General features: G+C 69.6%; 52 protein-coding genes, 1 tRNA gene and 1 pseudogene (2 of these 54 cut by a window edge). 38 read left to right on the top strand and 16 right to left on the bottom strand.

Annotated elements, in window-relative coordinates; all coding sequences use genetic code 11:
• From CKO41_RS03200 to CKO41_RS03190, 3 genes are all read left to right on the top strand, one after another.
• Positions 1–434: the end of a glycoside hydrolase family 31 protein gene (locus CKO41_RS03200; protein WP_200381242.1), read on the top strand. The gene continues 2,020 nt to the left of window position 1, outside the view; the window shows 434 of its 2,454 coding nt (coding positions 2,021–2,454); its start codon lies off the left edge, out of view; the stop codon is at positions 432–434.
• A 137-nt stretch (positions 435–571) separates the two neighbouring features.
• Positions 572–838, top strand: coding sequence for a type II toxin-antitoxin system Phd/YefM family antitoxin (locus CKO41_RS03195; protein ID WP_200250763.1), 267 nt, complete (start codon positions 572–574; stop codon positions 836–838).
• Positions 835–1,275: a type II toxin-antitoxin system VapC family toxin gene (locus tag CKO41_RS03190; RefSeq protein WP_200381241.1), complete on the top strand. Its 441-nt coding sequence runs from the start codon at positions 835–837 to the stop codon at positions 1,273–1,275. The genes CKO41_RS03195 and CKO41_RS03190 overlap by 4 nt, the downstream gene beginning before the upstream one ends.
• Before the next feature lie 135 nt (positions 1,276–1,410).
• Here the strand turns inward: CKO41_RS03190 and CKO41_RS03185 are convergent, their stop codons facing one another.
• A complete protein-coding gene (locus CKO41_RS03185) occupies positions 1,411–4,089 on the bottom strand; it encodes a bifunctional acetate--CoA ligase family protein/GNAT family N-acetyltransferase (RefSeq protein WP_200381240.1) in 2,679 nt (892 codons plus the stop codon).
• Positions 4,090–4,211: 122 nt separating this feature from the next.
• Here CKO41_RS03185 and CKO41_RS03180 point away from each other — a divergent pair, with 122 nt between their 5' ends.
• The 4 genes from CKO41_RS03180 to queG all read left to right on the top strand — a co-directional run bounded on the left by CKO41_RS03180 (position 4,212) and on the right by queG (position 7,744).
• On the top strand, positions 4,212–5,144 hold the full coding sequence (locus CKO41_RS03180) for a histone deacetylase family protein (protein ID WP_200381239.1): 933 nt from the start codon (positions 4,212–4,214) through the stop codon (positions 5,142–5,144).
• 111 nt (positions 5,145–5,255) lie between these two features.
• Positions 5,256–5,897 (top strand): endonuclease III, encoded by a 642-nt coding sequence (gene nth / locus CKO41_RS03175; protein ID WP_200250768.1) that lies wholly within the window; start codon positions 5,256–5,258, stop codon positions 5,895–5,897.
• A 260-nt stretch (positions 5,898–6,157) separates the two neighbouring features.
• Positions 6,158–6,592 carry a host attachment protein gene (locus CKO41_RS03170; protein WP_200381238.1) on the top strand — a complete coding sequence of 145 codons (435 nt, stop codon included), beginning with the start codon at positions 6,158–6,160 and terminating at the stop codon, positions 6,590–6,592.
• 27 nt (positions 6,593–6,619) lie between these two features.
• Positions 6,620–7,744, top strand: coding sequence for a tRNA epoxyqueuosine(34) reductase QueG (gene queG / locus CKO41_RS03165; protein WP_200381237.1), 1,125 nt, complete (start codon positions 6,620–6,622; stop codon positions 7,742–7,744).
• A gap of 53 nt (positions 7,745–7,797) precedes the next feature.
• Here queG and orn read toward each other — a convergent pair whose 3' ends face one another.
• Entirely contained in the window at positions 7,798–8,343 is a 546-nt protein-coding gene (gene orn / locus CKO41_RS03160) for an oligoribonuclease (protein ID WP_200381236.1), read from the bottom strand.
• A gap of 150 nt (positions 8,344–8,493) precedes the next feature.
• On the opposite strand from orn, the gene rsgA reads away from it, so the two are divergent.
• The gene (gene rsgA / locus CKO41_RS03155; RefSeq protein ID WP_200250778.1) at positions 8,494–9,492 is read left to right on the top strand and encodes a ribosome small subunit-dependent GTPase A; all 999 of its coding nucleotides are present in this window, start codon (positions 8,494–8,496) and stop codon (positions 9,490–9,492) included.
• A 132-nt stretch (positions 9,493–9,624) separates the two neighbouring features.
• On the opposite strand, the gene CKO41_RS03150 is transcribed toward rsgA, so the two are convergent.
• Genes CKO41_RS03150 through CKO41_RS03140 form a run of 3 tightly spaced genes read right to left on the bottom strand, consistent with a single transcriptional unit; the run spans position 9,625 to position 14,272 of the window.
• Positions 9,625–10,725 carry an osmoprotectant NAGGN system M42 family peptidase gene (locus CKO41_RS03150; protein ID WP_338113727.1) on the bottom strand — a complete coding sequence of 367 codons (1,101 nt, stop codon included), beginning with the start codon at positions 10,723–10,725 and terminating at the stop codon, positions 9,625–9,627.
• 5 nt (positions 10,726–10,730) lie between these two features.
• Positions 10,731–12,479, bottom strand: a complete 1,749-nt coding sequence (gene ngg / locus CKO41_RS03145) for an N-acetylglutaminylglutamine synthetase (protein WP_200381235.1) — start codon at positions 12,477–12,479, stop codon at positions 10,731–10,733.
• 17 nt (positions 12,480–12,496) lie between these two features.
• Positions 12,497–14,272: an N-acetylglutaminylglutamine amidotransferase gene (locus tag CKO41_RS03140; protein ID WP_200381234.1), complete on the bottom strand. Its 1,776-nt coding sequence runs from the start codon at positions 14,270–14,272 to the stop codon at positions 12,497–12,499.
• A 718-nt stretch (positions 14,273–14,990) separates the two neighbouring features.
• Between CKO41_RS03140 and folE the strand changes: the two genes are divergently transcribed.
• Entirely contained in the window at positions 14,991–15,629 is a 639-nt protein-coding gene (gene folE / locus CKO41_RS03135) for a GTP cyclohydrolase I FolE (protein ID WP_200250790.1), read from the top strand.
• Between the two features lie 209 nt (positions 15,630–15,838).
• Here folE and CKO41_RS03130 read toward each other — a convergent pair whose 3' ends face one another.
• Together CKO41_RS03130 and CKO41_RS03125 are read right to left on the bottom strand one after the other, a co-directional pair.
• A complete protein-coding gene (locus tag CKO41_RS03130; RefSeq protein ID WP_200250792.1) occupies positions 15,839–16,681 on the bottom strand; it encodes an SAM-dependent methyltransferase in 843 nt (280 codons plus the stop codon).
• Positions 16,678–17,496, bottom strand: a complete 819-nt coding sequence (locus tag CKO41_RS03125) for a glycine/sarcosine N-methyltransferase (RefSeq protein ID WP_200250794.1) — start codon at positions 17,494–17,496, stop codon at positions 16,678–16,680. The genes CKO41_RS03130 and CKO41_RS03125 overlap by 4 nt, the downstream gene beginning before the upstream one ends.
• 689 nt (positions 17,497–18,185) lie before the next feature.
• On the opposite strand from CKO41_RS03125, the gene CKO41_RS03120 reads away from it, so the two are divergent.
• The 12 genes from CKO41_RS03120 to CKO41_RS03065 all read left to right on the top strand — a co-directional run bounded on the left by CKO41_RS03120 (position 18,186) and on the right by CKO41_RS03065 (position 29,297).
• Positions 18,186–18,572, top strand: a complete 387-nt coding sequence (locus CKO41_RS03120) for a FeoA family protein (protein ID WP_200381233.1) — start codon at positions 18,186–18,188, stop codon at positions 18,570–18,572.
• Between the two features lie 94 nt (positions 18,573–18,666).
• Entirely contained in the window at positions 18,667–18,903 is a 237-nt protein-coding gene (locus tag CKO41_RS03115; RefSeq protein WP_200381232.1) for a FeoA family protein, read from the top strand.
• Positions 18,900–21,260: a Fe(2+) transporter permease subunit FeoB gene (feoB, locus tag CKO41_RS03110; protein WP_200381231.1), complete on the top strand. Its 2,361-nt coding sequence runs from the start codon at positions 18,900–18,902 to the stop codon at positions 21,258–21,260. The genes CKO41_RS03115 and feoB overlap by 4 nt, the downstream gene beginning before the upstream one ends.
• Before the next feature lie 24 nt (positions 21,261–21,284).
• Positions 21,285–21,530 (top strand): FeoC-like transcriptional regulator, encoded by a 246-nt coding sequence (locus tag CKO41_RS03105; protein WP_200251996.1) that lies wholly within the window; start codon positions 21,285–21,287, stop codon positions 21,528–21,530.
• A gap of 70 nt (positions 21,531–21,600) precedes the next feature.
• The gene (dmeF, locus tag CKO41_RS03100; protein ID WP_200381230.1) at positions 21,601–22,599 is read left to right on the top strand and encodes a CDF family Co(II)/Ni(II) efflux transporter DmeF; all 999 of its coding nucleotides are present in this window, start codon (positions 21,601–21,603) and stop codon (positions 22,597–22,599) included.
• A 257-nt stretch (positions 22,600–22,856) separates the two neighbouring features.
• The gene (locus CKO41_RS03095; RefSeq protein ID WP_200251998.1) at positions 22,857–23,249 is read left to right on the top strand and encodes a carboxymuconolactone decarboxylase family protein; all 393 of its coding nucleotides are present in this window, start codon (positions 22,857–22,859) and stop codon (positions 23,247–23,249) included.
• A 263-nt stretch (positions 23,250–23,512) separates the two neighbouring features.
• Positions 23,513–26,317, top strand: coding sequence for a monovalent cation/H+ antiporter subunit A (locus CKO41_RS03090; protein WP_200381229.1), 2,805 nt, complete (start codon positions 23,513–23,515; stop codon positions 26,315–26,317).
• Entirely contained in the window at positions 26,317–26,688 is a 372-nt protein-coding gene (locus CKO41_RS03085) for a Na+/H+ antiporter subunit C (RefSeq protein ID WP_200252000.1), read from the top strand. Before CKO41_RS03090 ends, CKO41_RS03085 begins: the two co-directional genes overlap by 1 nt.
• Entirely contained in the window at positions 26,685–28,211 is a 1,527-nt protein-coding gene (locus CKO41_RS03080; RefSeq protein ID WP_200252002.1) for a monovalent cation/H+ antiporter subunit D, read from the top strand. The genes CKO41_RS03085 and CKO41_RS03080 overlap by 4 nt, the downstream gene beginning before the upstream one ends.
• Positions 28,211–28,696 carry a Na+/H+ antiporter subunit E gene (locus CKO41_RS03075; RefSeq protein WP_200252005.1) on the top strand — a complete coding sequence of 162 codons (486 nt, stop codon included), beginning with the start codon at positions 28,211–28,213 and terminating at the stop codon, positions 28,694–28,696. The genes CKO41_RS03080 and CKO41_RS03075 overlap by 1 nt, the downstream gene beginning before the upstream one ends.
• Positions 28,693–28,965 carry a K+/H+ antiporter subunit F gene (locus CKO41_RS03070; RefSeq protein ID WP_200252006.1) on the top strand — a complete coding sequence of 91 codons (273 nt, stop codon included), beginning with the start codon at positions 28,693–28,695 and terminating at the stop codon, positions 28,963–28,965. The genes CKO41_RS03075 and CKO41_RS03070 overlap by 4 nt, the downstream gene beginning before the upstream one ends.
• A gap of 8 nt (positions 28,966–28,973) precedes the next feature.
• Positions 28,974–29,297: a Na+/H+ antiporter subunit G gene (locus tag CKO41_RS03065; RefSeq protein WP_200252007.1), complete on the top strand. Its 324-nt coding sequence runs from the start codon at positions 28,974–28,976 to the stop codon at positions 29,295–29,297.
• Between the two features lie 401 nt (positions 29,298–29,698).
• On the opposite strand, the gene parE is transcribed toward CKO41_RS03065, so the two are convergent.
• Entirely contained in the window at positions 29,699–31,585 is a 1,887-nt protein-coding gene (parE, locus tag CKO41_RS03060; RefSeq protein WP_200252008.1) for a DNA topoisomerase IV subunit B, read from the bottom strand.
• 105 nt (positions 31,586–31,690) lie between these two features.
• Between parE and CKO41_RS03055 the strand changes: the two genes are divergently transcribed.
• The 4 genes from CKO41_RS03055 to CKO41_RS03040 all read left to right on the top strand — a co-directional run bounded on the left by CKO41_RS03055 (position 31,691) and on the right by CKO41_RS03040 (position 34,092).
• Positions 31,691–31,951, top strand: coding sequence for an exodeoxyribonuclease VII small subunit (locus CKO41_RS03055; RefSeq protein ID WP_200252009.1), 261 nt, complete (start codon positions 31,691–31,693; stop codon positions 31,949–31,951).
• Complete coding sequence (gene ispA, locus CKO41_RS03050; RefSeq protein ID WP_200252010.1) at positions 31,944–32,840, top strand: (2E,6E)-farnesyl diphosphate synthase; 897 nt, start codon at positions 31,944–31,946, stop codon at positions 32,838–32,840. Before CKO41_RS03055 ends, ispA begins: the two co-directional genes overlap by 8 nt.
• A gap of 189 nt (positions 32,841–33,029) precedes the next feature.
• Positions 33,030–33,866, top strand: a complete 837-nt coding sequence (gene folE2, locus CKO41_RS03045; RefSeq protein WP_200381228.1) for a GTP cyclohydrolase FolE2 — start codon at positions 33,030–33,032, stop codon at positions 33,864–33,866.
• 150 nt (positions 33,867–34,016) lie between these two features.
• Positions 34,017–34,092, top strand: a tRNA-Thr gene (locus CKO41_RS03040).
• Positions 34,093–34,503: 411 nt separating this feature from the next.
• Here CKO41_RS03040 and CKO41_RS03035 read toward each other — a convergent pair.
• Positions 34,504–36,972 (bottom strand): hypothetical protein, encoded by a 2,469-nt coding sequence (locus CKO41_RS03035; protein WP_200381227.1) that lies wholly within the window; start codon positions 36,970–36,972, stop codon positions 34,504–34,506.
• A gap of 987 nt (positions 36,973–37,959) precedes the next feature.
• A complete protein-coding gene (locus CKO41_RS03030; RefSeq protein ID WP_200381226.1) occupies positions 37,960–38,469 on the bottom strand; it encodes a hypothetical protein in 510 nt (169 codons plus the stop codon).
• 1,583 nt (positions 38,470–40,052) lie between these two features.
• Here CKO41_RS03030 and CKO41_RS03025 point away from each other — a divergent pair.
• The 5 genes and pseudogenes from CKO41_RS03025 to CKO41_RS19085 all read left to right on the top strand — a co-directional run.
• Complete coding sequence (locus CKO41_RS03025) at positions 40,053–40,640, top strand: L,D-transpeptidase family protein (RefSeq protein WP_420826455.1); 588 nt, start codon at positions 40,053–40,055, stop codon at positions 40,638–40,640.
• Positions 40,633–41,553: a nickel ABC transporter permease gene (nikB, locus tag CKO41_RS03020; RefSeq protein WP_200381224.1), complete on the top strand. Its 921-nt coding sequence runs from the start codon at positions 40,633–40,635 to the stop codon at positions 41,551–41,553. The genes CKO41_RS03025 and nikB overlap by 8 nt, the downstream gene beginning before the upstream one ends.
• Positions 41,554–41,556: 3 nt before the next feature.
• Positions 41,557–42,378 carry an ABC transporter permease subunit gene (locus CKO41_RS03015; protein WP_200381223.1) on the top strand — a complete coding sequence of 274 codons (822 nt, stop codon included), beginning with the start codon at positions 41,557–41,559 and terminating at the stop codon, positions 42,376–42,378.
• Positions 42,379–42,569: 191 nt separating this feature from the next.
• Positions 42,570–42,767, top strand: a complete 198-nt coding sequence (locus tag CKO41_RS03010) for a hypothetical protein (RefSeq protein WP_200381222.1) — start codon at positions 42,570–42,572, stop codon at positions 42,765–42,767.
• 5 nt (positions 42,768–42,772) lie between these two features.
• Positions 42,773–42,979 (top strand): annotated as a pseudogene (locus CKO41_RS19085) (hypothetical protein); the annotation flags it as partial.
• 24 nt (positions 42,980–43,003) lie between these two features.
• On the opposite strand, the gene CKO41_RS03005 reads toward CKO41_RS19085, so the two are convergent.
• The 3 genes from CKO41_RS03005 to tal all read right to left on the bottom strand — a co-directional run bounded on the left by CKO41_RS03005 (position 43,004) and on the right by tal (position 44,996).
• On the bottom strand, positions 43,004–43,645 hold the full coding sequence (locus CKO41_RS03005; RefSeq protein WP_200381221.1) for a magnesium transporter: 642 nt from the start codon (positions 43,643–43,645) through the stop codon (positions 43,004–43,006).
• Positions 43,593–43,856 carry a hypothetical protein gene (locus tag CKO41_RS03000; protein WP_200381220.1) on the bottom strand — a complete coding sequence of 88 codons (264 nt, stop codon included), beginning with the start codon at positions 43,854–43,856 and terminating at the stop codon, positions 43,593–43,595. Before CKO41_RS03000 ends, CKO41_RS03005 begins: the two co-directional genes overlap by 53 nt.
• 174 nt (positions 43,857–44,030) lie before the next feature.
• A complete protein-coding gene (gene tal / locus CKO41_RS02995) occupies positions 44,031–44,996 on the bottom strand; it encodes a transaldolase (protein WP_200253201.1) in 966 nt (321 codons plus the stop codon).
• Between the two features lie 424 nt (positions 44,997–45,420).
• Here tal and CKO41_RS02990 point away from each other — a divergent pair, with 424 nt between their 5' ends.
• Complete coding sequence (locus tag CKO41_RS02990; protein WP_200381219.1) at positions 45,421–46,998, top strand: CYTH and CHAD domain-containing protein; 1,578 nt, start codon at positions 45,421–45,423, stop codon at positions 46,996–46,998.
• 27 nt (positions 46,999–47,025) lie between these two features.
• On the opposite strand, the gene CKO41_RS02985 is transcribed toward CKO41_RS02990, so the two are convergent.
• From CKO41_RS02985 to CKO41_RS02975, 3 genes are read right to left on the bottom strand one after another with little or no spacing between them, the layout of a single operon-like run.
• Positions 47,026–47,301, bottom strand: a complete 276-nt coding sequence (locus CKO41_RS02985) for a polyhydroxyalkanoic acid system family protein (protein WP_200249978.1) — start codon at positions 47,299–47,301, stop codon at positions 47,026–47,028.
• 4 nt (positions 47,302–47,305) lie between these two features.
• Complete coding sequence (locus CKO41_RS02980) at positions 47,306–47,689, bottom strand: cupin domain-containing protein (protein ID WP_200249979.1); 384 nt, start codon at positions 47,687–47,689, stop codon at positions 47,306–47,308.
• Complete coding sequence (locus tag CKO41_RS02975) at positions 47,686–48,405, bottom strand: transposase (protein WP_200381218.1); 720 nt, start codon at positions 48,403–48,405, stop codon at positions 47,686–47,688. Before CKO41_RS02975 ends, CKO41_RS02980 begins: the two co-directional genes overlap by 4 nt.
• A gap of 209 nt (positions 48,406–48,614) precedes the next feature.
• Between CKO41_RS02975 and murI the strand changes: the two genes are divergently transcribed.
• From murI to CKO41_RS02940, 7 genes are all read left to right on the top strand, one after another.
• The gene (gene murI, locus CKO41_RS02970; protein ID WP_200381217.1) at positions 48,615–49,454 is read left to right on the top strand and encodes a glutamate racemase; all 840 of its coding nucleotides are present in this window, start codon (positions 48,615–48,617) and stop codon (positions 49,452–49,454) included.
• A 701-nt stretch (positions 49,455–50,155) separates the two neighbouring features.
• Positions 50,156–50,794, top strand: a complete 639-nt coding sequence (lexA, locus tag CKO41_RS02965; RefSeq protein WP_200249983.1) for a transcriptional repressor LexA — start codon at positions 50,156–50,158, stop codon at positions 50,792–50,794.
• 101 nt (positions 50,795–50,895) lie between these two features.
• Positions 50,896–51,528, top strand: a complete 633-nt coding sequence (locus CKO41_RS02960; RefSeq protein ID WP_200381216.1) for a P-loop NTPase family protein — start codon at positions 50,896–50,898, stop codon at positions 51,526–51,528.
• The gene (locus tag CKO41_RS02955) at positions 51,506–52,978 is read left to right on the top strand and encodes a DNA polymerase Y family protein (RefSeq protein ID WP_200381215.1); all 1,473 of its coding nucleotides are present in this window, start codon (positions 51,506–51,508) and stop codon (positions 52,976–52,978) included. Before CKO41_RS02960 ends, CKO41_RS02955 begins: the two co-directional genes overlap by 23 nt.
• 111 nt (positions 52,979–53,089) lie before the next feature.
• Positions 53,090–53,320: an AbrB/MazE/SpoVT family DNA-binding domain-containing protein gene (locus CKO41_RS02950; protein WP_200381214.1), complete on the top strand. Its 231-nt coding sequence runs from the start codon at positions 53,090–53,092 to the stop codon at positions 53,318–53,320.
• The gene (locus tag CKO41_RS02945) at positions 53,317–53,760 is read left to right on the top strand and encodes a putative toxin-antitoxin system toxin component, PIN family (protein ID WP_200381213.1); all 444 of its coding nucleotides are present in this window, start codon (positions 53,317–53,319) and stop codon (positions 53,758–53,760) included. Before CKO41_RS02950 ends, CKO41_RS02945 begins: the two co-directional genes overlap by 4 nt.
• Positions 53,761–53,783: 23 nt before the next feature.
• Positions 53,784–56,417, top strand: the 5' portion of a protein-coding gene (locus tag CKO41_RS02940) for an error-prone DNA polymerase (RefSeq protein ID WP_200381212.1). 477 nt of this gene lie beyond the right edge of the window; the window shows 2,634 of its 3,111 coding nt (coding positions 1–2,634); the start codon lies at positions 53,784–53,786; its stop codon lies off the right edge, out of view.

Raw genomic sequence — 56,417 nt, 5'->3', positions numbered from 1 at the left:
CCCCGCCGGGGGCGCTGCCGATCTTCGTGCGTGGCGGAGCAATCCTGACCCTCGGCAACGTCCGCCGCTCGACGATGGAGCCGCTCACCGAGCTGACCATCGAGGCCTATCCGGACCCGCAGGCGCCCGGCGAGTGGACACTGATCGAGGACGCCGGCGAGGGCCTCGATTACCAGCATGGGGGGCTGGCCGAGACGCACCTCGCGATCGCCAGCCTGCGCGATGGCGCGGCCCTGAGCATCGCCGCCCGCAGCGGCGCCTACCAGCCGCCGCCGCGCCGGCTGATCCTACGCCTGCACCTGCCCGAGGCACCGGCGGGTCTACGCCTCGACGGCCGCACGAGCGACGCCTGGCGCTGGCGCGCCGCCGAGCGGGCCGCCGAGATCGCGCTCGCCGACGACGGCGCGGCCCATCGGATCGAGGTCATCCCGTAGCCGGCGGGCGCGTCGCGACCACAACGATCAGCAGGCCGCTTCGCGGCGACCAGCCGCGGCCCGACCCATCGCTGTGTGATCACAAAAATAGATAATACGCTATCATTGTAGTCACAATCTATCGGAGATCGCTCAAGATGCAGGTCGCTGTCCGCGAACTGAAGGCCCATCTCTCGCGCATCCTGTCCCGCGCCCAGGCCGGGGAGCCGATCGCGGTCACCTCGCACAACAGGTTGATCGCCCGGATCGTCGGAATCCCCGCCGGCACGGCGGACGGCCTGCGTGCGTCAATCGCCAACGGTGCCTTGTCCTGGAGCGGCCGCAAGCCGCGGCCGGCGGCGCCGGTCGAATTGTCCGCGCAGGGCACCCCCGTCAGCCGAATGGTCTGGGAGGATCGCGGTTGATCCTGTTTTGCGACACCTCGGCACTGGTCAAGCTCTACGTTCGCGAGGCGTTCACCGAAGAGATGCTCGCCGCGGTGGCAAGCGCCTCAGCGACCGCGGTCTGCCGGATCGCCTGGGCCGAAGCGATGGCCGCACTGGCCAGGCGCTCGCGCGAATCCCCCGCCGATGCCGACGCCATCGCCACCATCCGCGAACGCTTGTGCGCGGATTGGAGCGATTACGCGATCGTCGAAGTCACCCAGACACTGGTCGAGCGCGCTGGCGAGTATGCAGACACCTTCGCCCTGCGTGCCTATGACAGTGTCCAACTCGCCGCAGCGCACATCTTGTCCAACGCAAGTCCAGAACCGGTCCAGTTCGCCTGCTTCGATCGCCGCTTGAGCAACGCCGCACGGGTATTGAGCCTGGAACCGCCCTTCGCCGCCGGTCCGGGATGACAACAGCGAGAGCGAGGCGGGCGAGACGCCCCCCATGGTCAAGCGCGCCACTTATTTTTTCACTCGCTACTGCGGCGCGCGCGGGCCTGTTCTTTCTCAGCGATCGCTGCGCCGGCGCGCCGAACCCGACCGCGGTTAGAGCACCTTGGTGACGATCTTGATGCCCGGGTCGAGCTTGTCGCGCTCGATGCGGAAGCCCAGCGATTTCATCAGCGCGAGCATCCGGGTGTTGGCCGTGAGGACCTCGCCCTCCATGACCCGCAGCCCGCGCTGGCGGGCGTTCTCCATCAGCGAACGCATCAGGCGGGCGCCGATGCCGCGGGTGCGCCAGTCGTCGGCGACGACGATCGCGAACTCGCACGAATCTCCACCCGGGCGCGACATGTAGCGGGCCACACCGACCTCGACCTCGACGCCCTTCTGCTCGACGACGCCGATCAGCGCCATCTCGCGGTCGTAGTCGATCTGCGTGAAGCGCACCAGCATCTCCGGGGTCAGCTCCTTGAGCGCCTGCATGAAGCGGAAGTACTTGGTCTGCTCGGAGAGGCCGCGCACGAAGTCCTGCTCCAGTTGGGCGTCCTCGGGCCGGATCGGGCGGATCGTCAGGTCGGTGCCGTCGGGCAGCTGGACGTGCTCGATCAGGTGCGTCGGATAGGGATGGATCGCCATGTGGCCGTAGGTCGTCTGCTGCGGCGGGCGGTAGTTGACGCGGATCCGCGCATCGACCGCTACCACCTCGCGCTCGTTGCCGATCAGCGGGTTGATCTCCATCTCGATGATCTCCGGCAGCTCGCAGACCATCTCCGAGACCCGCTGGAGGATCCGCGCGAGGGCCTCGCGATTCATCGGCGGCATGTGCTGGAAGGCGCCCATCAGGCGATCGACCCGCGTGTGGCGGATCATCGTCTGGATGATGAAGGCATTGAGCGGCGGCAGGCCCAGCGCGCGGTCCTGGAGGACCTCGACCTCGGTACCGCCGGCGCCGAAGGTGATGATCGGGCCGAAGATCGCGTCGCGCAAGACGCCGATCATCAGCTCGCGCGCCGCGCGGCTCGGGACCATGTGCTCGATCGTCACGCCCTCGATGCGCGCCTCGGGTCGCAGCCGCTTGGCGCGCTCGACGATCTCGGTGAAGGCGCGCCGCACCGTCAGGGCGTCGGTGATGTTGAGCCGCACGCCGTCGACGTCGGACTTGTGCGCGATGTCCGGCGAATTGATCTTCATGACCACCGGGAAGCCGAGCACCTCGGCGGCGATCAGCGCCTCGTTCGGCGTGCGTGCGAGGACCGCCTGGGTCGTCGGGATCTTGAACGCGGCGAGGATCGCCTTGGCCTCGATGATGCCGAGCGTCTTGCGCCCCTCGGCCATGACCCCCTCGATGATGAGCCGCGCCCCGTCGACGTCCGGGCTCTCCTCGTGGGAGATCGGCCCCGGCGACTGCATCAGGAGTTTCTGGTTGCGATGATGCATCGCCAGAAAGGCGAGCGCATCGACCGCGACCTCGGGCGAGGCGAAGTGCGGGATCCGGCCCTGCGCGAAGAGGATCTTGGCCTCGGCGACGCGCCGCGACCCCATCCAGCTCGCGAGCACCGGCTTCTGCGTGGTCTTGGCCGCGACGATCACCTCCTTGGCGACGGCGCTCGGGTCGGCCTCGGCGAGCGGCGCCAGGATCGCGAGCACGCCGTCGACGTTCGGATCGGCGACGCAGGCCTCGACGGCGGCTCGATACCGCTCGGGCGGCGCGTCGCCGATCACGTCGACCGGGTTGTCGTGCGACCAGTGCTCGGGCAGGGCCGCCTCGAGCCGTTCGCGCGTCTCGGTGGCGAACTGCGCGAGCATCAGGCCCTGCTCGACGGCGCGGTCGGCGGCCAGCACGCCGGGGCCGCCGCCGTTGGTGACGATCGCGATGCGCTCGCCGGCGAGCCGCCGGCCGGCCCCGAACACCTGGGCGGCGGCGAAGAGCTGATCGAGCGCCTCGACCTGGACGGCCCCGGCGCGCTCCATGACGGCGCGGAAGACATCGGCCGTGCCGACCCACGCACCGGTGTGCGACTTGGCCGCGCGCGAGCCGGCCGGATAACGCCCGGCCTTGACGACGATGACCGGCTTGATCCGTGCCGCGGCGCGCAGGCCGCTGACGAAGCGCCGCGCGTTGCGCACCCCCTCGACGTACATCAGGATGCAATGGGTATGGCTATCGAGGGCCAGATAGTCGAGGACATCGCCGAAGTCGATGTCGGCGGCGGCCCCGAGCGAGACCACGGCCGAGAAGCCGACCTCGCGTGGTCCGGACCAGTCGAGCATCGCCGCGCAGACGGCCCCCGACTGCGAGACGAGCGCGACGTTGCCGCGCCGCGCCTGCTCGTTGCCGAAGGTCGCATTGAGCCCGTGGACGGGGCGCATGACGCCCAGCGTGTTCGGCCCGAGCAGACGGATGCGATTGCGCCGCGCCGCCTCGACGATGCGCTCCTGCAAGACCGCCCCTCGCTCGCCGTGCTCGGAGAAGCCCGCCGAGTGCACGATGGCCGCCTTGACGCCGTAGGCGCCGCACTGATCGAGGATCTCAGCGACGGTCGCCGCCGGCGTCGCGATCAGGGCCAGCTCGAAGTACTTGTCGAGCTCGGCGAGGTTCTTATAGCAGGGCCGCTCGGCGACCTTCTCGTACTTCGGATTGATCGCGTAGCAGGGGCCCTTGAAGCCGCTCGAGAGGACATTTCGGTAGACGATGCCGCCGACGGAGCCCGGCCGGTCGCTGGCCCCGAACACGGCGACGGCGCTCGGCGTGAAGAGTTGGTCGACATCGGATAAGCGCATGCGAATATGCCTCCAGGGCACGATTGGGTATAAGCTTGAGGCGAAGCTGACATGGGTCGGCGCCGCCTTGGCCTTGGCGTGACCCGCCGCGGCCTCGTTCGTCGACCAGGAGTTGTACCCCTATGAACCTTGCGTTTATCTCCCACCCCGACTGCCACGCCCATCGGATGGGGGCGCACCACCCGGAGGAGCCCGGGCGCTTGGACGCGATCAAGGACCGCATGATCGCCTCGGGCATGGAGATGCTCGTCACCCACTACGACGCCCCGCTGGCGAGCGTCGAGCAGCTGACCCGGGTCCACGATCCCGACTACGTCCGCAGCATCTTCGAGGCGGCCCCCGAGGTCGAGGACGTCCTCGTCTGGGTCGACGGCGACACGGCGATGAGCCAGGCGACCCTGCCCGCGGCCCGCCGCGCGGCCGGGGCCGCGATGCTCGGCGTCGATCTGGTGATGAGCGAAAAGCACCACGCCGCCTTCTGTTGCGTGCGCCCACCGGGCCACCATGCCGAGCGGCGCCGCGCGATGGGGTTCTGCTTCTTCAACAACGTCGCCGTCGGCGCCGCCCACGCGTTGGCCGAACACGGCCTCGAGCGGATCGCCATCGTCGACTTCGACGTCCATCACGGCAACGGCACCGAGGACATCTTCATCGGCGACGAGCGGGTCCTCTTCTGCTCGAGCTTCCAGCATCCGTACTATCCGGGGACCGGGGCCGACACCCAGGCGCCGAACATCGTCAACACGCCGCTGCCGCGGCTCACGGGCGGGGCCGAGTTCCGCGCTGCCGTTGAGCGCGACTGGCTGCCGCGCATCGATGCCTTCGCGCCGCAGCTCATCATGATCTCGGCCGGCTTCGACGGCCATGCCGAGGACGACATGGCCCACTTCAACCTGCGCGAGGTCGACTACGGCTGGATCACCCGCGAGCTGCACAACCTCGCCGCCAGACACGCCCACGAGCGGGTCGTCTCCTGCCTGGAAGGGGGCTACAGCCTCTCGGCGCTCGGCCGCTGCGTCAGCACCCACATCGACGAGCTGATCGGTCACGGCTAGTCTCGTGCTGCATTGCAGCAGCATAGTCACCGCCGCCGGCGGGCGCAACCGCGGCGCACGCCTGGCCCCGCCGCCGGGGTCCGCCGTTGGCGTGCGTCGGCCGAACACCGCATGAACAGCACCAAACGTACCGAGATCTTCCGCCGCTGGCAGGCGGCGAATCCCGAGCCGACCACCGAACTCCGCTACGACACGCCCTTCGAGTTGCTGATCGCCGTCATCCTCTCGGCGCAGGCCACCGACAAGGGGGTCAACCTGGCCACCGCCCGCCTGTTCCCGGAGGCCAATACGCCGGCGGCGATCCTGGCCCTCGGCGAGGAGGGGCTGCGCGAGCGTATCCGCACGCTCGGCCTCTTCAACAGCAAGGCCCGGCACATCATCGCGACCTGCCGGATCCTCCTCGAGGAGCACGGCGGCGAGGTCCCGGCGGAGCGCCGCGCCCTCGAGGCACTGCCCGGCGTCGGGCGCAAGACCGCCAACGTGATCCTCAACACCGCCTTCGGCCACCCGACGATGGCCGTCGACACACACATCTTCCGGGTCGCCAACCGCACCGGGATCGCCCCGGGACGCACCCCCTTCGCCGTCGAGGAGCGACTGCTGCGCTGCGTCCCCCGCCCCTTCCTCCGGCACGCCCACCACTGGCTGATCCTGCACGGGCGCTACGTCTGCACGGCTCGCCGGCCCCGCTGCCCGGTCTGCCCGATCGCCGATCTCTGCGAGTATCCGGACAAGACCGCGCCCACCGCCTGAGCGAACGAGACACACCCACCGATCCTTCGCTTGCGGGGCTGTTACACTTGGATCGGAGACCTCATCATCTCCACCAGGCGGCGGTCGGACGCGCAAACCCGGGGTGAGCTGCAACACGGCGCCCGATCGCGACGGACCTGGGCTCGATTCGTCGCTGCGCACTCGTTGCGCCGGCCGACCGCCGCTGCGACCCAGCGGCCGGGCCCCGCACCGCGTCGCCCGGCCGCCATCGATCACCGCGCTCAAGAGAGGTGTACACCATGCCGACATGGGTCCTGGTCGCTGACAACAGCCGCGCACGCCTGTTCTCCGCCGAGAAACCGGCAAGCCCGTTGATCGAATTCCGCGACCTCACCTCGCCCGAGGGCCGGCTCCACGAGGGCGATCTGGTCACCGACAAGCGCGGGAGGGACCAGAATCCCGCCAGCGGGACCCTCCACGGCCTCGACCCGAGCACGACGCGCAAGCAGGATGCCGCCGAGCGCTTCGCCCAGCAGATCTGCGAAGAACTCGATGTCGCCCGCGCCCGCGCCGAGCTCAGCAAACTCTATGTCGTCGCCGCGCCGGCCTTCCTCGGCCTGCTGCGGCGAAACCAGTCGAACGCACTGCGCCAGATGATCGCTGGCGAGATCGACAAGAACCTGACCACCCAGGATCCGACGACGATCCGCAAGCACCTGCCGGATTATCTATAGGGCCTTGTCGGCCGTCGGGCCACCGCGATGTCGTTACGCAACGCGCGGCCGCCCGACGGCACCCCCACCGCTCCGGCCGAGCTCGCCGCCCAGATCAAGCGCTGGGGCCGCGAACTCGGCTTCCAGCAGGTCGGCATCGCCGACACCGACCTCGCCCTCGCCGAGGCGCGACTTGGGCACTGGCTCGCCGACGGCTGCCACGGGACCATGGACTATATGGCCCGCCACGGGACGCTGCGCAGCCGCCCGGGCGAACTCGTGCCGGGCACGCTGCGCATCGTCTCGGTGCGGATGGACTATCTGCCCGAACCCCTCGACCGGGCGCCACCCGTGCTCGCCGACCCGACGCGCGCCTTCGTCTCCCGCTACGCCCTCGGGCGCGATTACCACAAGGTCCTTCGCCGCCGCCTCCAGCGCCTCGCCGAGCGGATCCGAGCCACGGTCGGGGACTTCGGCTTCCGGGTCTTCGTCGACTCGGCGCCTGTCATGGAGAAGCCGCTCGCCGCCAAGGCCGGCCTCGGCTGGATCGGCAAGCACACCAACCTGATCAACGCCCGCGCGGGGTCCTGGTTCTTCTTGGGCGAGCTCTACACGGACCTACCGCTGCCCGTCGACGCACCGGTCTGCGACCACTGCGGCGACTGCCGGGCCTGCATCGCCGCCTGCCCGACCGGCGCGATCGTCGCGCCCTACCGACTCGATGCGCGCCGCTGCATCAGCTACCTGACGATCGAGCACGACGGGCCGATCCCCGAGCCGCTGCGGGCGCCGCTCGGCAACCGCATCTACGGCTGCGACGACTGCCAACTCGCCTGCCCTTGGAACCGCTTCGCGCGACTCACGGACGAGGGGGACTTCCTCGCCCGCGAGGGGCTCGACCGGGCGACCCTGATCACCCTCTTCGGGTGGGACGAGCCCGAATTCCTCGCCCGCACCGAGGGCAGCGCGATCCGGCGCATCGGTCACCGTCGCTGGCTGCGCAACCTCGCCGTCGCCCTCGGCAACGCCGCGCCGGGGACGACCGTCGAGGCGGCGCTCGCCGCCCGGGCCGACCACCCGGACTCGCTGGTGCGCGAACACGTCGCCTGGGCTCGCGCCGCCCGGCACCGCCGGGGCGCTAACGACCCCCGCGGCGACTCCGCGCCCCTGTAGGAGCCGGCTTGCCGGCAGCCGACGCTCGGCCGGCCCCTTCCAGGTGGCGCCCCTCAGAACTGGAGGAGTTCGGCGCGGTAGTGACGCAGCTCGGCGATGGACTCCTTGATGTCCTCCAGCGCCAGGTGGCGGGATTCCTTCTTGACGGCCTCGGCCACGTCGGGCGCCCAGCGTTGGGCGAGGATCTTCAGCGTGCTGACGTCCAGGCTGCGGTAGTGGAAGAAGGCCTCCAGGCGCGGCATCCAGCGCGCCAGGAAGCGGCGGTCCTGGCAGACGCTGTTGCCGCACATCGGCGACTTGCCGGGCGGCACATGGCGGACGAGGAAGTCGAGCGTCGCCAGCTCGGCCGCCCCCTCCTCCCAGGTGCTCGTGCGCACGCGATCGAGGAGCCCCGACTCGCCGTGGTGGCGGCGGTTCCAGTCGTCGAGGCCGGCCAGCACGTGCTCCGGGCGATGGATCGCGAGCACCGGTCCCTCGGCGATCGTGTTGAGGTCGTTGTCGGTGACGAGGGTCGCGATCTCCAGGATCCGGTCGCGGTCCGGATCGAGTCCGGTCATCTCCAGGTCGATCCAGATCAGGTGGCTCTCGTTCTGCGGCATCTCCATTGACCTCGCGGTGGCTCATAGGCCCGGAATTGTATCCCGGACGGCGGCCGGACTGTGTCCCTTCCTCGCCGCGCCGACACCGACGGATCGGTTAGAATGCGGGCATTGCCCCCTGCGGAGACCTGACGCGCTTGAACCCGGACCATGCCTCGCCGGCGCCTGTCTGAACGCCAGATCGAGCGGATCCGCACGATCCAGGAGCGGCGCCGCCAGCGCCTCGCCGACCGCACCGAGCGGGTCCTCGCCGAGCTCGACGAGGCGCCCCCCGCGGCCGGCACCGTCGTCGTGCGCCACGGGGCCAACCTGGCCGTCGAGGACGGCGCAGGCCGGGTCTGGCACTGCCTGGCGCGACAAAACATCGGCGACCCGGTCTGCGGCGACGAGGTCGTCTGGCAGTCGCTCGGCCCCGGTCAGGGGATCGTCACCGCGCTCCAACCACGCCGCACGCTGCTGAGCCGCCCGGACCACGCCGGGCGCGCCAGGGCGCTGGCTGCGAACCTGGACCAGCTGGTCATCGTGCTCGCCCCGCGCCCGGAGCCGAGCCCGTATCTGCTCGACCAGTACCTGGTCGCCGCCGAGCTGATCGGCGTGCGCGCGCTGATCGCCGTCACCAAGATGGACCTGATCGACGACGGCGAACGCCCGACCTTCGAGCAACGCTTCGCCCACTATGGTGCACTCGGCTACCCGTTGCTGTGGCTCAGCCTGCGTCGCGATGCGACGCTCGCCCCGCTGGTCGCGGCCCTGCGCGGGCATACGAGCATCCTGGTCGGCCAATCGGGGGTCGGAAAGTCGTCGCTGGTCAAGACCCTGCTGCCCGACCGCGAGATCCAGATCGGGCGGCTGTCCCAGGCGACCGGCCTCGGTCGCCACACGACCTCGGCGACGACCCGTTATCGCCTCGCCGAGGACAGCTTCCTGATCGATTCTCCCGGCGTGCGCAGCTTCCGCCTCGGCGCGATCGACCCAGGCGACCTGGCACGCGGCTTCCGCGAACTGGCCCCGCTGGTCGGGCACTGTCGCTTCGGGGACTGCCGCCACGACCAGGAGCCAGGCTGCGCGCTCAAGACGGCCGTCGCCGACAGCCGGGTGCACCCGGAACGGCTGGCGACCTTCCAGCACCTGCTGCGCGCCGGCGGATAGGCGGCTTCAGCCTTCAGCCTTCAGCCTTCAGCCTTCAGCCTCCAGCGCAGACCAATCAGCGCCGCACCTAGTGCAAGACTGCGCAATCCCCGCGTGGCGCGTGGTAGGAGCCGGCCTACCTCGGTTGTTCGCTCAGCCGGGCAGCGTCGAGAAGCCGGCGCGCGGGCCAATGTCGTAGCGGTCGCGGGGGTAGAGTGGCGGCCCCTGCATGTAGATGGTCACCAGCTTGGCGAGCGACTCCAGGGCGTCGAAATGGATGCGCTCGTAGCCGTGCGAGGCGTCGATGCCGAAGGTCACCAGGGCCGTGCGCACGTCGTTGCCGGCCTCGAGTGCCGCGGCGCTGTCGGAGCGGTAGTAGCGGAAGACGTCGCGCTGGTGGCGGATACCGAACTCCTGGCAGAGCTGGATCACGCGGTGGGTCAGGTGGTAGTCGAACGGCCCGCCCATGTCGGCCATGCAGATGGTCACGCCGAACTCGCTGGAGTTCTGCCCCGGGGCCGTCGTGCCGTTGTCGATCGTCAGCATCTCGGCGACGTCCTGGTGCAATGCACCGGAGGCGCCGGAGCCGACCTCCTCGGAGATCGTGAAGAGCGGATGGCAGTCGACCGGCAGCGCAACCCGCTCGCGCCGGATCGCCTCCAAGGCCGTCAGCAACACGGCGGCGCCGGCCTTGTCGTCGAGGTGCCGGGCGTTGATGAAGCCGGTCGTCGTGATCTCCGGATTGGTATCGATGGCGATGAAGTCGCCGACGTGCACGCCCAAGCGCAGCAGATCGGGCAGGCGGTGGACCTGCTCGTCGATGCGGAACTCGACATATTCCCAACCGCCCGGCTGATTGTCGATCTCGGGCCCGAAGGTGTGGCCCGAGGCCTTCAGCGGCAGGATGGTACCGCGATGCTGGCCCAGATCGGTGTAGAGGGTGCCGCGCGCGCCCTCGGCGAAGCGGGCGTTCCAGTGGCCGACCGGCACCAACTCCAGCCGGCCGTTGTCCTTCAGGCCCTTGACCATGGCCCCGAGGGTGTCGATGTGGGCGACGATCGCCCGGTCGGGCTGCGAGACCTCGCCCCGCAGCGTCGCGCGGATCGCCCCGCGACGGGTCAGTTCGAACGGGATCTCGAGCCGCTCGAGCTCCTCGCAGACGACGTGCACGATCCGATCGGTGTAGCCGGATGGACTCGGCGTGTAGAGCAGCTTGAGCAGGATATCGGTCAAGTATTCGGTATCGAGCGGCACCGGTTTCAACAGCTCATCTCCCGTAACACGGTCTGCGGAAAGAGCAGATCGATGAAGCGCTCGGCGGTCGGCTGCGGTTCGTGGTTTGCGAGCCCCGGACGCTCGTTGGCCTCGATGATCGCATAATCCGGGCCGTCGACGGCCGGTACGATGAAGTCCAGACCGGTGACCGGGATGTCGAGCGCCCGCGCAGCGGCCTGGGCCGCCGCGACGAGCCGCGGGTGCAGCTCCGCGGTGACGTCGTGGATGGTACCGCCAGTGTGCAGGTTCGCGGCCTTGCGCACCATCAGCGGCGTCCCGTCCGGCAGGACGTCATCGAGCCGATAGCCGGCCTGGGCGCAGCAGCGGGCCGTCTCGGCGTCGAGCGGGATGCTGCTCTCGCCGCCGGTCGCGGCGCGCCGTCGCCGGCTCTGTGCCTGGATCAACTCGCGGATGCTGTGGCGGCCGGTGCCCATGATCTGAGGCGGCCGGCGCACGGCGGCGGCGACGACCTGGAAGTCGATGACGATGATGCGCAGGTCCTCGCCGACGACCAGCTCTTCCAGCAAGACCCGGTCGCAGACCCGACGGGCCGCCTCGACTGCCTCGCGCAGCGCCTGCGGGTCGCGGATGTCGACGCTGATCCCGGCCCCCTGCTCGCCGCGCGCCGGCTTGACGACGATCCGCCCGAAGCGCGACAGGAAGGCCTCGGCCTGATCGAGGGCGGTGACGACGGCCTGCTCCGGGACCCGCAGACCGGCGCGGCGCAGCAGCCGGTGGGTGACGATCTTGTCGTCACAGCGGCTCATCGCAACGGCCGTGGTCAGCTCGCTCAGCGATTCCCGGCAGACGATGCGCCGCCCGCCGAGGATCAGCGCGAAGTAGCCGGCCTCGGCGTCGAGGACCTCGACCCCGATGCCGCGACGGCGCGCCTCGTTGACGATGATCATCGCATACGGGTTGAGCGCGGTATGGGGCTGAGGCCCCATGAACAGCGGCTCGTTGTAGGCATTCTTGTTCTTGAGCGCGAAGGCCGGGATGCGCTGGAAGCCGAGCTTCTGGTACAGGCGGATCGCCTGACGGTTGTCATGAATGACCGAGAGGTCGAGGAAGGCCCGGCCGCGCGCTTGGTAGAACTCGATGACCTGGCGCACCAGAGTCTCGCCGATCCCGGGGTGGATCGCCTGGGCGTCGACGGCCAGCGCCCAGAGGCTCGCGCCATTCTCCGGGTCGTCGAAGGCCAGCGCGTGATCGACGCCGGTGACGACGCCGAGGATCGCCCCGTCCTGCTCGTCCTCGGCGACCCAGTAGGTCAGGACCTTCGAGGCCCGATTCTCCCAGATGAAGTCCGGCCCCGGCGGCACCATGTGGCGGCTCGCGTAGAGGCGATCGATCGCGACGCAGTCCTCGTGGCTATTGAGGAGACGCACCCGGAAGCCCTTCGGGCGGCGTACCGAGTACTGGTAGCGCTCCAGCCAGAGTCGGAAGGTGTGCGAGGGGTCGAGGAAGAGGTCCTGCGGGGCGTGCGCCAGGACCACGTGGGGATCGCTCAGATAGAGGGCCACGTCGCGCTTGCCCGGGCGTTCCTCCTGGAGGCGCCTGGCGAGCTCTTCGAGGTCGGTGAAGGTCTGCCCGAACAGCAGCCGACCCCAGCCGCAGTCGATGACCGCGTCGGCGCCGCAATGCTGATCCTTGCGCGGGCGCCGATCCCAATTCTTCACCGACGGCGCCCGACTGCGGGCGAGGCGATGCTGGATGCGCTGTTTCGAGGTCATGGGCGGGGTCCTCGGGCTCAGAGGCCCTGTTGCTGGAACCACATCTCGAGCAGGGCGACTTGCCACAGCTTGGAGCCGCGCAACGGCGTGATATGCGCCTCGGGCGCCGCGAGCAGCTCCTCGACATAGCCCGGCTGGAAGATGGCCCGCCCACGTGCCGCCGGCGAGGTCACCAGATCGCGCACGAAACCGAGCACGTCACCGCGCAGGTACTTCAGCGCCGGCACCGGGAAGTAGCCCTTCGGGCGGTCGATGACCTCGGCCGGGATGACCCGCCGGCCGACGGCCTTGAGCACCCCCTTGCCGTCGTCGTGGAGCTTGAAGCGATCCGGAATGCGGGCCGCGAGCTCGACCAGCTCGTGGTCGAGGAAGGGCACGCGGGCCTCCAGGCCCCAGGCCATCGTCATGTTGTCGACGCGCTTGACCGGATCATCGACGAGCATGATGAGCTGATCGAGGCGCAGCGCCTTGTCGACCGGCGCCTCCGCACCCGGTCGGGCGAAGTGGCTCGCGATCAGCGCGCGGCTATGGTCCTCGCCGTGGAAGCGCGGGTCGACGGCCCGGCAGTACTCGGCATGGCTGCGGTCGCAGAAGGCCGCGGCATAGGCGGCGACGGGATCTTGGCTCTCGACGAGCGGCGGATACCAGTGGTAGCCGGCGAAGACCTCGTCGGCCCCCTGCCCGCTCTGGACGACCTTGACGTGCCGACTCACCTCTTGGGAGAGGAGGAAGAAGCCGATCGCGTCGTGACTGACCATCGGCTCGGCCATCGCCCGCACGCAATTGGGCAGTTCGGTGAGCAGCCGACTCGCCGAGTCGACGCGGATCTTGTGGTGGGCCGTGCCGAAGTGGCGGGCGATCAGGTCGGAGTACTGGAACTCGTCGCCGACCTCCTCGCCGACCGTCTCGAAGCCGACCGAGAAGGTGTTGAGGCCGCGCTGGCCCTGCTCGGCCAACAGCCCGACGATGAGGCTCGAGTCGAGCCCACCCGAAAGGAGCACGCCGACGTCGACATCCGCCACCAGGCGCCGTTCCACGGCCCGGCGCAGCGCGTCGAGCACCCGGTCCTGCCAGTCCTCGAAGCCGAACCCGCGCTCATCGGCCGGGGTCTCGAAGCGCGGCTCCCAATAGGTGCGCTCGCGCTGGCGGCCGTCCGGCTCGACGACGCGGATCGTCGCCGGCGGCAGCTTGCGCACGCCGCGCAGGATCGTATAGGGGGCCGGCACGACGGCGTGGAAATGCATGTAGTGGTGCAGCGCCACCGGATCGATCTCGGTGTCGACGCCGCCCCCGGCCACCAGGGCCGGCAACGACGAGGCGAAGCGCAGCGCACCGGGCCGCTCGGCATAGTAGAGCGGCTTGATGCCGAGGCGATCGCGCACCAGGGTCAGGCGCCCGCTGTCGCGCTCGGCGATGGCGAACGCGAACATCCCGTGGAAACGCTGGACGCAGTCGGCGCCCCAGGCGTGGAAGGCCTTGAGCACGACCTCTGTGTCGCCGTGCGAGAAGAAGCGGTAGCCGAGCCCCTGGAGCTCGGTGCGCAGGGCCTCGTAGTTGTAGATGCAACCGTTGAAGGCGATCGACAGACCGAGCGCGCTGTCGACCATCGGCTGGGCGGCATGGCGGCTCAGGTCGATGATGCTGAGTCGACGATGACCGAGCGCGACGGCACCCTGGAGATGGACCCCACGGCCGTCCGGCCCGCGCGGGGCCAGTGCCTCGTTCATGCTGTCGAGGGCCGCCAGGTCGATCGGCGCGTCGTCGAATCGGATCTCACCGCAAAGGCCACACATCGGGTCGGATCTCCTTAACAGAAGGCAGGGGGAAAGCTGGAGAGGCCCAACGGCGCGGCACCGTGCGCGGTCGTCGCGACCGGGGCGCCTGGGCGATGATCGGTGCCCCGCCGGGGTTCGGCGCCCGTAGCGCCTGGATCATGACGAGGGCCTGCGGCGACAGGCAGAGACCTTCGCAACGGCGATCGGCAACATAGTCGTCCCTGTCGTTCGCGACGGACAAAATAGTTAAATCAAAGCGTTAGAGAGTATATCGGATTTCGCCGCCGTTGGCCAATGCGCCACACGGGACCCGGGCCGATCCGGTCTGCGGCCCGTTTCCGAACTGGTCGAACGGTTGCCGGTCGCCCCTCGGCGGGGTGCGCTGGCGAGGCCCGCCTCCCGGGGGGACCCAGTCGGCGCCGGCCGGGCTCGAATCACCCCCTGGGCGGCCGGCTGGGCGCCGATAGGGCGCCGATAGGGGCCGACTTGCCGGCGATTGGCCGCCCGGATCGCCCGCCAGCGGGCGCCTGCCGGCACAGGCGCCCCCGGCGGAGGCTGCCGGTGCGCCCCGCCTGCATTCTGCGGATCAGGACCGATCCGTCGCGCCGACGGGGCCGGCCATCGGGTCGACTGGCGCGCGCCGCCGGCCGATCCCTTTGGCTTTTTCCGACGAGACCCCACACTGGATTTCGGGGCCGATCACCGACGACATCGGCGCAGGAACAGGATTCGGATCATGTACGACAGCAACGAACGGTCGCGCGTCGCGGTCAGCGGTCACTATGCCGCAAGCCTCGATGCCGAGAGCGCCGACGAGGTCTACGACCCGCACAAGGAGGCCTTGGTCGAGGCGATGCTCTCGGCCGTCGGCGAGGACCCGGCCCGCGAGGGGCTGAGGCGCACGCCGCTGCGGGTGGCCAAGGCGATGGACTTCCTGACCAGCGGCTACCGGATGTCGGCCGAGGATGTGATCAGACAGGCCCTCTTCGAGGAGGACTGCACCGAGATGGTCGTGGTGCGCGACATCGAGTTCTACTCGCTGTGCGAGCACCACATGCTGCCCTTCTTCGGCCATGCCCACGTCGGTTATCTGCCGAATGGCAAGGTGGTCGGGCTGAGCAAGATCGCGCGGGTCGTCGACGTGTTCGCCCGCCGCCTCCAGGTCCAGGAGCGCCTCACGAACCAGGTCGCCGACGCCCTGATGACCCACCTCGGGGCCCATGGCGTCGCCGTGGTCATGGAGGCGAGCCACACCTGCATGATGATGCGCGGGGTCCAGAAGCAGCGCAGCACGACCGTCTCCAGCGCGATGCGCGGCACCTTCCAGGACGACCCGCGCACGCGCTCGGAGTTCATGTCGTTCATCCGCTCCTGAACCCGGCGCCCGCCGCCGGCATCCGGGCGCGCGCACGGCGGCCTCGACGGCGCTGACTACCCGCCATGCCGGGCCTTCGCCCGGCCGCTCGATCCGGGGTCGCCCCGGGAGGCCCCGTCATACTGCTTCGCCGACACCGCCGGCGCACCGTGCGCCGGCCGGGACCGCCCGGCGACACCGCACCGGACGCACCGCCGTCGGGGCCGCGCTCAGGAGGCGGCCTTGCGGAAATGCATGATGCTCCAATTCAGGTAGCCCTTGCGCCCGGCATCGACCCAGGCATTGAGCCCCTTGACCATGTTCTCGACGTAGGCATCGGAGACCTTGCCCTCCAACTCGGGCCGCAGCCGCTCCAGCTCCTCGCGCACCCGCTGGTAGTGCATGGTCAGATTGTCGGTCAGGTCGATGACCTCGACCTCGGCGAGGCCGTGCTTGGCGGCCGCCTGCCGATAGAACCCGACCGAACCCAGGCTCTCGAGGTGGATACGATCGAGGACCGGCCCCAAGACGCCCGCCGGGCAATCGTCGGCCTGCATCGGGTCGGTGAAGATCAGTTCGCCGCCAGGGCGCAGCACGCGGGCCACCTCGGCGATGACCTGCTCGCGCGCGCCGCTGTGCAGGATCGCGTCCTGGGACCACACCAGGTCGTACGCCCCATCCTCGGCCGGGATCGCCTCGAAGCTGCCGTCGACGACCTCGACCTGCTCGGCGAGCCCCTGCTCGGCGCTCATCAGACGGTTGCGCTCGTTCTCCTTCTCGCTCAGGTTCAGGGCCGTGACCCGGCAGCCGAAGCGCTTGGCGAGATAGCGGGAGGCGCCGCCGTAACCGGCGCCGATGTCGAGCACGCGACTGCCCGGGCCGAGGCCCGCGGCGAGGTCGGCCATGCGCGCGACCGTGCGACGGCTCGCCGCGTCGACCGGATCCTGGGGCGTCTCGTAGAGGCCGACGTGGATGTCCTCTCCGCCCCAGACGAGGAAGTAGAAGTTGTCGGCATCATCGCTGTTGTAGTAGCGACGGGCCGTCTCGACGGTCTCGGAATAGGCCATGCTCATTCGGCGTCCCCCCCCTGGATATAGGACTTCTCCGCGACATGGATGAAGAAGTCCGGCTCGTTGTCGTGGTAGGTCTCCTTGAAGTCGCCGTAGGTCGTGACCCGCTGGAACCCGACCTCGCGCAGCAGTTGCCGCACGTAGTTCTTGCGCAACGGGAACATGTTCAGATGGAAGACCTGCTCGCCGGGGAACTCGTAGCGGAAGCGCGCCAGGCTCTCGTCGACATGCTCGGGGGTCGCCCGCACATTGCCACCGCAGTAGTAGTAATTGTGGGTCGGCTCGATACGATGGTCGAGGATCGCGTCGTAATTGCGCTGATCGATGATCAGGATCCCGTCGTGGCGCAGCGTGGCATAGAATTCGGCGAGGGCCTTGCGACGGTCGTTGTCGTCATGCAGATGCGTGAAGGAGTTGCCGAGACAGATGACGGCGTCGTAATAATCGTGCACATCGCGATTCAGCCACCGCCAGTCGGCGTGGACGGTGCGCAGGATGTGATCGTAACCACGCGCATTCTCGAAGGCCTTGGCGAGCATGGCCGGGCTGCCGTCGGCGCTGGTCACCTCGAAGCCGGCGCGCAGCAGCTGCACCGAGTGGAAGCCGGTACCCGTGGCGACGTCGAGGACCTTCTTCGCGCCGTGCTCGCGCAGCACCTCGATGAAGAAGTCGCCCTCGCCGCTCGCGCGGGCATCCCAGTCGATCAGTTGGTCCCACTTCTCGGCGAGGGAATGGACGTACTCGGCGGTGTAATGATCGGTGTCGCGGACCTCTAACGGGTTGTCGCCGAAGTCTTGCTTCTGCGCATGGATAGCCATAGATCTCCTCTCCCTGTTGCAGGGATCTGGTGGAATGAACGCCGATGCCCGAGGCTCGACCGAAGGGTAGCGCTTGCCGATGCCGCACGGGCACTGCAAGGCAATCACTTCATTTGCCGACCGACACGTGCGACGTGTCGTTGATTGCACGCCTGTTCCGGCGTGGCGGTGTCAGTTTTCTGACGGATTGATGTCGGCACGCAAGTCATACAGCGCGCCTGACTGGACGATGCCAGGCGTCAGCACAGCTTCGGGCCGTTATTGAAGTCCCCTTATTGTACCGAGGTGAGCGCGCACGTCTACCCCACCGGTCGCATTCGGCCTCCGCGATGTCATTCGAAGCGTCCGACAAAGACGGAATTAGCCAATTTATTTCATGGGCTTGCAGAATGAGTCGGCGAGCGAACGCACGCCGCCGGCATCCGCGATGAAGGCACATGAAACGCCCGCTCTGCGCGCGCACGCGCGTATTCCCGCACCCGCTCGATCCCCGATCGGCCCCGCGCCCCATCAATGCCCCGCACAGGCCGGCATTCCACGATCCTGTGTTCCGAGCCGGCGCCCCGGCGTCGCGCCGGGCGACGATCTGGGCGCCGAACGGATTTGCTCGAACCCGCGGCGCGCGATAAGATCACCACTTAAGATCAAGAACGTTTCTCGTTAGCATGAGCCTCCCCGGAGCCCATTCCATGTACCAGGCCGACGCGACCCTCACCCTCCCCCTCGATGCCCTCGATCCGATCGTCCGCGATGGCGAGCGGCCCCCGGCCGTGGACTGGCAACCGAGCCAGATCCCTGCCGGTTCGACGGCACACGCCGAGCCCCCCCGGGCCGAGGCCGTGGCGACGAAGGGGTTCCCGTTGATGATGGCCGACGAGGGCCTGGCCGTGCGCATCCTGGCGGTGCGCGCCGGCAAGGGTCTCGCGCTGCGCCTGACCGATCTGGGCCTCAACATCGGCACCGAGTTGCGGGTCCTGCAGCGCCAAGGCGGCGGGCTCCTCGTCGCCCGCGGCGCGACGCGCATCGCGCTCGGCGGCGGCATGGCCGCCAAGATCCTGGTCGCGCCGGTCGCCTGATCGCGCCTCGCTTGTCTTGCCGAGCCTTTCGAACACCCCACCGATCGACCGGACAGGGTCCGCCATTTCCCCGTTGCGAGCCTCGAGTCATCAGATGTCAGTTACGTTGCGAGAGATGCGCGCCGGCGATCAGGGCCGCGTGCTTGGATTCGCCGAGGGCGGCGTCGCCTACCGACGCAAGCTCCTGTCGATGGGCCTGACCCCAGGCGTGACGCTCCAGGTGGTGCGGGTGGCGCCGATGGGCGACCCAGTCGAGGTGCGCGTGCGAGGCGCCTCCGTCAGCCTGCGCAAGGACGAGGCGGCGGCCCTGCGGATGGAGCGTCTGGCATGAGCGGCGACGTGCAGGCGCCCAAGGGCAAGCAGTTCACGATCGGCGTCGTCGGCAACCCCAACTGCGGCAAGACGACGCTCTTCAACGCGTTGACCGGCTCGCGCCAACGAGTCGGCAACTGGCCGGGGGTGACGGTCGAGCGCAAGACCGGCCGCTATCGGTTCTCCGGGGCCGACTTCCAACTCGTCGACCTGCCCGGCACCTATTCGCTCGACGTCACCGATCGCGATCTGTCCCTCGATGAGCGCATCGCCCGCGACTACATCCACGACCGCGAGGCGGACCTGATCCTCAACATCCTCGATGCGACCAACCTCGAGCGCAACCTCTACCTGACGACCCAGCTGATCGAGATGCGCCGCCCCGTGGTCGTGGCCCTGAACATGATGGACGCGGCCCGCGAGCGCGGCCTGCGGATCGACGTCGAGGCCATCTCGGCACGCCTCGGCTGCCCGGTGGTGCCGATCTCGGCGGCGACCGGCGAGGGCATCCACCACCTCAAGCAGGTGCTCCACCAGTGCGTCGCCGATCCGCCGACGCCGATGCTCGAGCTGACCTACGACGGCGTCCTGGAGTCGGCGATCGCGACCCTGCGCCCGCGGCTCGAGCCAATCGCCCGCGCGCAGGGCGACCCGCCGCGCTGGCTCGCGACCCGGCTGCTCGAGGGCGACGACCTGGCCCGGCGCCTCGTCGGGGAGCGCATCCCCGCCGCCGAGGTCCGGGCGCTCCTCGGTGAGCAGGCCGATGACGTCGACATCTTGCTCGCCGACGCCCGCTACGGCTTCGCCCATGCCGTGACGCAGGCGGCCGTCCGGCACACCGCCGAGATCCCACGCAACGTCTCCGACCGGATCGACCGGGTCATGCTCAACCGCCTGGCGGGCATCCCGATCTTCCTGGTCGTGATGTACCTGATGTTCATGTTCACGATCAACATCGGCGGGGCCTTCATCGATCTGTTCGATCAGGCCGCCGGGGTGCTCTTCGTCGACGGGACCGCCGAACTGCTCGGTGCGATGCACGCCCCCGAGTGGTCGATCCTGCTCCTCGCCGACGGGCTCGGCGGCGGCATCCAGGTGGTCGCGACCTTCATCCCGATCATCGCCTTCCTCTACATCTTTCTGTCGGTGCTCGAGGACTCGGGCTACATGGCGCGGGCCGCCTTCGTCGTCGACCGCTTCATGCGCGCCATCGGCCTGCCGGGCAAGTCCTTCGTGCCCCTCCTGGTCGGCTTCGGCTGCAACGTGCCGGCGATCATGGCGACCCGCACGTTGGAGAACCAACGCGACCGCATCCTGACCATCCTGATGGCGCCCTTCATGTCCTGCGGGGCACGCCTGCCCGTCTACGTCCTGTTCGCCGCCGCCTTCTTCCCGGTCGGCGGTCAGAACGTCGTCTTCGGCCTGTATCTGATCGGCATCGCGGTCGCGGTGGCGACCGGCTTCATCCTGAAGAACACGCTGCTGAAGGGCGAGGCGACGCCGTTCGTCATGGAGCTGCCGCCCTACCACCTGCCGACGTTGAAGGGCGTGGCGCTGCGCACCCTGGATCGCACCCAGGGGTTCGTCGTGCGCGCCGGGCGGATCATCGTGCCGATGGTCCTGGTCCTCAACGTCCTCAACAGCCTCGGCACCGATGGCAGCTACGGCAACGAGGACAGCGACCGCTCGGTGCTCGCCGAGATCGGCCGCACGCTCGCCCCGGCCTTCGCCCCGATGGGCCTCGACGAGGAGAACTGGCCGGCGACGGTCGGCATCTTCACCGGCATCCTCGCCAAGGAGGCCGTCGTCGGCACGCTGGACGCCACCTACTCGGCACTCGCGTTGGCCGACGCTGGCCTGGCGGGCGACGCGGAGGCAGGCGCGCCCTACGACCTGGTCGGCGGGCTGGCGGCGGCCCTCGCGACCGTACCGACCAACCTGGCCGGTGCCGTCGGCGCCTGGTCCGACCCGATGGGCCTGGACGTCGGCGACCTCAGCGATCCGCGACTCGCCGCCGAATCGCAGGAGGTCACCCCGACGACCTTCGGCGCGATGGCGGCACGCTTCGACGGGGCCGCCGGGGCCTTCGCCTACCTGCTCTTCATCCTGCTCTACGCCCCGTGCGTCGCGGCCATCGCCGCCATCTACCGCGAGACGACGCCGGGCTGGACCGTCTTCGCCGTCGCCTGGACCACGGGCATGGGCTACCTGGTGGCGACCCTGTTCTACCAGACGGCCATCTTCTCGCGCGACCCGGCCAGCTCGGCCACCTGGATCGGCATCGTGCTGGCCCTGTTCACGGCCGCCGTGGTCACGATGCGGCTGTGGGCGAGACGCGTCCCGCCTGCGACGGCGCAGACCGGGCGGGCCTCCTGAGCGACCGACCGCGGAGGGCAAGCGATGATCCTATCGGAACTCACGACCTACCTGGCCCGCCATCAGCGGGTCGCCCTGCTGGACCTCTCGCACCGCTTCGGCGCGAGCCCCGATGCCGTGCGCGGGATGCTCGCGACCCTCGAGCGCAAGGGCCGCGTGCGGCGGATCGCGGGGGCCGCCGGCTGCCGCTCCGGCTGCGGTCACTGCGACCCGGCGAGCCTCGAGGCCTGGGAGTGGCTCGGCGAGGCGCCAGCGCCAACCCGCCAGTGATGTCTCGGCCGGACCGGATGGCGCGGACGGCCCGGCCCGAGCAGTCGGCCATCGCGGAACCGGGGCGCGCATGCACCACGACCTGAGCCGCTGGCGCCACTCCCACGACTACGCGACGGCCGGCCAGCGCCAGGCCGAGCGGCGCACCCACTGGGTCATCGCCCTGACCCTGGCGGCGATGGCCATCGAACTCATCGCCGGCTGGCTGACGGGCTCGATGGCCCTACTCGCCGATGGCTGGCACATGGGCAGTCACGCCGCGGCGCTCGGCATCGCGGCCTACGCCTACGCCTTCGCCCGGCGTCGCGGCAGCGACCCGCGCTTCACCTTCGGCACCGGCAAGGTCTCGTCGCTGGCCGGCTATTCGAGCGCCCTGCTACTCGCCGCTGGGGCGCTCTGGATGGCCGTCGAATCCATCTCGCGCCTGGTCGATCCGGTCGAGATCCACTACGAGGAGGCGATCGCGGTCGCCGCCTTCGGTCTCGTCGTGAACCTGGCGAGCGCCTGGCTGCTTGGGCACCATGGGCACAGTCACGACCACAGTCACGGGCACGGGCACGGGCACGACGCCGAGGGTCGGGCCTCCGTCACGGGCCGGTTGCAGGATCACAATCTCAAGGCCGCTTACCTGCATGTCCTCGCCGACGCGCTCACCTCGGTCCTGGCCCTAGCCGCCCTCGGTCTCGCGCTCGCCTACGGGTGGTCATTCCTCGACCCGCTGATGGGCATCGCCGGGGCCCTGCTGATCGGCCGCTGGGCCTTCGGGCTCGCCCGCGAGAGCGCCCAGGTGCTGCTCGACGCCGGGGATCACGACCAGATCACCGAGGCGATCCGCCAGGCCCTCGAGAGCGACTCGGACACCGAGATCGCCGATCTGCACATCTGGCGCATCGCCCCGGCCGGACGCGCCTGCATCGTCTCGCTCGTGACCCACCAGCCGAACCCGCCCGAGCACTACCGTCAGCGCCTCGCACGGGTGCCTGGGCTGGTGCATGTGACCGTCGAGGTCAACCAGTGCCGCCAGGCCGCCTGCCGCGCGGCCAATGACACACAGCCCCGGCCGGCCTGAGCCGCCGCCCCCGACCTCAGGACACCCACGCCACACCCCCGTCGACTCGCTGCACGGCCAGCACGGGCCGCCGCCATCTGCGCACCGCGTCGGCCAGCGCGACCGGCGATCGCCGCACCCCACAGGACCACGGCCGAGGATTGCCCGGCCACCGCAGCAATCATTGAGAAACAGAATGCCGTGACGCGTTTATTAATGAAAAAATAATAATATATGGATATTCTTCCATAGCCGTATCGACTGGAGCCGCTTTCAAGATGTCCGACACAGCCAGAAAACCCAAGGGATCCGACAGCGCCAAGAAGGTCCTAGAGCACGCCCACCGCGGCCTCGAACTGATGGCCGAGTACCAGCCAGCGACGATGGGGGCCACGCAGGCCTTCATGCGCGAGGCGATGAAGCCCGGCGCCTTGAGCCGCAAGCAGAAGGAACTGATGTCGCTCGGCATGGCCATCGTGCTGCGCTGCCACTACTGCATCATCATGCATGTGCGGGCCTGCAAGGCCGTCGGCGTGACCCTCGAGGAGGTCATGGAGACCTGCGCGGTCGCCATCATGATGGGCGGTGGCCCCGCGTTGACCTACACCGCCGAGGTCGAGCGCGCCGCCAACCTGGTCTACCTCGACGAGGAGGGCGAGCCGGTCGACTAGTGGCCCGCCCTGAGGCACCGGCGGACTGCCTGCATCGACGCCCTGCGCCGTGGCATAATCGAGCCATCCCGAGCGCCACGATCGACCGACACCGTCGGGGTGGGCGCTCGGGCGACCGATCGCTTCGGCACCAGAACGAGCATCTTCACACACGGAGGTCGCGGCGACATAGGCGCACCGCGGGCGCGACGGGCTTCGGCCGGTCGGCTTGCCCTGCGGTGTTCACGTCGAATCCTTGAGCCCGTCCACCAGTCATCGATTCCATGCCAATCGCCGCGATCATCCTGCTCCCGCTGCTCGGGGCCGCGCTGCCGCCCCTCGTCGCCCGCCACGGCCGGCCGGCACCCGCCTGGGCGGCCGCCCTGGTCACGAGCGCGGCGCTGGCGATCACCCTGTGGCTCACGCCCCAGGTCCTCGCCGGTGGAGAGATCCACAGCCACCGCGACTGGATCCCGCTGCTCGGGCTGTCGTTGTCGTTCCGACTCGACGGCCTCGCGCTGCTGTTCGTGCTGCTGATCACAGGCATCGGCCTGCTGGTCTTCCTCTACGCCTTCTATTACCTGCCGGCGAAGGACGGTCTGGGCCGCTTCTACGCGCTGCTCCTGCTCTTCCAGGGGGCGATGCTCGGCATCGTCCTCTCCGACAACCTGCTCCTGCTGCTGATCTTCTGGGAGCTGACGAGTCTCAGCTCCTTCCTCCTGATCGCCTATAACCCGCAGACCCGCGTCGCCCGGCAGGGGGCACGGATGGCGCTGGCGATCACCGCCGGTGGGGGCCTCGCGCTCCTCGCCGGTTTCCTGTTGCTCGGTGCCATCGTCGGCAGCTTCGAGCTCTCGGTCGTGCTGGCCTCCGGGGATCTCGTCCGCGAACACCCGCTGCACCTGCCGGCCCTGCTGCTGATCCTCGCCGGGGCCTTCACGAAATCGGCCCAGTTCCCGTTCCACTTCTGGCTGCCGAACGCGATGTCGGCACCGACGCCGGTGTCGGCCTATCTGCACTCGGCGACCATGGTGAAGGCCGGCGTCTTCCTCCTCGCCCGCCTCTTCCCGGTCTTCTCCGGTACCGAGACCTGGTTCTATCTGGTCGGCGGCGTCGGGATGTTCACGCTGCTGTTCGGCGCCTACATCGCCATCTTCAAACATGACCTCAAGGGCCTGCTCGCCTACTCGACGATCAGCCACCTCGGCCTGATCACGTTTCTGTTCGGGCTCGGCACCCCGCTCGGGGCCGTCGCCGCCCTCTTCCACGTCGGCAACCACGCCGTGTTCAAGGCCTCGCTGTTCATGGCCGCCGGCATCATCGATCACGAGACCGGCACGCGCGATATGCGCCAGATCAACGGCCTCTGGCGCTTCATGCCCTATACGGCGACGCTGGCGATGGTCGCGGCCGCGGCGATGGCCGGCGTGCCGCTGCTCAACGGCTTCCTGAGCAAGGAGATGTTCTTCGCCGAGACGGTCCACACCGACTGGCTCGGCCCTCTCAACTGGCTGATCCCGACGGCCGCGACCCTGGCCGGCATCTTCGCCGTCGCCTACTCGATGCGTTTCATCCACGACGTCTTCTTCAACGGCGCGCCGATCGATCTGCCCCGCACCCCCCACGAGCCGCCGTTCTGGATGAAGATCCCGGTCGCGGTCCTGGTCGCCGCCTGCCTGCTGATCGGCATCGTCCCGGCCCAGACGGTGCGCCCGATCCTCGACGTCGGGGTCGATAGCCTGCTCGGATTCTCGCCGGACTTCAGCCTGGCCATCTGGCACGGACTGTCGCTGCCGTTCCTGATGAGTCTGATCGCGCTCCTCGGCGGCCTGGCCCTCTACAGCCAACGCCAGCGGCTATTCGCCGCCCACGACCGCTACTTCCCACGCACCTCCGGGGCCGCGGCGTTCCAGTACACGGTGCTGCGGGTCCGGCAACTGGCCAACGACCTGATCGCCCGCATCGACAACGAGTCCCTGCGTCGCTACGTCGCCTGGCTGATCGGCACCACCATCGTCCTCGCGGCGACGCCACTGCTGCTCGGCGATTTCCACCTCGCCGGCGAGCGCGCGCCGACACCGCTCGACGGGATCGCGGCGACGATCCTCCTCGTCCTCGCCGTCGCCACGCTGGCCACGGTCAGGGTGCGCCGGCAGCGGCTGCGCGCGCTGATCGTCATCAGCCTGGTCGGCCTGATGGTGACGCTGACCTTCATCCATTTCTCGGCGCCGGATCTGGCCTTGACCCAGCTCTCGGTGGAGCTGATCACGACCGTGCTGATGCTGTTGGCCCTCTTCTTCCTGCCTGGCGACCCGGCCCTGAGCGTCTCGCGCTGGCGGCACCGGCGCGACCTGACCCTCGCCGCCGTCGCGGGCCTGGGTACGGCGATCGTCGCCTTCGCCCTGATGACCCGCACCACGCCGTCGATCTCGGACTACTTCCTGGCCTTCTCCAAGCCGTTCGGCGGCGGGCAGAATGTCGTCAACGTGATCCTCGTCGACTTCCGCGGCCTCGACACCCTCGGGGAGATCACCGTGCTCGCGATCGCCGCGACCGCCATCGTCGCGCTCCTCTGGCGGTTACGCCTGCCGATCCGGGCCGGCGATCCGACCGGCCGGCCCTGGGCCGACGACCGCCATCCGCTGATCATGGCGGCGATGAGCCGGCCCCTGCTGCCGCTGGCCCTGACCGTCGCGGTCTTCATCCTGCTGCGCGGCCACAACAGCCCGGGCGGCGGCTTCATCGCCGGCCTGGTCGCCGCGGTCGGGCTGATCCTCCAACTCCTCGCGAGCGGCCTCGCCTGGACCGAGGCGCGGCTACGGGTGAGCTATTTCGCGCTGGTCGGCGTCGGCCTCCTGCTCGCCGCCGCGACCGGCCTCGGCTCGCTCGCCTTCGACCGGCCGTTCCTGACCTCGGCGACCCTGCACCCGCACGTCTCCATCCTCGGCGACCTCGAACTGGCCAGCGCCCTGGCCTTCGACATCGGCGTCTTCCTCGTCGTCCTCGGCACCGTGATGCTGATCCTGGAGGGGCTCGGGCGGCTGAACCGCCCCGGCGCCGCGAACATGTCGCCGAGGGGGGAGGATTGATGGAGCTGTTGCTCGCGATCGCGATCGGCGTCCTGGTCGCCGGCGGTCTCTATCTGGTGCTGCGCGCCCAGACCTTCTCGGTCGTCCTCGGGCTGGTCCTGCTGTCCTACGCGACGAACCTCTTCCTCTTCGCCAGCGGCGGCCTGGCACGCAATCGCCCGGCACTGATCGCCGCGGGGCCACCCTACACGGATCCGCTGCCGCAGGCGCTGGTCCTGACCGCCATCGTGATCGGCTTCGCGATGACAGCCTTCGTCGTCGTGCTCGCCCTGCGCGCCCGCGCCGAGCTCGGTTCCGAACACGTCGACGAGACGGGCGCCACCCTCGATGACGAGTCACCCGACGACGCCGACAAGGAGGAGGACCGATGAATCATCTCCTCCTCGCACCGCTGCTCATCCCGCTCGCCGCCGGGGCGCTGCTGCTGATCGCCGAGCGCACCTCGCTACGCCTGCGCCGCAGTGTCAGCCTGATCGCCCTGGCGATCCTGCTCGACGTCTCGCTGCAACTCGTCGCGCTCGCCGGGCAGGGCGAGATCCAGGTCTACCTGGTCGGCGACTGGCCGGCGCCGTTCGGGATCGTGCTGGTCCTCGACCGGCTCGCGGCGCTGCTCGTCGCGCTCACCTCGGTGCTCGCGCTCGCGACCATGGCCTACGCGCTCCAGGGAGGCGACCGCGACGGACCGCTCTTCCACGCCCTGTTCCAGTTCCAGCTCCTCGGGCTCAACGGCGCCTTCCTGACCGGGGATCTGTTCAACCTGTTCGTCTTCTTCGAGATCCTGCTGATCGCCTCGTACGGTCTGCTGCTGCACGGCGGCGGCCGCCAGCGCACCCGCGCCGGCCTGCACTATGTCGTACTCAATCTGATCGGCTCGTCGCTCTTCTTGATCGCGATCGGCATCCTCTACGCCGTCACCGGCACCCTGAACATGGCCGACCTCGGTCGCGTGCTGGCGACGCTCGACCCGGCCGACGCGGCCCTCGCCGAGGCTGGCGCCCTGCTGCTCCTCGGCGTCTTCGCGCTGAAGGCGGCCGTGTTGCCGCTGCACTTCTGGCTGCCGCACGCCTACGGCCACGCCGCGGCCCCGGTCGCCGCCCTCTTCGCGATCATGACCAAGGTCGGCGTCTATGCGATCGTGCGCGTCTTCGGCCTATTCGGTCACGGCGACGGGCCGCTCGCCGGCGTCGCCGGGCCTTGGCTCGCGGGCGCCGCCCTGGCGACCATGGCGGCCGGCACCGTCGGGGCCATGGCCAGCCGCGACCTGCGTCAGAAGGTCGCCTATCTGGTCATGGTCTCGGTCGGCACGCTGTTGATCGCGGTCGGCCTCGACAGCACCGCCGGCCTCACCGGCGCCCTCTTCTACCTGGTCCACACGACCCTCGTCACCGGCGCCCTGTTCCTGCTCGCCGATCTGATCGCCCATGGCCGCCCGCGCGCGGCGCTGATCAGCTCCGACGACGAGCGGCCGGCCGGCAGCGGACCGCTCGCCGTGCTCTTCTTCATCGCCGCCATCGCCGTGGTCGGCATGCCGCCGTTGAGCGGTCTGATCGGCAAGCTCCTGATCCTCGACGCCGCCCGGACGACCCCTTGGGCGCCCTGGATCTGGACGACGGTGCTGCTCTCGGGGCTGCTGATCCTGGTCAGCATGACCCGCGCCGGCAGCGATCTCTTCTGGCGCGGCGGCGTTTCCGAATCCTGCAAGGCGCCGGCGCCGCGCCGGCTCGTCCCGGCGCTGCTCCTGCTCGCGGCGAGCCCGGCGCTCGTGATCTTCGGCGGCCCGATGTCCGAGTTCGCCCGGGCCACCGCCGTGCAAACGAGGGACACGGCCGGCTACATCGAGGCCGTGCTCGGCGAGGCGCCGGCCTCGGCGCGGATCCCACGGGAGGTCCCCTGATGGATCGCTGGCTGCCGCACCCGCTGATGTCGGCGACGATCGCGCTGCTCTGGCTCTTTCTCGTCAACCAGGTGAGCGTGGCCCAGGTCCTGCTCGGCGGCGCGCTGGGCATCGCCGTCCCGTACCTGACCAGCGCCTTCTGGCCACAGCGCCCACGGCTGCGCCGCCCCTGGCTGCTGGTCGGCTACGTCGCCCGCTTGCTCGTCGATATCCTGATCGCCAACCTGGAGGTCGCGCGCCTCGTCCTCGGCGCCCCGCAGCGGTTGCGACCGACCTTCATCGAGGTCCCGCTCGAGCTGACCGATGACTTCGCGATCACGCTCCTCGCGAGCGTCGTCTCCCTGACCCCCGGTACCCTCTCGGCCGACATCGCCGCCGACCGCGCCACCCTGCTCGTGCACGCGCTCGACACGGCCGATCCGGTCGCCGTGTGCGCCGAGATCAAGGCACGCTACGAGGCCCCGCTGAAGGAGATCCTCGGATGATCCTATCGCTCTCGATCTACGCCGCGCTCGCGATGCTCGCGGTCGCGATCCTGCTCAACCTGTGGCGGCTCGCCATCGGGCCGGACGACACCGACCGGGTCCTGGCGCTCGACACCCTCTTCATCAACACGATCGCGCTGCTCGTCGTCCTCGGCATCCACTTCGACACGACGGTCTACTTCGAATCGGCCCTGGTGCTGGCCTTGATCGGCTTCATCGGCACCGCGGCCTTCTGCAAGTACCAGTTGCGCGGCGACCTGATCGAATAGGTGCGACCATGCTGATCGAGCTCATCGTCTCCTTCTTCCTCTTGGTCGGGGCCAGCTTCGCGCTGGTCGGCTCGATCGGGCTCGCCCGCCTGCCGGACTTCTTCACCCGCCTGCACGGTCCGACCAAGGCGACGACGCTCGGCATCGGCGGCGTGCTCATCGCCTCGGTCATCTACTTCAGCGCACGCTCGGCCGGCCTCAGCCTGCACGAGGCGCTGATCGCGCTCTTTCTGTTCATGACCGCCCCGATCAGCGCCATGCTCCTCGCGAAGGCGGCGATCCATCGCAAGGTGACGACGCGCAGCCGGGTCCCGCCGCGCTTCGAGCGTTGAGCCGCCCGTCGGGTTGCCGCACGCGCCAAGCCATTGTTTCTCCGGAACCGCCGTGCCGGCGCGCCCAACGGGCATGCAGGCGTGGCCGCACCCCCAAAGCTGAAACGGGATGTTCCGCGGTCACCCGATGGGCCTCCAGCGCAGACCGATCGGCGGTGACGTGCGCTGTCGGTGCGGCTTCAGCCGCAAACACAATCCGCCAGGGCGGCGGCCTTCATGCAGCTGAAGCCGCACCTACACCGATGGCCCGTGAGCCGCGTCGGGTCGAGTGCGCCGGCACGGCCTGCTAGGGGCAGGCACGGGTTGCGCGCGCCGCAAGGCGACACGCGGTGCCATGTTTCACGGTAAGCCGGCCCCTTCGCTGGCCCATCCGACCGATGCATCGGCGCGAGCCGGGTGGCTCAGACCTCGGCCAGGTCGCCCTTGCTCTGGAGCCAGGCGCGGCGGTCGGCGGCGCGCTTCTTCGCGAGCAGCATGTCCATCAGTTCGCCGCTGCCGTCCTCGGCCGCGACGGTGAGCTGCACGAGGCGGCGGGTATCCGGGTGGATGGTCGTCTCGCGCAGCTGCGCCGGGTTCATCTCGCCCAGCCCCTTGAAGCGCTGCACGCTGACCTTGCCCTTGATCTTCTCGGCGGCGATGCGATCGAGGATCCCCTGCCGCTCGGCGTCGTCCAAGGCATAGAAGACCTGCTTGCCGACGTCGATCCGGTAGAGCGGTGGCATCGCGACATGGACGTGACCGCCCTCGACCAGCGGGCGGAAGTGGCGCAGGAACAGCGCGCAGAGCAGGGTCGCGATGTGCGCCCCGTCGGAGTCGGCATCGGCGAGGATGCAGACCTTGCCGAAGCGCAGCCGCGACAGGTCGTCGCTGCCCGGGTCGACGCCGATGGCCACGGCGATGTCGTGGACCTCCTGCGAGCCGAGCACGTCGATCGGGTCCACCTCCCAGGTGTTCAGGATCTTGCCGCGCAACGGCATGATCGCCTGGAATTCGCGATCGCGGGCCTGGGCGGCCGACCCGCCGGCCGAGTCGCCCTCGACCAGGAAGAGTTCGCTGCGCTCCGGGTCGGTCGAGGTGCAGTCCTTGAGCTTGCCCGGCAGGGCCGGCCCCTGGGTGACCTTCTTGCGGGTCACCTTGCGTCCGGCGCGCAGTCGCGCCTGGGCGGCACCGATGGCCAGCTCGGCGATCCGCTCGCCCTCGGCGACGTGCTGGTTGAGCCACAGGCTGAAGGCGTCCTTGACGACGCCGGAGACGAAGGCCGCACTCTCGCGCGAGGAGAGGCGCTCTTTGGTCTGGCCGGAGAACTGGGGGTCGAGGAGCTTGACCGAGAGGATGTAGGACAGCCGCGACCAGACATCCTCTGGCGCAAGCTTCACGCCGCGCGGCAGGAGGTTGCGGAACTCGCAGAACTCTCGCACCGCCTCGGTCAGACCGGTGCGCAGCCCGTTGACGTGGGTGCCACCCTGGACGGTGGGGATCAGGTTCACGTAGCTCTCGGTCACCAGGTCGCCGCCCTCGGGCAGCCAGGCCAGCGCCCAGCTCGCGGCCTCGTTCGGCCCCTCCAGATCGCCGGTGAAGGGCTCGCCCGGCACGAGCTCGGCCCCGAGGAGGCTCTGCACCAGGTAGTCCTTGAGCCCATCCTCATAGCACCAGACCTGCTCCTCGCCGCTCGTCTCGTCGCGGAGACGCACGGTCAGCCCCGGACAGAGCACCGCCTTGGCGCGCAGCAGGTGGGTCAGCGGGCGGACCGCGAACCTGGGCGTGTCGAAGTATTTCGGGTCCGGCCAGAAGCGCAGCCGGGTGCCTGTGTGGCCGCGCGCGACGGTGCCGACCTCCTCCAGCTCGGTGCGCTTCTCGCCGTCGGCGAAGGCCATGTTGTATTCGCGCCCGTTGCGCTTGACCCAGACCTCGAGGTGCCGCGACAGGGCGTTGACGACCGACACCCCGACGCCATGCAGACCGCCAGCGTAACGGTAGCTGTCGTGAGAGAACTTGCCGCCGGCGTGGAGCTTGGTGAGGATGACCTCGACCCCGGGCAGACCGAGCCCCGGGTGCCGATCGACGGGCATGCCGCGCCCGTCGTCGCCGACCTCGAGCGACCCATCGCCGTGGAGCACGACATCGATCCGTCGGGCGAAACCCGCCATCGCCTCGTCGACGGCATTGTCGATGACCTCCTGGGCGAGGTGGTTCGGCCGGGTGGTGTCGGTGTACATGCCCGGGCGCTTGCGCACCGGGTCGAGTCCGCTCAATACCTCGATCGCCGAGGCGTCGTAGTTGCCGCTCATGGGCTCCTGGTGGGATCTGCTTGGTGGGGGCTGCTCAAAAACGGGCGGACAGCCGCGCGGCGGTGCGAATTGACCGTAAAACCCTCGTAAGTTACCGTATCCGGGATGACTGACACAAACGCAAAGCACGCTGCGGCCGAGCCACCCCAGCCAAGCTTCGAGGAGTCGCTGACCGAGCTCGAGACCCTCGTCGATCGGCTGGAGAAGGACGACCTGACGCTCGAGCAGTCCCTCTCCCTCTTCGCCCGCGGCGTGACCCTGACGCGCAGCTGCCAACAGGCCCTGGATTCCGCCGAGCAGCGGATCCGCATCCTCACCGAGCAGAGCGTCGACGCCCCGCTGGAGCCCTTCGCAACCGATGACTGAGTCCCCGCTCTCGAGCTTCACCGCCCAATGCCAGGCCCGCGTCGAGGCGGCCCTGGAGCGCTGCCTGCCCAAGGCCGAGATCCAGCCCGGCTACCTGCATGCGGCGATGCGCTACGCGGCGCTCGGCGGCGGCAAGCGCATCCGCCCGACCCTCGTCTACGCCACGGCCCAGGCGATCGGCTTGGCGCCCGAGCGGGTCGATGCCCCGGCCTGCGCCGTCGAACTGATCCACGCCTACTCACTCGTCCACGACGACCTGCCGGCGATGGACGACGACGACCTGCGCCGCGGTCGCCTGACCTGCCACAAGGCCTTCGACGAGGCCACCGCGATCCTCGCCGGCGACGCCCTCCAGACCCTGGCCTTCCAGACGCTGGCCTCGGCCGAGGGCCTCTCCGTCGAGTCGCGCCTCGCGATGGTCGACGCCCTCGCGCGCGCCAGCGGCTCGCGCGGCATGGTCGGCGGCCAGGCGATGGACCTCGCCGCCGAGGGCCAGACCCTCGACCGGGTCAGCCTCGAGAGCATCCACATCCACAAGACCGGGGCCTTGATCCGTGCCGGCGTGCAGATGGCCACCCAGGCCCTGCCCGGCCTCGATCCGCAGGTCGCCCAGCGACTCGACCACTACGCCAAGTGCCTGGGCCTCGCCTTCCAGATCCGCGACGACATCCTGGACGTCGAGGGCGAGACGGCGGTCATCGGCAAGACCCAGGGCAAGGATCAGGACCAGAACAAGGCCACCTATCCGGCGCTCCTCGGTCTGGCCGGGGCGAAGGAGGCCGCCGCGACCCTGATCGACGACGCGCTCGAGAGCCTCGCCGGCCTCGATCCGCAGGCATCGGCCCCGCTGCGCTGGCTGGCCGACTACATGGTCCAGCGCGACCACTGACCCCGCCTCGCCCCTGGCGGCCTTGGGTTGGCCGCACCGGCCCCCATTTCCGCCGGTGAAGAGCGATCCGCCGCGATGCCGCCAAGGTGCGGCCGGACGTTTTCGTCAGCTTCGCAGGGCTCCGTCAATGCCCGCTACGGGGCGCCGGTCTCGCCGGCCCCCACCATCTTTCGTCGAGGAATCGAGCCCGTGGAAGCAGCGCGCAAGAGCACGCCGATCACCGCCCCCATCGCCGACGTCCAGTCGAGCCGCGACAGCCGTCGAATCGCGATCGACAAGGTCGGCATCAAGGACATCCGCCATCCGGTGCGCGTGCGCGACCGCACCAACGGCGAGCAGCACACGATCGCCACCTTCAACATGTACGTGTACCTGCCGCACAACTTCAAGGGCACGCACATGTCGCGCTTCGTGCAGATCCTCAACGGCCACGAGGAGGAGATCAGCGTCGCCTCCTTCAAGGAGATGCTCGCGGAGATGGCCGAGCGCCTGGAGTCCGAGGCCGGCCACATCGAGATGCGATTCCCCTACTTCATCGCCAAGCGGGCGCCGGTCAGCGGGGTGCGCAGCCTCCTCGACTACGAGGTGACCTTCATCGGCGAGATCCGCGACGGCGCGCCGGAGATGCACATCAAGGTCGTCGTGCCGGTCACCAGCCTGTGCCCCTGCTCGAAGGAGATCTCGGCCTATGGCGCCCACAATCAGCGCTCGCACGTCACGGTCCAGGTCCGCAACCGCGGCTTCATCTGGGTCGAGGAGATCATCGAGTTGGTCGAGCGCGAGGCGTCCTGCGAGATCTTCGGCCTCCTCAAACGGCCGGACGAGAAATTCGTCACCGAACGGGCCTACGACAACCCGAAGTTCGTCGAGGACATGGTCCGCGACGTCGCCGCCCGGCTCAACGCCGACGAACGCGTCGGCGCCTATGTCGTCGAAGCGGAGAACTTCGAGTCCATCCACAACCACTCGGCCTACGCCCTGATCGAGCGCGACAAGGAGGCCGAGACCACAGGTCCGAACGCCTAGCCCGAACCCGCCTGCTCGGCCGCATCGCCGTACGCTGGCGCGAGACCTCGCCTTGACAGGTCCCCAGCTTTCACCGATATTGCCGCCGCGGTCCGACACGCGGCCGCCCCACCTGCGCACCGGCGACTTCGCCCGGTGCACACCTCGCAAGCTGGCGTAGCTCAGTTGGCAGAGCAGCTGATTTGTAATCAGCAGGTCGTCGGTTCGAATCCGTCCGCCAGCTCCAAAAAATCCGTTCACTTGACCACGTCACCCTCGGTGGGCGCCGCGTTGCCGGCTGTCGGGTGACGCCCCGCGGGGCCAACCCGACAGCCGGCCTACCCGACCCCGTGTGGGATCTCGCGGGCGATTCGGCGCCGTTTGGCCGCAGGCTCCACCGCTCCATGAAGCGCGGATTGGGGCGTCGACCGGTCGGCGCCGGCGGCAGGCGGCTGTAAGCTGCTGGAAGCTGACGGCGCCGTTCAGCTGTCGCGCGAAAAGCGGGGGCCGTGCTCGCGTCGTCGCATTTCCGCGGCCGGATAGAGCGCCGCCGCTCCCCGCTCGGTCAACAGTGGGTGATCCCGGCAACGCCTCCTTGGGCCTTGTCGGACACCCCGCGCGGCGCACCTCGGGCACCGTCCAACTGCCGCTTCTAGGTTCAATCGTCGGCCAACAGCTTGCCCTGCTGGATCCACGTGAGCCCGAATTGCGCCGCACGGTCGGGCAACGGGTTGACACCGATCATCCCCGTACCCCAGCCGTTGTGGATGAACACGTCGGTGATGCCGTCGACGATGTAGTGCAGGCCGGTGTCGACGATATCGGTGCCGACGCGATGGAAGTCGCCGAGCACAAACTTGTCGTCGGCGCCGAGGTTCCAGCGATCGTCGAAGCGGCTGTCGAGGCGCTGCGCGACCTTCATCTGCCCATCGGACCACAGGAGCACGGCGACGCCGTCCTTGTGCCGATGCAAGATCCCGTCGCGGTCGGTCCGGAAGCGCCCGACATAGCTGCGGTCATCCTTGGTCAGGGCCTGGGCGTAAGCCGGATCGCCCTCCTCGTGGGGGATGGCATTCTGCGTCATCCACAGCACCCGGAACCGGCCGCCAACCCATTTGAGCACCCCCGCCCACTCCGGGCTGCGGATGTAGATCTCATCCAGGCCGTCGCCGTCGAAGTCGCCGACATGGTGCTGATCGACCTTGCCCAGGTTCCAGCCGTCCACCCAGTCGTGCTGGATCCTGACCAGGCGCAGGCACCGGCCGGCGCCATCGTAGCGCAACAGGCCCAGCCACTCCGGGCTGCGGATCGCGATCTCATCGACGCCCGCACTGCGGAAGGCGCCGACGAATTCCTCGTTGTCCTTGCCGAGATTCCACTGGTCGATCCAGTCGTGCTGGATCGAGAGCAGCCGCAACTGCCCGGCGACGAGCTTGATGATCCCGGCCCACTCGGGGCTGCGAATATAGACCTCGGCAGCGCCATCACCGTCGAAATCGCCGACCCGCTCCCAGTTGTCCTTGCCGAGATTCCACTGGTCGATCCAGTCGTGCTGGACGGTGACGGTGCGGAAATGGCTGGTCTGCCACGCGATGATGCCGGCGTAGTCGTCGCTGCGGATGTAGATCTCGTCGCGGCCGTCACCGTCGAAGTCACCGACCAGCTCCCGGTCCCCGGGACCCAGGTTCCAGCCACCGATCCAGTCGTCGTGCGTCCGCGCAACCAGCCACTGCGCCTGGCGATGAACGAGCAGCGCGGCATGGTCGTCGTTGCGGATGAACAATTCCTCGCCCTCGCTCGTGGCGGCGGTGGTAAAGCGCCCGGCGAGGGCCCGGTCGGCCGCGCTCACGTTCCAGGCGACCGTCGACTGCAGGCCCTTGAGCTCCAGCGTGAAACGGACCTCGTCGCCCTGGACCGCAATGTTGGTGATCCACACGCCCGAGCGCCGGCCGCCGTAGAGGTTGCTGTTGGGCTTGGTCTGAGGCGTGAACGAATTGTTGATGCCGTAGGGGAACACCTTGTGGGCGAGGTCGTCATGGCCGCTCCAGTCCGTGGCCCCGCGGTGCGAATAGTCGGCGAATTCGGGGTCGAAATAGGGCGCCTCCCGCAGCAGCCAGGTGCTGGGGATGCCGAGTCGCTCGTTGATGTGGATGATGAACAGGCCGGCGTCCGCCAGGGCCCCGTCGGGGCGCCAGACCTCGTCGCCGGTGCTCTTGCGGAATTCGAGCACGAAGTACTCGTGCGGGGTGTTGACGGGGTCCGGGATGACCTTGATCGCCTCGCCGGTGGTCGTGTATGGACGCAGCTTCATCGGCTGGGCGACGAAGGTCGGACCCTGGATGACCTGCACGTACTCCAACCAGCCGACGCGCTGCTTGATCGGCGAGCTGACCTCGGACATGCGCCCCGGAGGGGAGTTGTCGCCGAGCAGATCCCAGTAGCCGGTGCAGCCTTGCGGCCCGTAGAGGTCGCCGAACTCGAGGAAATTGTGCGCGTACTCATGGTTGAGCGTACCCCACCAGCTGCGGCCCACCTTGCTCGGCGCATCGGACGGCACCCACTTGTCCAGACCGAAGCGGATGTGGGTGATGTCGCCGATCAGGTAGGTGTGGCCGCCGGTGCTCATCTCGAAACCCCAGAAGCCGGCGCTCGCGCCGACGTCGTAGTTCTGGATCAGCGCGACCGACGGGATCCAGCGCTTGCCGCCTTCGGTCAGTTGGCCAGCAGCCCTCCACACGGCCTCCGGGTTGGCCTCGATGCACTTTTGGATCAGCGCACCCCAATCTAACGCCCCGCCCGACGGCACCGTGACGGAAGGGATCAGCGGATCGCCATTGGCGGCCCGCGGCGTATCGAGCCCGAAGGCGAGCCTGCCATAGCTCAGCGCCGACCAGTAGCAGCACAGCGATTCGCTGATACCGGGCGAGCAGGGGTCGGCACCCTCGTCGAGAAAGGCCTTGGCCGCAGCGACCGACGTGTTGGCATAACCGGCTGGCGAGGTCCCGCCGGAGAAGTTGAAGAACAGCGCGACCGAGTTCCACTGCGGCACGCAGGTCGGCCCGCCGCCCCCCGAGCCGCCACCCTTGGGCATGAGCTTGGGCCGGGGCAGGCGCGCGAGCATCTCCATGCGCCGCCTGGAGACCTGCAGTGCGGGCGCAGGGTCGTCGAGGTCAGGCTGGAGATGCGGTAGGTAAGGGTCCTCGTTGTCACGAAACGGCAGGGTTGGCCCATCGCTCAGTTTTCTTTCAGCGATGGCCGGATACCGGCGTCGCGCCACTGAGTCGGCCGGTCGAAAGACAAGGCGACCGCCCAGTCGAATGTTGTTTCTCTGCGACATAACGCTTCCCATCAGTGAAGTGAAAACGATGACGAACAAACGGCCCCACGCACCCATCCCCGCGGCATCCCAACGCGCCTGCATACCCCGACCCGCGTCGGCGCGGCACCTCGCAGATCAGGGCAGCGAGGTTGTCGCCGCATGGAGAACGGCCCCTGCCTACGCCCCGTGCCGGATGCAGCGATGCGGATGCACCGCTCAACGCCCCCGGGATCTGTGGGGTTCGCAACAGGGCACGGGCCTCCGCGGCCGCGATCGCCTCTGCGCAAGGCGGATCAGCCGACCAGGCAGCGCCCGCGTCCCCCGAAATAGTCCTTGAATCGACCCGAGCCCGCCGCCGGAGAACCGCCGACATTCCTGTAGTCCCATTCCCGATCTTCGTCGGTCAGCCACTCCGCGCCATCCCGGTCGAGGGCCGACAGGGTCTCCACGCATCGGCCGGCCGACGCAGAGTCGCCGGCGGGATCCAGGCACAGACGCCGCCCCCGCACGGAACGATCCGAAATCGTGACAAACACGCACTCTGAACAACGACGCCATCGGCAACACCGAACCGGCCCGAACCAAATCGTTCAGAAACGACCGGCGCATTGGCTATCGTGAAAGATACAGCGCCACCTGTCGGGTTACGGCGCGCGCAACCCATTCTGTCGCATGGAATGCCGTGCGCGCGCCTAACCCGACCGACGCCGCCAAGGTGATCACTGAGTGAATCGTCCCTCATCGCACCCAGTTCCTTTTTTGAGAGACCCTGGCCGTCTGCGAATCGCGGTCCGCTTACCGGCAACTCTTCCAGAATTCTATCGCATCCTTGCCAGTAAACTGCCCATCACCGTTTTGGTCACAAACCTCAGGTGGGATGGGAGAGCAAGCACCTGAAAGACAATAGGTTGTGAACACATAGTCTCCCGTGTCGTCATGTCCCGTGTCGTGGACGCGCGCGGTATAGGTCCCGGTTTCTGGCAAGGTCGCCTCTATACTCCGATAACCGGATTTCACGGTAGCCCCGTCCGGCGCAACGAGATAGATCGAGGTCTGAAATCGATCCGGGTCATCATCGAGGGCCTCAATGAGGACCCTGTCGCCCGCGCCCCCTACGATGCGAAAGATGTCCGTGTCTGCCTCTGGGTTGATGTCGCATGTGATACTTTCACTATACTCCACGAACATATCAGTTGGCTCGGGGTCGCATTCCACAGCCTTGGCCGTAACGGCAAAAGAAGAAACGGCGAAGACGACGGAAGTGACGATGCCCATATCCACGATTGCTTTTCCGACTTTTTGCATCTCAATGCTCCTCTTCGAGTGACAACTCAATCCCAAGCTACCTTCACCCCAACTCGGCGAAATAGAAAACAACAGAATATCGAATCCGTCGGGCACGGACTAACACCGCGGCCCGCGCCATGCCATAGACCAGCACTAGCCCTATCCCGGACAGATCGAACCCGATATCACCACCGGGGATGCCAGGCCGGGGCTGACCACGCCGCCGTCCTTGCGCAACTCGCCACGTATTCAGTCAGGATCCGAGTCCACATCATTCAGTCAGGTCACGAACCTCGGCGCCAGGCTCGCTGCGCGAAGAAGGCGAGGCCTCTCGGGGCTATCGAGTCCCGCAGTGCCGATCCATTAGGGGGACCTTGAAACATTGCCATCCGGGCCTTCCTTTCAAGGCAAGAAGCGAGAATTCGATTATCGTTTCGCTTCATTTTCAGTCGTTTAGGCGAATGAGCATAGCGGGGCATCCTTGCCCCGCGCGGGCACCTTGAGTTTTTCAAGGTGCCCTCGAGACAGCGGCAAAGTCGCCACTGCCGCACATCGCCTTCCCGACCGGTCATGGCCAGAAGACGACGAGGAAAGGCGAAGGGTGCCGGATGAGCAGTGGCGCCTGATGGCCTACTGCCGCGGTCTGATGTGCTTCCTGTGCTCATTGGATTGGCATCATTGCCAATGCTCCATCAGTTTCTCCCGGCAGGAGAGCCGAGACGCTGAATCGGCCGGCTAATCAGGTCGGGCGCCGATGAGAGCGACTCGACATGCCTGCACCGTCATCATCTCCACTAGAGGCCCCTGGTGCAGGATCGACCGCGGGAGGGTGGCGATCTGGACGCTGGATACCTCGGATGCCCAGAACTGGGGCTTGTATCCTCCTGTATCTGGCGCCATCCGGGGCCCAGTGGATGTCCAGTCGGCTGGGGACGTCGACGATCCAGACCGCCAGGATCCGATAGCGGGCGCACGGCGTAAACTTGCTGCCGCAGTCGTAGCCAGTTGGATATCTGCGACCTCGATCAGGGACAAGACGCCCGGCGCCGCGGGGGGCGATGGCTCATAGTCGTCATCCCGATGGCGCGAGACGGCCACGTCGGGCCGGGGTGCAGAGAAGCGGCCGAGAGGGATTGAATTCCGTTCGGACCCGCCGGCCCTATCGTGCACCGCTTCGCACGGGATAGCGGTCGAGCGGTGGGCCTCGCCGGCATGCGCGGGGCCGATTGCCGGTCTGTCGATGATCTCCCCTTCGATCCATTCGTCTCGGGCGTCGGCAGCCAGGATGGCGGCCTCGCCGATGCGTAACCATTCACCGACGCCGGTCAGGTGGCGGGCCAACCCCGGTCGAGTGGGGGACTGGGCCGAGGCGGGGTTCGCAACGATCATAGAAAGCTCTCCCTGCGAAATCGTATCCAAGCTTAGACCATCCCAGGCCGAACGTGAAAGCATCGACGGGAAAGGATAGCATTCGGGAGGCGTCGAGGTACGAGGCCCAAAGGCCGCGAGGCAGGGCTTCGGGACCAGGGATTCGGATCAGGGACCAGAGGCCCGCGCCGCCCGGATAACCGACCATTGATGACCACCCGCCCATGCCCCCACTGCCCTCCTCGAACCATCCGACCGCACCGAGTGCCGCCGAGGCCGAACGCTGGGCGCTGCCGCGGCCATTGCGCGAGGCGCTCGCGCGGCGCCGCTCGCTGCATGTCGACCTCGCGACCCAGACGTTGGTGCTACGCGAGCGCGGCCGGCCGCTCGCCTGCTATCCGGTCTCGACCGGCGCGAACGGCCCCGGCGAGCGCAACGGCAGCGGTTGCACGCCGTGCGGCTGGCATCGGGTGCGGATCGCGATCGGTACCGGCTGCCCGGTCGGCGCGGTCTTTCGCGGCCGCCGCCCGACCGGCGAGGTCTATGGCCCGGAACTCGCCGCGCGCTTCCCGGAGCGCGATTGGATCCTGACCCGGATCCTCTGGCTGACCGGTCTGGAGCCGGGGCGCAACCGCGGCGGGGCGTGCGATACGCTGCGCCGCTTCATCTATATCCATGGCTGCCCGGACAGCGAGCCGATGGGCGTGGCGCGCTCGCACGGCTGCATCCGGATGCGCAATGCCGACCTGCTCGACCTGTTCCCGCGCGTCGCCGCCGGGACCCCGGTCGAGATCCGCGCCGGCGGGGACGGCGATGCTTGAGGCCGTTGCCGCCCGCCTCGCCTCGGCAGCGGTCGTCGTGCTCGGGGTCTGCACGCTGGTCTTCCTGCTGATCCATCTGGTGCCGGGCGACCCGGTCGAGGCGATGCTCGGCGAGGGCGCGCGGCCCGCCGACCGCGTGGCGCTGCGCGCGGCGCTCGGCCTCGACCGGCCGCTCGGCGAGCAGTACGTCGATTATCTGGCGCGCCTCGCGCGGTTCGATCTGGGGGTCTCGTTCCAGGAACGCCGTCCGGTCGCCGAGCTCCTCGCCGAGCGCCTGCCGGCGACGCTGGAGTTGGCGATCGCGGCGCTCGCGCTGGCGCTCGTCATCGCGATCCCGCTCGGCGTGCTGGCCGCGGCCCGCCACGGCGGCCCGCTCGATGGCGGCGCGACCGGCCTGGCGCTCCTCGGCATCGCGATCCCGAACTTCTGGCTCGGCCCGCTGCTGATCCTGGTCTTCTCGCTGTGGCTCGACTGGACCCCGGTCAGCGGCCGCGACGGCCTCGCGAGCCTGATCCTGCCGGCCGTGACGCTCGGCACCGGGCTCGCCGCCGTGCTGACGCGGATGGTGCGCGCGAGCGTCCTCGAGGTCCTCGGCGAGGACTACATCCGCACCGCCCGGGCCAAGGGCCTGGGGCCGATCACGGTCCTGTGGCGCCATGCCTTGCGTAACGCCTGGCTGCCGGTCCTGACGCTGATCGGCCTGCAACTGGGTGGGCTCCTCGGCGGCGCGGTGATCACCGAGACGGTCTTCGCCTGGCCCGGGGTCGGCAGCCTGCTGATCGATGCGATCCACGCCCGCGACTACCCGGTCGTGCAGGCCTGCGTGCTGCTGATCAGCCTCGCCTACCTGTCCGTCAACGCGCTGACCGACCTGGTCTATACCTGGGTCGATCCGCGCATCCGCCTGGGCTGACCGGTGACCCCGCGCTGGTCGGTGCTGCTGCCGGCGCTCGTCGTCGGCCTCTGGGCGCTGGCCGCGCTGGCGGCCCCCTGGCTGCCGCTCGCGCCCGATCGGATCGACCTGCCGCGGATCCTGGCCCCGCCATCCCCCGCGGCCTGGCTCGGCTGCGACGACCTCGGGCGGCCGGTCCTCGACCGGCTCCTGGTCGGCGCCCGCACCGCCCTCCTCGTCGGCTTCGGCGTGGTCGCCGTCTCGGCGCTCGTCGGCACCCTGATCGGGGCCGTCGCCGGCTATGTCGGCGGCTGGGTCGACCTGGTCCTGGTGCGCGTGATCGACGTCTTCCTCGCCTTCCCCGGCATCCTGCTCGCGATCGCACTGGCCGGGATCCTCGGCCCTGGGCTCGGCAACGTCGTCATCGCGCTGTCGGTGGTCGGCTGGGTCGGCTATGCGCGGCTCGCGCGCGCCCAGATCCTATCGCTCAAGCAGCGCGATCACGTCCTCGCCGCCCGCGCCCTGGGCGCCGGCCCCGTCCGGATCCTGGCCCGCCACCTGCTGCCGCTGGCCCTCGCGCCGCTGATCGTCGAGGCGACCTTCGGCGTCGCCGGGGCCGTGATCGCCGAGGCGGGCCTGTCGTTCCTCGGCCTCGGCGTGCAACCGCCGGCCGCCTCCTGGGGCAGCATGATCCGCGACGGCGTCGGCTACATGCTGGTCGCCCCGCACCTGGTGCTGGGCCCGGGGCTCGCGATCCTGCTCGTCGTGTTGGCGATCAACCTGCTCGGCGATGCGCTGCGCGATCGCCTCGACGTGCGCGGGGCGCGCGGCGCTGAGCCCGGTTGATCCTGGCCTGTTCGAACCGAACGCGGGTATGGGACGCGCCCGATGTCTCCCGAGGCGCCGAGAACCCGGAGGCCATGCGGGAGGCCGGCGGTCCCGGCACCGAGGCCGCCGAGGCGCCGCGACCGACGCCGCCGTCCAACCCGGCTTTGTTGTAGCATTCCGGGCACTGCGGCGGACATGGAGTGCACAAGATGGGCAGGATTCGAGTTCGCAAGGCCGATGACGATGGCCGCTCGCCGGGCCACGCCCCGGAGACCGAGGCGACGCTTCTTGGCATCGGCAACGACGACGGGTTCGTCTCGGGCTGCGGCCTCGGCGAGCACTGCCGTGGCGGCCTCCAGGCGCAGCCGCACGCCCGGAGGGACCAAGCGCACGGGCGAGGCGCCTGACCCGCATGGACAAGCGCAGCCTCTCGGAGCGTGACATCGGCACCAAGTTCATCACGCCGGCACTGCGCGATGCCGGCTGGGACGAGATGTCGCAAATCCGCGAGGAGGTGGGCTTCACCAAGGGCCGGATCGTCGTCCGCGGCAAGCTGGTCACGCGCGGACAGGCCAAGCGGGCCGGCTACATCCTCTACTACAGACCCAACCTCGGGCTACGCGGCTGCCTGCACCCCCGGTTCTCAGTTGAGCTTCTTCAGCAGCGCCTCGAGCGTCGCACGTTCGTTCGCGTCGAGCTCATCGAGCTTCAGACCACGCAGGCGATCCTCGGGTGGCAGACCGCGCAGGCGTTCCTCGGGGGGCGTCTGCTCGAGGATGGCGCGCCGCTCTTCCGGGGTGAGGTGGGTGATGACCTCGCGGTGGGTCTCGCGGATGAACTCTTCGATCGTGTCGCTCATGTTCGGCAGCTCCAGGCGATAGGCCAGGTAGAGGCGGTAGAGCAGTTCGCCGGCCGGCGCGCTGCGGGCCTGGTAATGGGTCAGGCCGTGGCGCAGGCGGTCGAGTTGCAGGCTGAATAGTTCCCAAGGGGCATTGCGCGGATGCTCGGCGACCTCGCCGAGGACGATGAGGCGGATCGTGCGCGCCCCCCACTGGAGATCATAGCCCCCCGGCCAAGCCGTCGGTTGCACGGCGCCAGGTGGCAGCGCGCCGACGAGCTTGCGCGGGGTGCGGGTCGCCACGGCGTAGAGCTGAAAGGCCGGCTCCGGCAGCAGCCGTTCGCGGGCGGGGGCAGCTAGCAGCTTGCGGTCGTTGACGTAGTGACCGATCAACTCATCGAGTGCCCAGGCGTCGAGCGGCTCGTGGTGGGATTTGTAGGTGCACATCGTGGGCGCGCAAGCCTTCGAGGCCATCGGGCAGGTCGAGGGCCGTGGCGTCCGGTGGCGGGGGATCGCGCCGCGCGATGATGACGGCATCCAGCCGCTGGCTCTTCAGGGCCAGTTCCTTTTCCAGCTCGACGCGCCAGGGCGTGCCGGTGAAGCGGTCGGCGAGTGCGATGCCGAAGAGGCGGTGCCATTGCAGGAGATCCGGGGACATGGCGAAGGTCTTCGGGCAGCCGACGGGCTTGCTGGTCGATATCGGTCACCGCCCGAAGATCGAGCAGCGACGGCCCGTCAATCCGTGTCTTTCGCATGCTTCGCGTATCCCGGTTTCAGCCCCTGGTTCGCGCAGGAACCCTCAGGTACCTGGACGCACCGGGGCTGGGGTCCGTCAAAGGGCCTGGCGGACCTCGCGGGCGAAACGCTCGAGCTTGAGGGTATCGGCGGCGAATTGGCGGATGCCGTCGGCGAGCTTCTCGGTGGCCATCGCGTCCTCGTTGAGGCCCCAGCGGAAGGCCTTCTCGTCGAAGGCGACGCGCTCGATGGCCATCGTCTTGGCCCGCTGGGGGTCGAGCTTGCGCGGCACCTCCTCATCGCTCGCGGCGAGCTCGGCGAGCAGGGTCGGGGCGATCGTCAGGTAATCGCAGCCGGCCAACTCCAGGATCTCCTCGCTGTTGCGGAAGCTCGCCCCCATGACCAGGGTCGAGTAGCCGAAACGCTTGTAGTAGTTGAAGATGCGGGTCACCGAGCGAACGCCCGGGTCCTCGTCGGCCGGATAGCCGGCGACCTGCTCGGCATCCTTGTACCAGTCGAGGATCCGCCCGACGAAGGGCGAGATCAGGGTCACGCCGGCATCGGCGCAGGCGACGGCCTGCGGGAAGCTGAACAGGAGCGTCAGGTTGCAGTGCAACCCCTCCCGCTCCAGGCGCTCGGCGGCGCGGATGCCCTCCCAGGTCGAGGCAACCTTGAATAGCACCCGCTCCGGCCCGATCCCGGCCTCGGAATAGAGCGCCATCAGGTTCGCGGCGCGGCGGATCGTCCCCTCGGTGTCGAACGACAGGCGGGCATCGATCTCGGTCGAGACCCGCCCGGGCACGATCTTCAGGATCTCGACGCCGAAGTTCACGGCCAGCTTGTCCATCGTCAGCAGCGTCTGCTCGCGGGCGTCCCCAGCGCGGCGCTGGCCATAGAGCACGGCCTCCTCGACCAGTTCGCCGTACTGCGGCATCTGCGCCGCCTTGTAGAGCAGCGAGGGGTTGGTCGTCGCATCCTGCGGACGGTACTCGGCGATCGCCGCGAAGTCGCCGGTATCGGCGACCACCGTCGTCATGGTCTTGAGCTGATCGAGTCGCGACATGGCTGGACACCTCTTCGATAGCACGGATCGAGAATCGCAACGATGGGGGCGCGGGTTGTGCACCGCACCGAGCGAAGGGCCATAATCAGGGCCAGACGATAGCAGGGCGACATGACGATCCTGGACAGTCACGCCGCGCGCCCCGCTGAACCCTGCGGCGCCCGTCGTGAACGCGGGCGACCGTCATCGAAACCTCATCGCCGTGTCATGAAACCGAAAGGGATGTCAGGCAGCCTTGCGCGCGGCGACCACGACCGCCGGGACTGGACGACAGCGGACGGGATCGCAGTGCGGTCGGCGCCACCGCACCAGGGCTTTCGGCCTTTCTGCACGAAAAGGCCATCATTCAGCAGTCACTTAGAGAACGCGCACCCTGACGGCCGACATCGGATCACCCCACGCGGGCCTGACAGCCCCTACCCTTATGTCCGACGCGATTAGAGACTACCTGGTTCCGAACGGCGCCGACCTGGCAGGCGTCCTCGCCGACCTGCACCGCCATCAGCCGCTCGCCGAGGGTCCGTGGCTGAGCCGCGAACAGCGCTTCTTCGACAGCTTCGATTGGCGCCTCTACCGGGCTGGCGCGACCCTCGCGCTGTGCCTCGACACCGAGGGTGCGCGCCTCCTGTGGCAGGACCTCGACGGGGAGGGGCCGCCGCTCGCCCAGGGGCTCGGTCCGCCGTGGCAGGGCGCGCCGGGCCTGGCCGCCGACCTGCCGGCCGGACCGGTGGCCGAACGCCTCGCCCCCGCCCTCGGGGTCCGTCGGCTGCTGCCGACGATCACGATCCTCGGCCGCGAGCAGACCCTCTACGTCGCCGGCGACGGCGGCCGGCCCCTCGTGCGCCTGCTGGTCGTCGTCGGCGAATTCCGCGAGCCGACCCGCGGGCGAAGCGGTCCGCTGGCGGCTCGACTGCGCCTGGAGGGGCTGCCGGGGCACGCGGCCGAGGCCGACGCGCTGGCCGCCGTCCTGCACAAGGACCTGGCGCTGCAGCGGGCGCGCACGTCGCCGTTCACCGAGGCCCTGGCCGCGGCTGGGCGACGCCCCGGCGACTACTCGACCAAGCTCGACTTCCGCCTCGACCCCGAGGCGCGCGCCGATGAGAGCGCCAAGGCGATCCTGCGCGACCTACTCGCCACGATCGAGGCCAACATCGAGGGCGCCAAGACCCACCTGGACCCGGAGTTCCTGCACGATCTGCGCGTCGCGACCCGCCGCACCCGCTCGGCGCTCGGCCAGATCCGGGGCGTCTTCCCGCCGGAGCGGGTCGCGCACGGCAAGGCCCGCTTCGCCTGGCTCCAGCAGGCAACCGGCGAGGCCCGCGACCTGGACGTCTACCGCCTGGCCCTGGGCGACTACCTCGCGGCCCTACCGCCGGCGCTACGCCCTCACCTGGCACCGCTCGAAGACCACCTGATCGCCCGCCATCGCGAGGCCCAGCGTCGACTCACCGAGGCCCTCGAATCGGCCGAGTTCCACACGCTGATCGACGACTGGCGGGCCTTCCTCGCCGCGCCCGCAACGACCCACGACGCACCGGTCAACGCCGCCCGGCCGATCAAGGCCGAGGCCGACGCGAGCCTCTGGCGCCTCTACCGACGGGTACGCGACGAAGGCCGGGCGATCGGACCGGACTCTCCGCCCGCGGACCTGCACGAGTTGCGCAAGAGTGCCAAGAAGCTGCGCTATCTGATGGAGTTCTTCCGCCGCCTCTACCCGAAGGACGAGATCGCCCCCCTGATCAAGCTGACCAAGGCCCTGCTCGACAATCTCGGGCTCTTCCAGGACTTGGCGGTGCAGGGGCGATTCCTGCGCGAGGCGGCCCGACGGATGGCCGCCGACGGGGAGGCGGACACGGATACGCTGCTCGCGATGGGCGCCCTGATCGGCAGCCTGCTCCAGCGCGGGCAAGGGGCGCGCGAGGCCTTCGGCGAGACCTTCGCCCGCTTCGACACGGCAGGCCACCGGGCGACCTTCCGGCGGCTGTTCAAGCCCGCAGGCTGAGGCCGGGGCGCCGACCGACGGGGCCTGTCAGCTCAGGACATGGGTCAGCTTATCGTCGATGCGCCCGGCGATGGTGTGGCGCATCAGCGAGAGCGGCAGCCCGAGACGGATGTCCAGCGTCACCGCGTCCTCGCCGACGTCGATGCTGCCCGAGGCCCCCGGGCGCCTGAACGCGAGCCGATTGCCCTGCCATTGGCAGACGACGTGGAATTCGCGCTCCAGACGCTCGGCGACCTGCGCGATGCGGACTCGCGCCTCCTCGACGCCGAGGCAGTGGCGGCGAGTGAAATGGATGCGGGACATGCGGTTATCTCGGCTCGTCGACGTCTTCGTAGGCCTCGGGCACGAAGCGGGGGGTGCAGATGGCGTAGAAGACCAGGTCCTCGTCGCCCAGGCTGGCGATGCGCTGGGGACAACCCGCCGGAATATAGACCAGATCGCCGGGCTGGACCAAGGTCGGGACATGGCCGCCGACCTCGACCTGACCGCAGCCCGAGACGATCAGATAGCGCTCCTCGATGCCGTGCAGACGATGCAGCCGCGTCGTCTGGCGCGCCGGCACCCGCGCCCGAGCGATCGAGACGGCCTCGTCCTCGGGCCGGTTCCAGGTCTCCAGGATGGCGCAGCCCTCGTCGGTGAAGAACTCCAGCGATTCGTCCGGGTGGTGGATGCGCGGGGGTTTCGTCGTCATTCGGCTCTCCCGGTGGCGAGGCGGTAGGCGGCGGAGCGTCGGTCGCCGCCGCGCGGCCGCGGCTTGGCGCGGCGGTTGATGCGATCCTCGATCGCCTGACAGAAGGTCTCGTCGCCGAGCACCCAGGCCTTGTTCGTCGCGTCGTGGATCCGCGCGAGCTGCGCCTCGGCGAGGGGCTCGGCCCATTGGGCAGCGTAAGCGGCCTGGCGCGCCCGCCGACTGCGCCCGAGACGCAGGTAGGCCGGATGGGGCGTGATCAGCCCGTCGTCGCCGCCGCCGGCATTGGCGGCATGGCTCGACCAGCGGTAGGCCGCCGGATCGTCGACGAGGCTGGCGCGCACCGGGTTGTCCTCGATCGCGCGGCAGCAGGCGAGCAGCCACTGCTGGGGATCGAGCAGGGTGGCCCGATAGCGGCCCTCCCAGAGGGTGCCCGCCCGCTCGTAACGCCGGTTGAAATAGCGGGCATGCTCACGACCGACATACTGCATCATCCTGCCGACACCGTCCTCGCCGCTCGGCGTGAGCAGCAGGTGATAGTGATCGGGCATCAGCACATAGGCATGCACCGCACACTCGTGCCTGGCGGCGGCCACCGTCAGCAGCTCCCACAGATGGCGGGCATCGTCCTCGTCGAGAAGGATGCGCCGGCGGTCGTTGCCCCGCTGGATGACGTGCTGGGGGTAGCCGGGGAGTGCGAAACGCGGTAGGCGTGCCATGGCAGGGGGCGGTTCCGTCGATTCGGGTCTGATTGCGAAGTATAGACGAGCCCATCGCCACCCCGCTGGCCCGGACCGGTCGCGAGCCGCCCCGCAAGCCGCCGCTCGGGCCGATTCTGCTACACTCTCGCGCCATCGCCTCGCGGCCCGACGCCGCCCGAACAGGGCGGCGTCGGGCCGCCGACCAACCCTTGCCCGTCGCGACCAACTTGCCCCAAGCCGCATCGAGCCCGACAGACCCCATCGGCGTATTCGACTCAGGCGTCGGCGGCCTGTCGGTCCTGCATGAGATCCGCCGCGCGCTGCCGCACGAGGACCTGCTCTACGTCGCCGACTCGCGCTATGCTCCCTACGGCGAGCGCAGCCGCGAGGAGATCGTCGCGCGGGCGACCCTCGTCACCGAGCGCCTCATCGCCCACGGCGCCAAGGCGATCGTCGTCGCCTGCAACACCGCGACTGGCGCCGCCGTGTGCGAGCTGCGCGCCCGCCACACCCTGCCGATCATCGCGATGGAACCGGCCGTGAAGCCGGCCGCTGCCCACACCCGGACCGGCGTCGTCGGCGTCCTCGCGACCAGCCAGACCCTGGCCAGCCACAGCTTCGTCCAGCTGCTCGGGCGCTTGGGCGGCGAGGTCGAAGTCCTGGTCCAACCCTGCCCCGGGCTCGTCGAGCAGGTCGAGCACGGCGAGCTGCGCAGCGACCGGACCCGGACCCTGCTGGCGGCCTACCTGGGGCCGCTGCTCGCCCGACGGGCCGACACCATCGTGCTCGGCTGCACCCACTACCCCCACCTGCGACCGCTGATCCAGGATCTGGTCGGACCGGCCGTGACCGTGCTCGACTCCGGGGCGGCCGTCGCCCGCCAGGTCCACCGCCGCCTCGCCGAGCAGGCCCTGCTGCGCCCACCCGCCGGGCGACCCGGCGGCGAACGCTTCTGGACCAGCGGCGACCCGGCGCGGGTCGCCGCCGTCGTCGCCGAGCTCTGGCCGACGGCCGTCATCATCGAGCCGCTGCCGATGGCGCAGACCGCCCTGAGCGACACCGGCTGAGCCAGTCCCTGGATCCCGAATCGCTGCCCGCATCCCCGCCCCGGCGGGACCGCCGGGGCGGGCATCGTCCGCTCGCGTATCATACAAATGTATGGTATATAGCTTCCGAAGAGGGTCAACGCCGCCTGCGCTGGCAGGGCGATCGGGGCGGGAACCTCTTGGCGGGCGCCGCGTTGCCGGCCGTCGGGTTACGCCCCGAGGGGCTAACCCGACCTACGGCCCCAGCGATACCGGCACGGCCCGTAGGTCGGGTTAGGTGCGCCCGCACGGCGGTCGCTGAGACGCACCAAGCTTGCGCGCGCCGTAACCCGACTGCGGCCTCGGTGGGCGCCGCGTCGCCGGCCGTCGGGTTACGCCCCCGAGGGGCTAACCCGACCTACGGCCCCGGCGATACCGGCACGGCCCGCAGGTCGGGTTAGGTGCGCCCGCACGGCGGTCGCTGAGACGCACCAAGCTTGCGCGCGCCGTAACCCGACTGCGGCCTCGGTGGGCGCCGCGTTGCCGGCCGTCGGGTTACGCCCCGAGGGGCTAACCCGACCTACGGCCCTACGGCCCCGGCGATGCCGGCACGGCCCGTAGGTCGGGTTAGGCGCGCTGGCACGGCGGTTGGGTGAAACAAAGGATTGCGCGCGCCGTAACCCGACATCGGCGGGAATCGTACCGCTCATTTTTGAATCGTTGTTAAAGGGAGGCAGGGCACCATGGGTCGCACACCGGCGGGACAGACGCGCGAGCGGGTCTTCCAGTTCGTGCGCGACCGCCTCCTGGCCGGCCAGCCGCCGACGGTGCGCGAGGTCCAGGAGGCCTTCGGCTTCCGCTCGGTGCAGAGCGCGCGCGAGCACCTGGAGGCCCTCGTGGCTGCCGGGCGGCTCGTCAAGCAGCCGGGCAAGGCGCGCGGCTATCGGCTCGCCAACCCGTCCGAGGCGCCCGGCGGCACGGCACGCGCGGCCGCCCCGCCGCGGCTGATCCCGCTGCTCGGGCGCGTCGCGGCCGGCAGCTTCGCCCTGGCGGTCGAGGACCTCGAGGGCCATCTCCCGGTCCAGGCCGCGCGCGCCGGCGACGAGAGCGAACTGTTCGGCCTGCGCGTGCACGGCGAGAGCATGCGTGACGCCGGCATCCTGCCCGGCGACATCGTCATCGTCCGCCGCCAGCCAAGCGCCGATGACGGGGCGATCGTCGTCGCCCTGGTCGGCGAGGAGGCGACGATCAAGCGCCTGCACCGCCGCGGCGGGCGCATCGAGCTCCACCCGGCGAACCCCGACTACCAGGTGCTGCGACCGGACCCGGCCGAGCTCCAGGTGCTGGGGCGGGTCATCGAAGTCCGGCGCTACCTGGATTGAACCCAACAACGGCAATGGCGCTTTCAGGTTGAAGGGCGGCGCCCACGGCCGCCGGACTCCATCCCCGTCTATCCCCCCATCTATCCCCTCGGCGAACCCGCATGTCCACGACCCTTGCCCCCTCCCCGCTCGCCGCCTGCCCGGACCTGCGCCGCGGGGCCGAGCGCCTCGCCGTCCCGCCGGCCTGGGGTCTGCCCGCCCTCGCCGGGCGGCTCGTCGAGCTCTCGGGCGAGGCGGCGAGCGCGACCCTGACCTTCGCCACCGGCCTCGTCGCCGAGGCCCAGCGGCAGGGCGAACCGGCGGCCTGGATCGGGCCGCGCGAGACCAGCTTCTACCCGCCCGACGTCGCGGCGGCCGGCGTCGACCTCGCGGCCCTGGTCGTCGTCTGGGCCGAACGGCCGCGCACGGCGGCCCAGGCGGCCGATCTGTTGCTGCGCTGCGGGGCCTTCGGTCTGGTCATCCTCGATCTCGGTCGCACCACGGGCCTGCCGCTCGCCGGGCAGACGCGCCTCGCCGCGCTCGCGAAGCGACATGCGACGGCCCTGGTCTGCCTGACCCACAAGGGGGCACAGCAGCCATCGCTCGGCTCGCTGGTCTCGCTGCGCGCCGAGGCGGTGCGAGTCGGGCGGCGCGGGCGGCGGTTCCGCTGCGAGGCCCGGGTCCTCAAAGACAAGCGCCACGGGCCGGGCTGGACCCACGCGGAGCTCTGCGATGGACCGGATGGCCTGTGTTGACCTGCCGGCCTTCCCGCTCCAGCTCCTGCGGCAGCGGCATCCGGATTGGCGCGAGCACCCGGTCGCCGTCGTCGACCGGGACCGCCCCCAGGGCCGCCTCCTCTGGATCGACGAGCGCGCCCAGCGCCTCGGCATCCGTACCGGCATGCGCTTCGCGACGGCCCTGGCCCTGAGCCCCGAGCTGCGCGCCGCCGAGGTCTCGCCGGCGCAGATCGCCCGGGCCGTCGCCGCGATCGCCCGACGGCTGGGCGACTACAGCCCGCGCGTCGAGCCGGCCACCGCCGAACCCGGCACCTTCTGGCTCGATGCCGCCGGCCTCGTGGGCCTCTACCCGTCGCTGCGGGCCTGGGCCGAGGCGATCGCCGGCGACCTCGCGGCGCACGGCTTGCACGCCACCCTCGTCGTCGGCTTTCGCCGTTTCGCCACCTATGCCCTCGCCAAGGCCGGGCGCAGCGTCGTCTGCCTCGCCGACCCGGATGTCGAACAGGCCGCGCTGCGGGCCGTCCCCCTCGAACGCCTGGCGATCGAGCCACAGGTGCGCGACGCCCTGGCTCGGCTCGGCGTGTCGACCCTCGGCCGGCTCCTGGAGCTGCCTGCCGAGGGCCTGGGTCGACGCTACGGCCCAGGCGCCCTCGAGCTGCACCGGCTGGCCTCGGGTGACCTGACCCTGCCGTTGCAGCCGCAGCGCCCGGTCCCGTCGCCGACCAGGCGCCTGATCCTCGATGAGGCCGAGACCGACGCCGAGCGCCTGGTCCGCCTGATCGAACGGCTGCTGACGCCGCTGCTCGCCGAGCTCGCCGGGCGCGGCCAGGTCCTCGAGGAGCTGCACCTGCTGCTGCGCTTCGAGCGCCTGGGCCGGCATCGCGAACGGCTGCGACCGGCCGCGCCGACCGGCGATGTCCCCCAGCTCATCGAGCTCGTCCGCCTGCGGCTCGCGCAGGCCCGGCTGCCCGATGGCGTCACGGAGCTGTGGCTGGCGGCCCGCCCGACGATGCCCGAGCCGCGCCAGCCGGAGCTCCTCGACGGGCGCCCGCACCGCGACCTGGAGGCCGCCGACCGGGCCCTGGCGCGCGTGCGGGCGGCACTCGGCGAGCAGGCGGTCGTGCGCGCCCGGCTGGGCGCCGGCCACCTGCCCGAGAACGGCTTCGACTGGGAGCCCCTGCCCCAACTCGCGCCGGCCCGCCCGCCGGGGCACCGCCAGCCCCGCTTGGTGCGCCGCCTCTACCGCCGCCCGCTCCCGCTGTCCCCGCCTAGGATCGCCGGCCGCGACGACGACCGGCGGCCCGACGCGATGACCCGCGCCGTCGGTCCCTATCTCATCGCCGGCGGCTGGTGGGTGCGCCCGGTGCAGCGCGCCTACTACTTCTTCGAGACCCGCGACGGCGCCCTCCTCTGGGTCTTCTACGACCGGCTGCGGCGCCGCTGGCGCCTGCATGGTCGGGTCGAATGAGCCGGAAGCAGCCCCTCTGCCTGCAGGAATCCCGCCCGGCAGACGGGTCTGAATTGCCCGAACCGTCGCCGATCACCACAGTAAGGATTCCTTACTTTCGGAGAGTCAGCCATGCTTGCCAAGCTTACCGCGAAGAACCAGCTCACCCTGCCCAAGGCCGTGACCGAGGCCGTCGGGGCCAGCGATTATTTCGAGGTCGAGGTGCGCAATGGACAGATCATCCTGACCCCGGTGCGCATCCAGCGTGCCAACGCCGTACGCGCCAAGCTCGCCGAGCTCGATCTCTCAGCACAGGACATCGACGAGGCCGTGGCCTGGGCGCGACGGACGACCGACGCATGACCTCCCCCTCGAGCCGGCCACCCCGCGTGGTACTCGATACCAATCTGGTGCTCGCCGCGCTCGTCTTCGGCGGCGGCGTCCCAGGCGCGTTCCGCACCGCCTGGCAGCAGGACCGCTTCCAGCCCCTGATCGCCAGACCAACCCTCGCTGAACTGCTCCGCGTCCTGGCCTATCCGAAATTTCGGCTCGCACCCGCCGAGCAACGAGAACTCCTGGCCGACTACCTCCCTTGGTGCGAAACGGTCCAGATTCCCGTGCCGTCCCCAGCCACACCCACCTGCCGGGGCCCATTCGACAAGCCCTTTCTCGAGCTGGCCGTCGCCGGCAAGGCCGGGTTTCTGGTCACCGGCGACCAGGATCTCCTGGCGCTCGCGGCCGAATTTCCGCTGCCAATCGTCACGCCGAATCGATTTCTGGCAGACCTCGCCCCGCCAGCCTGAAGCAATCAGACCATCGGCCTACCATGACCCCCCTCTGGTGCAAGAGCAACTTCTCGTTCCTCGAGGGGGCGAGCCATCCGCGGGAACTCGTCGAGACCTGCGCGGCGCTCGGCCTGCCGGGCCTGGCACTGACCGATCGCGACGGGGTCTACGGGCTGGTCGAGGCCCATCTGAAGGCGCGCGAGGTCGGCGTGCAGCTGATCGCCGGTGCCGAGGTCACGATCGACGACGGCTCGACGCTGATCCTGCTCGCCGAGCACCGCGCCAGCTACGCGAACCTCTGCCGGCTGCTGACGCTCGGCCATGGCCGCTGCGACAAGGGCGAGAGCCGGGTCGGCTGGCGCGAGGTCTGCGAGCACGCCGCCGGCCTGATCGCGCTCTGGGGCGGCGAGCGCGCCCTGCTCGCCGGCGAGGCCGAGCCCTTCTTCGTCGCCCATCCGCTGCGCGAGGCCTTCGGCGACCGCCTCTACGCCCTCGCCGCCCGCCATCGCCGCGCCGACGAGCCGGCCCGCGAGGCGCGGCTGCGCCAACGCGCCGCCCGCTACCGGCTGCCGGTCGTCGCCGCCAGCGAGGTCCTCTACCACCGGGCGTCGCGGCGCGCGCTGCAGGACGTGCTGACCTGCCTGCGCCAGCGCGTGCCGCTCGCCGAGGCCGGGCGGCGCCTACGGCCGAACGCCGAGCATGCCCTCAGGACGTCCGAGTCCTTCGCCCGGCTCTTCGCCGACGACCCCGGCGCCGTCGCCCGTACCGCCGAGATCGCCGCGCGCTGCCGCTTCGATCTCGCCGAACTGCGCTACCGCTACCCCTGCGAGACCCTGCCGGACGGCACGACCTCGTCGCAACGGCTGCGTCGACTGACCTTCGAAGGCGCCCAGACGCGCTACGGCGGCGCGCCACCCGCCGAGGTCGCGCAGCAACTCGCGAGGGAGCTCGGCCTGATCGAGGAGCTGGAGTACGGCGGCTATTTCCTGACGATGTGGGAGATCGTCCAGTTCTGCCGCCGCGCGCAGATCCTCTGCCAGGGGCGCGGCTCGGCGGCCAACTCGGCGGTCTGCTACTGCCTCGGCATCACCGCCGTCGACCCGGTGCGCATGGGGCTCCTGTTCGAGCGCTTCCTGTCGCGCGAGCGCGCCGAGCCGCCGGACATCGACCTCGACATCGAGCATGCCCGGCGCGAGGAGGTCATCCAGCACGTCTTCGCGAAATACGGTCGCAGCCACGCGGCGATGGTCGCCAACGTCGTCCGCTACCGGCCGCGCTCGGCGGTGCGCGACGTTGGCCGGGTACTCGGCGTGCCGCAGACGGCGCTCGATCGCCTCGCCAAGCAGGCGCCGCATCAGGGCGCGGCCGTCACCGAGGCGCAGCTCCGCGAGGCCGGCCTCGACCCCCAGGCACCGCTGCACCGGCACCTGGCCTATCTCGCCACCGAGGTGCTCGACTTCCCGCGCCACCTCTCGATCCACCCCGGCGGCTTCCTGCTCGGCCACGAGCCGGTCGCGACCCTGGTGCCGATCGAGAAGGGCGCGATGCCGGGGCGCACCGTCATCCAGTGGGACAAGGACAGCCTGGAGGCGTTGGGTCTGTTCAAGGTCGACCTGCTCGGCCTCGGGGCACTGCACCAGCTCCACCTCGGCCTCGACCTGCTGCGCGCCCACTATGGCCTGGCACTCGGCCTGGCCGACATCCCGCCGGAGGATCCCGCGACCTTCGCGATGATCCGCGCGGCCGACACCATCGGCACCTTCCAGATCGAGAGCCGCGCCCAGATGGCGATGCTGCCGCGCCTGAAGCCCCGCTGCTACTACGACCTGGTCATCGAGGTCAGCCTGGTGCGCCCCGGGCCCATCACCGGCGGCATGGTGCATCCATACCTGCGCCGCCGCGCCGGCGAGGAGCCGGTCGTCTATCCGCACCCGAGCCTGGAGCCGGTGCTCGCCAAGACCCTCGGCGTGCCCCTGTTCCAGGAGCAGGTCATCCGCCTGGCGATGGTCGCCGCCGACTACAGCCCCGGCGAGGCCGACCAGCTGCGCCGCGACATGGCCGCCTGGCGGCAGAGCGGGCGCATCGAGCGCCACCGCGAGCGGCTGATCGGGCGCATGACGGCCAAGGGCATCGCCCCTGCCTTCGCCGAGCAGGTCTTCGAGCAGATCCGCGGCTTCGGCGAGTACGGCTTCCCCGAGAGCCACGCCGCGAGCTTCGCCCTGATCGCCTATGCCACCGCCTGGCTGAAGTGCCACTACCCGGACGTCTTCGCCTGCGCCCTGCTCAATGCCCAGCCGATGGGCTTCTATGCGCCCTCGACCATCATCGAGGACGCCAAGCGCCACGGCCTCGCCGTGCGGCCGATCGACGTGGTCACGAGCGACTGGGACTGCACGCTCGAGCCGAGCGAGGGCGGCGCGCCGCCGCACGCGCTGCGGATGGGGGGTCGCTACATCAAGGGGATCGGACGGGCCGACTGGACGCGCCTCGCCGAGGCACGGGCCGCCCGGCCCTTCGCCTCGATCGATGACCTGGCGCGGCGCACCGGCCTCGGCGCCGGCCTGCTGGAGCGGCTCGCCGAGGCCGGGGCCCTACGCTCGCTGGAGGGCGACCGGCGGGCCGCCCTCTGGCAGGCCGCCCTCCGGCAGCCCACCGGCGCCGTCCGCGAAGACCGA

The sequence above is a fragment of the Thiococcus pfennigii genome (genome assembly GCF_016583835.1).
Classification (GTDB): Bacteria; Pseudomonadota; Gammaproteobacteria; order Chromatiales; family Chromatiaceae; genus Thiococcus; species Thiococcus pfennigii.
This window is presented reverse-complemented; position numbering and strand designations above follow the sequence as displayed.

Coding starts and splice junctions, on each gene's coding strand:
- CKO41_RS03195 (WP_200250763.1), top strand. CDS start 572: ATGCAGGTCGCTGTCCGCGAACTGAAGGCCCATCTCTCGCGCATCCTG.
- CKO41_RS03185 (WP_200381240.1), bottom strand. CDS start 4,089: ATGCGCTTATCCGATGTCGACCAACTCTTCACGCCGAGCGCCGTCGCC.
- CKO41_RS03180 (WP_200381239.1), top strand. CDS start 4,212: ATGAACCTTGCGTTTATCTCCCACCCCGACTGCCACGCCCATCGGATG.
- nth (WP_200250768.1), top strand. CDS start 5,256: ATGAACAGCACCAAACGTACCGAGATCTTCCGCCGCTGGCAGGCGGCG.
- CKO41_RS03170 (WP_200381238.1), top strand. CDS start 6,158: ATGCCGACATGGGTCCTGGTCGCTGACAACAGCCGCGCACGCCTGTTC.
- queG (WP_200381237.1), top strand. CDS start 6,620: ATGTCGTTACGCAACGCGCGGCCGCCCGACGGCACCCCCACCGCTCCG.
- orn (WP_200381236.1), bottom strand. CDS start 8,343: ATGCCGCAGAACGAGAGCCACCTGATCTGGATCGACCTGGAGATGACC.
- rsgA (WP_200250778.1), top strand. CDS start 8,494: ATGCCTCGCCGGCGCCTGTCTGAACGCCAGATCGAGCGGATCCGCACG.
- ngg (WP_200381235.1), bottom strand. CDS start 12,479: ATGACCTCGAAACAGCGCATCCAGCATCGCCTCGCCCGCAGTCGGGCG.
- CKO41_RS03140 (WP_200381234.1), bottom strand. CDS start 14,272: ATGTGTGGCCTTTGCGGTGAGATCCGATTCGACGACGCGCCGATCGAC.
- folE (WP_200250790.1), top strand. CDS start 14,991: ATGTACGACAGCAACGAACGGTCGCGCGTCGCGGTCAGCGGTCACTAT.
- CKO41_RS03130 (WP_200250792.1), bottom strand. CDS start 16,681: ATGAGCATGGCCTATTCCGAGACCGTCGAGACGGCCCGTCGCTACTAC.
- CKO41_RS03125 (WP_200250794.1), bottom strand. CDS start 17,496: ATGGCTATCCATGCGCAGAAGCAAGACTTCGGCGACAACCCGTTAGAG.
- CKO41_RS03120 (WP_200381233.1), top strand. CDS start 18,186: ATGTACCAGGCCGACGCGACCCTCACCCTCCCCCTCGATGCCCTCGAT.
- CKO41_RS03115 (WP_200381232.1), top strand. CDS start 18,667: ATGTCAGTTACGTTGCGAGAGATGCGCGCCGGCGATCAGGGCCGCGTG.
- feoB (WP_200381231.1), top strand. CDS start 18,900: ATGAGCGGCGACGTGCAGGCGCCCAAGGGCAAGCAGTTCACGATCGGC.
- CKO41_RS03105 (WP_200251996.1), top strand. CDS start 21,285: ATGATCCTATCGGAACTCACGACCTACCTGGCCCGCCATCAGCGGGTC.
- dmeF (WP_200381230.1), top strand. CDS start 21,601: ATGCACCACGACCTGAGCCGCTGGCGCCACTCCCACGACTACGCGACG.
- CKO41_RS03095 (WP_200251998.1), top strand. CDS start 22,857: ATGTCCGACACAGCCAGAAAACCCAAGGGATCCGACAGCGCCAAGAAG.
- CKO41_RS03090 (WP_200381229.1), top strand. CDS start 23,513: ATGCCAATCGCCGCGATCATCCTGCTCCCGCTGCTCGGGGCCGCGCTG.
- CKO41_RS03085 (WP_200252000.1), top strand. CDS start 26,317: ATGGAGCTGTTGCTCGCGATCGCGATCGGCGTCCTGGTCGCCGGCGGT.
- CKO41_RS03080 (WP_200252002.1), top strand. CDS start 26,685: ATGAATCATCTCCTCCTCGCACCGCTGCTCATCCCGCTCGCCGCCGGG.
- CKO41_RS03075 (WP_200252005.1), top strand. CDS start 28,211: ATGGATCGCTGGCTGCCGCACCCGCTGATGTCGGCGACGATCGCGCTG.
- CKO41_RS03070 (WP_200252006.1), top strand. CDS start 28,693: ATGATCCTATCGCTCTCGATCTACGCCGCGCTCGCGATGCTCGCGGTC.
- CKO41_RS03065 (WP_200252007.1), top strand. CDS start 28,974: ATGCTGATCGAGCTCATCGTCTCCTTCTTCCTCTTGGTCGGGGCCAGC.
- parE (WP_200252008.1), bottom strand. CDS start 31,585: ATGAGCGGCAACTACGACGCCTCGGCGATCGAGGTATTGAGCGGACTC.
- CKO41_RS03055 (WP_200252009.1), top strand. CDS start 31,691: ATGACTGACACAAACGCAAAGCACGCTGCGGCCGAGCCACCCCAGCCA.
- ispA (WP_200252010.1), top strand. CDS start 31,944: ATGACTGAGTCCCCGCTCTCGAGCTTCACCGCCCAATGCCAGGCCCGC.
- CKO41_RS03035 (WP_200381227.1), bottom strand. CDS start 36,972: ATGGAGATGCTCGCGCGCCTGCCCCGGCCCAAGCTCATGCCCAAGGGT.
- CKO41_RS03030 (WP_200381226.1), bottom strand. CDS start 38,469: ATGCAAAAAGTCGGAAAAGCAATCGTGGATATGGGCATCGTCACTTCC.
- nikB (WP_200381224.1), top strand. CDS start 40,633: ATGCTTGAGGCCGTTGCCGCCCGCCTCGCCTCGGCAGCGGTCGTCGTG.
- CKO41_RS03010 (WP_200381222.1), top strand. CDS start 42,570: ATGGGCAGGATTCGAGTTCGCAAGGCCGATGACGATGGCCGCTCGCCG.
- CKO41_RS03005 (WP_200381221.1), bottom strand. CDS start 43,645: ATGTGCACCTACAAATCCCACCACGAGCCGCTCGACGCCTGGGCACTC.
- CKO41_RS03000 (WP_200381220.1), bottom strand. CDS start 43,856: ATGTCCCCGGATCTCCTGCAATGGCACCGCCTCTTCGGCATCGCACTC.
- tal (WP_200253201.1), bottom strand. CDS start 44,996: ATGTCGCGACTCGATCAGCTCAAGACCATGACGACGGTGGTCGCCGAT.
- CKO41_RS02990 (WP_200381219.1), top strand. CDS start 45,421: ATGTCCGACGCGATTAGAGACTACCTGGTTCCGAACGGCGCCGACCTG.
- CKO41_RS02985 (WP_200249978.1), bottom strand. CDS start 47,301: ATGTCCCGCATCCATTTCACTCGCCGCCACTGCCTCGGCGTCGAGGAG.
- CKO41_RS02980 (WP_200249979.1), bottom strand. CDS start 47,689: ATGACGACGAAACCCCCGCGCATCCACCACCCGGACGAATCGCTGGAG.
- CKO41_RS02975 (WP_200381218.1), bottom strand. CDS start 48,405: ATGGCACGCCTACCGCGTTTCGCACTCCCCGGCTACCCCCAGCACGTC.
- lexA (WP_200249983.1), top strand. CDS start 50,156: ATGGGTCGCACACCGGCGGGACAGACGCGCGAGCGGGTCTTCCAGTTC.
- CKO41_RS02960 (WP_200381216.1), top strand. CDS start 50,896: ATGTCCACGACCCTTGCCCCCTCCCCGCTCGCCGCCTGCCCGGACCTG.
- CKO41_RS02955 (WP_200381215.1), top strand. CDS start 51,506: ATGGACCGGATGGCCTGTGTTGACCTGCCGGCCTTCCCGCTCCAGCTC.
- CKO41_RS02950 (WP_200381214.1), top strand. CDS start 53,090: ATGCTTGCCAAGCTTACCGCGAAGAACCAGCTCACCCTGCCCAAGGCC.
- CKO41_RS02945 (WP_200381213.1), top strand. CDS start 53,317: ATGACCTCCCCCTCGAGCCGGCCACCCCGCGTGGTACTCGATACCAAT.